The sequence below is a fragment of the Mesocryomonas lacus genome (assembly GCF_055730105.2).
Genome location: NZ_JBUZWF020000007.1, coordinates 114,619 through 170,388 on the forward strand (window position 1 = coordinate 114,619; position 55,770 = coordinate 170,388).

52 protein-coding genes (2 of these 52 cut by a window edge) are annotated in these 55,770 nt (G+C 66.6%); 27 read left to right on the forward strand and 25 right to left on the reverse strand.

The window, feature by feature from the left end; genetic code table 11:
* Positions 1 to 1,187, reverse strand: partial view of a hypothetical protein gene (locus ACZLZQ_RS20830; protein WP_472951008.1) — the 5' portion only. The gene continues 13 nt to the left of window position 1, outside the view; the window shows 1,187 of its 1,200 coding nt (coding positions 1-1,187); it begins with the start codon at positions 1,185 to 1,187; its stop codon lies off the left edge, out of view.
* 118 nt (positions 1,188 to 1,305) lie between these two features.
* Positions 1,306 to 1,677 carry a 4a-hydroxytetrahydrobiopterin dehydratase gene (locus tag ACZLZQ_RS20835; protein WP_472951009.1) on the reverse strand — a complete coding sequence of 124 codons (372 nt, stop codon included), beginning with the start codon at positions 1,675 to 1,677 and terminating at the stop codon, positions 1,306 to 1,308.
* Positions 1,678 to 1,754: 77 nt separating this feature from the next.
* On the opposite strand from ACZLZQ_RS20835, the gene ACZLZQ_RS20840 reads away from it, so the two are divergent.
* The 7 genes from ACZLZQ_RS20840 (at position 1,755) to fae (ending at position 8,404) form a co-directional block, all read left to right on the forward strand.
* Entirely contained in the window at positions 1,755 to 2,714 is a 960-nt protein-coding gene (locus ACZLZQ_RS20840; protein WP_472951010.1) for a beta-ribofuranosylaminobenzene 5'-phosphate synthase family protein, read from the forward strand.
* A gap of 58 nt (positions 2,715 to 2,772) precedes the next feature.
* Entirely contained in the window at positions 2,773 to 3,675 is a 903-nt protein-coding gene (locus ACZLZQ_RS20845; RefSeq protein ID WP_472951011.1) for an NAD(P)-dependent methylenetetrahydromethanopterin dehydrogenase, read from the forward strand.
* Positions 3,675 to 4,814 (forward strand): ATP-grasp domain-containing protein, encoded by a 1,140-nt coding sequence (locus ACZLZQ_RS20850; RefSeq protein ID WP_472951012.1) that lies wholly within the window; start codon positions 3,675 to 3,677, stop codon positions 4,812 to 4,814. Before ACZLZQ_RS20845 ends, ACZLZQ_RS20850 begins: the two co-directional genes overlap by 1 nt.
* Positions 4,811 to 5,797, forward strand: coding sequence for a methenyltetrahydromethanopterin cyclohydrolase (gene mch, locus ACZLZQ_RS20855; RefSeq protein WP_472951013.1), 987 nt, complete (start codon positions 4,811 to 4,813; stop codon positions 5,795 to 5,797). The genes ACZLZQ_RS20850 and mch overlap by 4 nt, the downstream gene beginning before the upstream one ends.
* Entirely contained in the window at positions 5,794 to 6,762 is a 969-nt protein-coding gene (locus ACZLZQ_RS20860; protein ID WP_472951014.1) for an ATP-grasp domain-containing protein, read from the forward strand. The genes mch and ACZLZQ_RS20860 overlap by 4 nt, the downstream gene beginning before the upstream one ends.
* On the forward strand, positions 6,762 to 7,646 hold the full coding sequence (locus ACZLZQ_RS20865) for a triphosphoribosyl-dephospho-CoA synthase (protein WP_472951015.1): 885 nt from the start codon (positions 6,762 to 6,764) through the stop codon (positions 7,644 to 7,646). Before ACZLZQ_RS20860 ends, ACZLZQ_RS20865 begins: the two co-directional genes overlap by 1 nt.
* Before the next feature lie 248 nt (positions 7,647 to 7,894).
* Entirely contained in the window at positions 7,895 to 8,404 is a 510-nt protein-coding gene (gene fae / locus ACZLZQ_RS20870) for a formaldehyde-activating enzyme (protein WP_472935980.1), read from the forward strand.
* 116 nt (positions 8,405 to 8,520) lie between these two features.
* Here the strand turns inward: fae and ACZLZQ_RS20875 are convergent, their stop codons facing one another.
* The gene (locus ACZLZQ_RS20875) at positions 8,521 to 9,252 is read right to left on the reverse strand and encodes a HisA/HisF-related TIM barrel protein (protein WP_472951016.1); all 732 of its coding nucleotides are present in this window, start codon (positions 9,250 to 9,252) and stop codon (positions 8,521 to 8,523) included.
* Positions 9,253 to 9,382: 130 nt separating this feature from the next.
* Between ACZLZQ_RS20875 and ACZLZQ_RS20880 the strand changes: the two genes are divergently transcribed.
* Complete coding sequence (locus ACZLZQ_RS20880) at positions 9,383 to 10,408, forward strand: hydantoinase/oxoprolinase family protein (protein WP_472951017.1); 1,026 nt, start codon at positions 9,383 to 9,385, stop codon at positions 10,406 to 10,408.
* A gap of 18 nt (positions 10,409 to 10,426) precedes the next feature.
* On the opposite strand, the gene ACZLZQ_RS20885 is transcribed toward ACZLZQ_RS20880, so the two are convergent.
* The 6 genes from ACZLZQ_RS20885 to ACZLZQ_RS20910 all read right to left on the reverse strand — a co-directional run bounded on the left by ACZLZQ_RS20885 (position 10,427) and on the right by ACZLZQ_RS20910 (position 15,942).
* Positions 10,427 to 11,185 (reverse strand): GGDEF domain-containing protein, encoded by a 759-nt coding sequence (locus ACZLZQ_RS20885; protein ID WP_472951018.1) that lies wholly within the window; start codon positions 11,183 to 11,185, stop codon positions 10,427 to 10,429.
* A 126-nt stretch (positions 11,186 to 11,311) separates the two neighbouring features.
* The gene (locus tag ACZLZQ_RS20890; RefSeq protein ID WP_472951019.1) at positions 11,312 to 11,884 is read right to left on the reverse strand and encodes a DUF447 domain-containing protein; all 573 of its coding nucleotides are present in this window, start codon (positions 11,882 to 11,884) and stop codon (positions 11,312 to 11,314) included.
* Positions 11,885 to 11,979: 95 nt separating this feature from the next.
* A complete protein-coding gene (locus tag ACZLZQ_RS20895; protein ID WP_472951020.1) occupies positions 11,980 to 13,440 on the reverse strand; it encodes a DUF6513 domain-containing protein in 1,461 nt (486 codons plus the stop codon).
* Positions 13,441 to 13,464: 24 nt separating this feature from the next.
* Positions 13,465 to 14,103: an amino acid kinase family protein gene (locus ACZLZQ_RS20900; RefSeq protein ID WP_472935974.1), complete on the reverse strand. Its 639-nt coding sequence runs from the start codon at positions 14,101 to 14,103 to the stop codon at positions 13,465 to 13,467.
* A gap of 196 nt (positions 14,104 to 14,299) precedes the next feature.
* Complete coding sequence (locus ACZLZQ_RS20905; protein ID WP_472951021.1) at positions 14,300 to 15,403, reverse strand: (5-formylfuran-3-yl)methyl phosphate synthase; 1,104 nt, start codon at positions 15,401 to 15,403, stop codon at positions 14,300 to 14,302.
* Positions 15,400 to 15,942: a DUF3280 domain-containing protein gene (locus tag ACZLZQ_RS20910; protein ID WP_472951022.1), complete on the reverse strand. Its 543-nt coding sequence runs from the start codon at positions 15,940 to 15,942 to the stop codon at positions 15,400 to 15,402. The genes ACZLZQ_RS20905 and ACZLZQ_RS20910 overlap by 4 nt, the downstream gene beginning before the upstream one ends.
* Positions 15,943 to 16,078: 136 nt before the next feature.
* Here ACZLZQ_RS20910 and ACZLZQ_RS20915 point away from each other — a divergent pair, with 136 nt between their 5' ends.
* The 3 genes from ACZLZQ_RS20915 (at position 16,079) to ACZLZQ_RS20925 (ending at position 19,513) form a co-directional block, all read left to right on the forward strand.
* On the forward strand, positions 16,079 to 17,332 hold the full coding sequence (locus ACZLZQ_RS20915; protein ID WP_472951023.1) for a lanthanide ABC transporter ABC transporter substrate-binding protein PedA1: 1,254 nt from the start codon (positions 16,079 to 16,081) through the stop codon (positions 17,330 to 17,332).
* Between the two features lie 91 nt (positions 17,333 to 17,423).
* On the forward strand, positions 17,424 to 18,884 hold the full coding sequence (locus ACZLZQ_RS20920) for a sensor histidine kinase (RefSeq protein WP_472951024.1): 1,461 nt from the start codon (positions 17,424 to 17,426) through the stop codon (positions 18,882 to 18,884).
* A complete protein-coding gene (locus ACZLZQ_RS20925) occupies positions 18,881 to 19,513 on the forward strand; it encodes a response regulator transcription factor (protein ID WP_472951025.1) in 633 nt (210 codons plus the stop codon). Before ACZLZQ_RS20920 ends, ACZLZQ_RS20925 begins: the two co-directional genes overlap by 4 nt.
* 267 nt (positions 19,514 to 19,780) lie before the next feature.
* Here the strand turns inward: ACZLZQ_RS20925 and ACZLZQ_RS20930 are convergent, their stop codons facing one another.
* Positions 19,781 to 20,572, reverse strand: a complete 792-nt coding sequence (locus tag ACZLZQ_RS20930; protein ID WP_472951026.1) for a GGDEF domain-containing protein — start codon at positions 20,570 to 20,572, stop codon at positions 19,781 to 19,783.
* 438 nt (positions 20,573 to 21,010) lie between these two features.
* Positions 21,011 to 22,003, reverse strand: a complete 993-nt coding sequence (locus ACZLZQ_RS20935; protein ID WP_472951027.1) for an aromatic alcohol reductase — start codon at positions 22,001 to 22,003, stop codon at positions 21,011 to 21,013.
* Here ACZLZQ_RS20935 and ACZLZQ_RS20940 point away from each other — a divergent pair.
* From ACZLZQ_RS20940 to ACZLZQ_RS20965, 6 genes are all read left to right on the forward strand, one after another.
* Complete coding sequence (locus tag ACZLZQ_RS20940) at positions 21,930 to 22,559, forward strand: winged helix-turn-helix transcriptional regulator (RefSeq protein WP_472951028.1); 630 nt, start codon at positions 21,930 to 21,932, stop codon at positions 22,557 to 22,559. The genes ACZLZQ_RS20935 and ACZLZQ_RS20940 overlap by 74 nt on opposite strands.
* A gap of 536 nt (positions 22,560 to 23,095) precedes the next feature.
* A complete protein-coding gene (locus tag ACZLZQ_RS20945) occupies positions 23,096 to 24,079 on the forward strand; it encodes a PQQ-dependent catabolism-associated beta-propeller protein (protein ID WP_472951029.1) in 984 nt (327 codons plus the stop codon).
* An 81-nt stretch (positions 24,080 to 24,160) separates the two neighbouring features.
* Entirely contained in the window at positions 24,161 to 24,775 is a 615-nt protein-coding gene (locus ACZLZQ_RS20950; protein ID WP_472951030.1) for a cupredoxin domain-containing protein, read from the forward strand.
* Positions 24,776 to 24,910: 135 nt separating this feature from the next.
* Positions 24,911 to 25,720 (forward strand): lanthanide ABC transporter ATP-binding protein PedB/LutE, encoded by an 810-nt coding sequence (locus ACZLZQ_RS20955; protein ID WP_472951031.1) that lies wholly within the window; start codon positions 24,911 to 24,913, stop codon positions 25,718 to 25,720.
* Entirely contained in the window at positions 25,717 to 26,568 is an 852-nt protein-coding gene (locus ACZLZQ_RS20960; RefSeq protein WP_472951032.1) for a lanthanide ABC transporter permease protein PedC, read from the forward strand. Before ACZLZQ_RS20955 ends, ACZLZQ_RS20960 begins: the two co-directional genes overlap by 4 nt.
* A 100-nt stretch (positions 26,569 to 26,668) precedes the next feature.
* Positions 26,669 to 27,550: a hypothetical protein gene (locus ACZLZQ_RS20965; protein ID WP_472951033.1), complete on the forward strand. Its 882-nt coding sequence runs from the start codon at positions 26,669 to 26,671 to the stop codon at positions 27,548 to 27,550.
* A 322-nt stretch (positions 27,551 to 27,872) separates the two neighbouring features.
* Here the strand turns inward: ACZLZQ_RS20965 and ACZLZQ_RS20970 are convergent, their stop codons facing one another.
* The 4 genes from ACZLZQ_RS20970 to ACZLZQ_RS20985 all read right to left on the reverse strand — a co-directional run bounded on the left by ACZLZQ_RS20970 (position 27,873) and on the right by ACZLZQ_RS20985 (position 32,270).
* The gene (locus ACZLZQ_RS20970) at positions 27,873 to 28,487 is read right to left on the reverse strand and encodes a PQQ-dependent catabolism-associated CXXCW motif protein (protein WP_472951100.1); all 615 of its coding nucleotides are present in this window, start codon (positions 28,485 to 28,487) and stop codon (positions 27,873 to 27,875) included.
* Between the two features lie 8 nt (positions 28,488 to 28,495).
* On the reverse strand, positions 28,496 to 29,353 hold the full coding sequence (locus tag ACZLZQ_RS20975; RefSeq protein ID WP_472951034.1) for a substrate-binding domain-containing protein: 858 nt from the start codon (positions 29,351 to 29,353) through the stop codon (positions 28,496 to 28,498).
* 2 nt (positions 29,354 to 29,355) lie between these two features.
* Complete coding sequence (locus tag ACZLZQ_RS20980) at positions 29,356 to 30,105, reverse strand: c-type cytochrome (RefSeq protein ID WP_472951035.1); 750 nt, start codon at positions 30,103 to 30,105, stop codon at positions 29,356 to 29,358.
* 317 nt (positions 30,106 to 30,422) lie between these two features.
* Complete coding sequence (locus ACZLZQ_RS20985; RefSeq protein WP_472935951.1) at positions 30,423 to 32,270, reverse strand: methanol/ethanol family PQQ-dependent dehydrogenase; 1,848 nt, start codon at positions 32,268 to 32,270, stop codon at positions 30,423 to 30,425.
* Positions 32,271 to 33,221: 951 nt separating this feature from the next.
* On the opposite strand from ACZLZQ_RS20985, the gene ACZLZQ_RS20990 reads away from it, so the two are divergent.
* Positions 33,222 to 34,085 (forward strand): quinoprotein dehydrogenase-associated SoxYZ-like carrier, encoded by an 864-nt coding sequence (locus tag ACZLZQ_RS20990; RefSeq protein WP_472951036.1) that lies wholly within the window; start codon positions 33,222 to 33,224, stop codon positions 34,083 to 34,085.
* Between the two features lie 206 nt (positions 34,086 to 34,291).
* On the opposite strand, the gene ACZLZQ_RS20995 is transcribed toward ACZLZQ_RS20990, so the two are convergent.
* The 3 genes from ACZLZQ_RS20995 to ACZLZQ_RS21005 all read right to left on the reverse strand — a co-directional run bounded on the left by ACZLZQ_RS20995 (position 34,292) and on the right by ACZLZQ_RS21005 (position 36,275).
* Positions 34,292 to 34,681: a hypothetical protein gene (locus tag ACZLZQ_RS20995; RefSeq protein ID WP_472935949.1), complete on the reverse strand. Its 390-nt coding sequence runs from the start codon at positions 34,679 to 34,681 to the stop codon at positions 34,292 to 34,294.
* Positions 34,682 to 34,768: 87 nt separating this feature from the next.
* Positions 34,769 to 35,716: a YVTN family beta-propeller repeat protein gene (locus ACZLZQ_RS21000; RefSeq protein ID WP_472951037.1), complete on the reverse strand. Its 948-nt coding sequence runs from the start codon at positions 35,714 to 35,716 to the stop codon at positions 34,769 to 34,771.
* 1 nt (position 35,717) lies between these two features.
* Positions 35,718 to 36,275 (reverse strand): SRPBCC family protein, encoded by a 558-nt coding sequence (locus tag ACZLZQ_RS21005; RefSeq protein ID WP_472935947.1) that lies wholly within the window; start codon positions 36,273 to 36,275, stop codon positions 35,718 to 35,720.
* A 237-nt stretch (positions 36,276 to 36,512) separates the two neighbouring features.
* Here ACZLZQ_RS21005 and ggt point away from each other — a divergent pair, with 237 nt between their 5' ends.
* The 5 genes from ggt (at position 36,513) to ACZLZQ_RS21030 (ending at position 42,902) form a co-directional block, all read left to right on the forward strand.
* Positions 36,513 to 38,288: a gamma-glutamyltransferase gene (ggt, locus tag ACZLZQ_RS21010; protein ID WP_472951038.1), complete on the forward strand. Its 1,776-nt coding sequence runs from the start codon at positions 36,513 to 36,515 to the stop codon at positions 38,286 to 38,288.
* A 72-nt stretch (positions 38,289 to 38,360) separates the two neighbouring features.
* Positions 38,361 to 39,512 (forward strand): iron-containing alcohol dehydrogenase, encoded by a 1,152-nt coding sequence (locus tag ACZLZQ_RS21015; protein WP_472951039.1) that lies wholly within the window; start codon positions 38,361 to 38,363, stop codon positions 39,510 to 39,512.
* Between the two features lies 1 nt (position 39,513).
* Positions 39,514 to 40,638 (forward strand): mandelate racemase/muconate lactonizing enzyme family protein, encoded by a 1,125-nt coding sequence (locus ACZLZQ_RS21020; protein ID WP_472951040.1) that lies wholly within the window; start codon positions 39,514 to 39,516, stop codon positions 40,636 to 40,638.
* Between the two features lie 519 nt (positions 40,639 to 41,157).
* Positions 41,158 to 41,595 (forward strand): DUF2231 domain-containing protein, encoded by a 438-nt coding sequence (locus tag ACZLZQ_RS21025; protein ID WP_472935943.1) that lies wholly within the window; start codon positions 41,158 to 41,160, stop codon positions 41,593 to 41,595.
* Positions 41,592 to 42,902, forward strand: a complete 1,311-nt coding sequence (locus tag ACZLZQ_RS21030) for a PQQ-dependent sugar dehydrogenase (protein ID WP_472935942.1) — start codon at positions 41,592 to 41,594, stop codon at positions 42,900 to 42,902. Before ACZLZQ_RS21025 ends, ACZLZQ_RS21030 begins: the two co-directional genes overlap by 4 nt.
* 101 nt (positions 42,903 to 43,003) lie before the next feature.
* On the opposite strand, the gene ACZLZQ_RS21035 is transcribed toward ACZLZQ_RS21030, so the two are convergent.
* Positions 43,004 to 43,996, reverse strand: a complete 993-nt coding sequence (locus ACZLZQ_RS21035; RefSeq protein WP_472951041.1) for an Ldh family oxidoreductase — start codon at positions 43,994 to 43,996, stop codon at positions 43,004 to 43,006.
* Between the two features lie 285 nt (positions 43,997 to 44,281).
* On the opposite strand from ACZLZQ_RS21035, the gene ACZLZQ_RS21040 reads away from it, so the two are divergent.
* The gene (locus tag ACZLZQ_RS21040) at positions 44,282 to 44,530 is read left to right on the forward strand and encodes an Lrp/AsnC family transcriptional regulator (RefSeq protein ID WP_472951042.1); all 249 of its coding nucleotides are present in this window, start codon (positions 44,282 to 44,284) and stop codon (positions 44,528 to 44,530) included.
* A 46-nt stretch (positions 44,531 to 44,576) separates the two neighbouring features.
* Here the strand turns inward: ACZLZQ_RS21040 and ACZLZQ_RS21045 are convergent, their stop codons facing one another.
* The 3 genes from ACZLZQ_RS21045 to ACZLZQ_RS21055 all read right to left on the reverse strand — a co-directional run bounded on the left by ACZLZQ_RS21045 (position 44,577) and on the right by ACZLZQ_RS21055 (position 47,188).
* Positions 44,577 to 45,389 carry a ferredoxin--NADP reductase gene (locus ACZLZQ_RS21045; protein WP_472935939.1) on the reverse strand — a complete coding sequence of 271 codons (813 nt, stop codon included), beginning with the start codon at positions 45,387 to 45,389 and terminating at the stop codon, positions 44,577 to 44,579.
* Between the two features lie 130 nt (positions 45,390 to 45,519).
* The gene (gene pncB, locus ACZLZQ_RS21050) at positions 45,520 to 46,824 is read right to left on the reverse strand and encodes a nicotinate phosphoribosyltransferase (protein WP_472951043.1); all 1,305 of its coding nucleotides are present in this window, start codon (positions 46,822 to 46,824) and stop codon (positions 45,520 to 45,522) included.
* A 184-nt stretch (positions 46,825 to 47,008) separates the two neighbouring features.
* A complete protein-coding gene (locus tag ACZLZQ_RS21055) occupies positions 47,009 to 47,188 on the reverse strand; it encodes a hypothetical protein (protein WP_472935937.1) in 180 nt (59 codons plus the stop codon).
* A gap of 240 nt (positions 47,189 to 47,428) precedes the next feature.
* Between ACZLZQ_RS21055 and ACZLZQ_RS21060 the strand changes: the two genes are divergently transcribed.
* Positions 47,429 to 47,788, forward strand: a complete 360-nt coding sequence (locus ACZLZQ_RS21060) for a PepSY domain-containing protein (protein ID WP_472951044.1) — start codon at positions 47,429 to 47,431, stop codon at positions 47,786 to 47,788.
* A gap of 240 nt (positions 47,789 to 48,028) precedes the next feature.
* Positions 48,029 to 48,196 (forward strand): hypothetical protein, encoded by a 168-nt coding sequence (locus tag ACZLZQ_RS21065; protein WP_472951045.1) that lies wholly within the window; start codon positions 48,029 to 48,031, stop codon positions 48,194 to 48,196.
* A gap of 27 nt (positions 48,197 to 48,223) precedes the next feature.
* Here ACZLZQ_RS21065 and ACZLZQ_RS21070 read toward each other — a convergent pair whose 3' ends face one another.
* Entirely contained in the window at positions 48,224 to 49,339 is a 1,116-nt protein-coding gene (locus tag ACZLZQ_RS21070) for a metallophosphoesterase (protein ID WP_472951046.1), read from the reverse strand.
* A 616-nt stretch (positions 49,340 to 49,955) separates the two neighbouring features.
* Here ACZLZQ_RS21070 and ACZLZQ_RS21075 point away from each other — a divergent pair.
* Complete coding sequence (locus tag ACZLZQ_RS21075; RefSeq protein WP_472935933.1) at positions 49,956 to 51,740, forward strand: methyl-accepting chemotaxis protein; 1,785 nt, start codon at positions 49,956 to 49,958, stop codon at positions 51,738 to 51,740.
* A 443-nt stretch (positions 51,741 to 52,183) separates the two neighbouring features.
* Here the strand turns inward: ACZLZQ_RS21075 and ACZLZQ_RS21080 are convergent, their stop codons facing one another.
* Complete coding sequence (locus ACZLZQ_RS21080) at positions 52,184 to 54,211, reverse strand: AAA family ATPase (protein ID WP_472951047.1); 2,028 nt, start codon at positions 54,209 to 54,211, stop codon at positions 52,184 to 52,186.
* A 196-nt stretch (positions 54,212 to 54,407) separates the two neighbouring features.
* On the reverse strand, positions 54,408 to 55,770 hold the 3' portion of the coding sequence (locus ACZLZQ_RS21085) for a TniQ family protein (RefSeq protein ID WP_472951048.1). It continues 863 nt past the right edge of the window; 1,363 of the gene's 2,226 nt are visible here — the last part of the coding sequence; its start codon lies beyond the right edge, outside the window; its stop codon occupies positions 54,408 to 54,410.

A 55,770-nucleotide genomic window follows, 5' to 3' on the forward strand; every position in this document is an offset into this window, starting at 1 on the left:
TCGGAACCGCCGAGGCCGGCTTCGAGGGCAGCGGCGAGCGCGTCGAGGATGGCGGCGGCCGTCGGCAGATCGCCGGGCGCGGCGGCCTCCTCATCGGACGCCTCCACCGGCACGAAGCTCGAAATCTCGTCGGCATAGACGAGGCTTCCCGCACCGATCTCGGCGACGGCAAAGCCGACCTCGGGCCGCAAGGCCGAGGCGGCCGATAGCGTCCCGAGCACGATCAGCGGCACGTCGCCTTTCGGCTCAGCGCCCGAGAAGGCGGCGAGCGAGGAGATGTCGACGACGAGATCGACCTCGCCCGCGGCGATCAGCCGGCCGGCGGCATAGGCGAAGGCGTCGTGCTCGGCGTCGCCACGGGCAAAGCTCACCCGCAGCGGATAGCCGGTGACGGCGGTGGCAATCTGCGCCGCCCCCCAGGCCTGTCCGGGGCCAGCGAGCGGGATCGAGGAGGCACGGGTGGTGAGGTTGAGGTCGGCGACGAGGCCGGCGAGCATCTCGACGCCGAGCGCGTCCAGGCTTTCAGCGGACCAGAGGACGCAGGCGAAGCCCGCGCCTTTCAGCCAGGCGGCGATCTCGGCGGCCTTGTCGCGATCGATCGGCCCCTCGCCGAAACGCCGTCCGCCAAGCGCGGCGCGGATCATCGCTGTGGCATCGGCGAGATCGATGATGTCGCAGGCGACAGCCTCGACCGGGATGCGGCCGGACCCGATCTGCGGATCGGCTGGCCCGCCGAGCCAGACGATGCGCCGCTCGCCGCCACCCTCGCCGTCTCGGCCGAGATCGCGGGTGCAACTGAAGAGAAAGGCGAGAAGGTCCGGCGAAAGGGTCGCGGCATCGCCGCCGACGAGGAGGAAACGATCGGCACGCCGGCGCATTTCGGCGGGCACGGCGAGGAACATGCCACTGCCGCGCAGCACCTCGATGTTGCGGTAGAGCGCCTCCGAAGCGCCGTGGTCGATCACGCCGCCCGCCAGCTTTGCCAGCCGCAACGCCGCCTTCACGCCGGCGACGTCCGTCGACAGCCCGGTGAACAGCGGCATGCGGCTGCGACCGATCAGCTGCGCTGCCGCCGCGATCGCTCCGTCCTGTGCGGCTCCGGCCCCGTCGATCCAGGCGACAGGCGCTGTTGCCCCGTCCAACCCGTCCCGCGGAGCCTTCGGCCCGTCAGTCCCTACATTGCCCAAAAGACATCGCTTCCTGGCGCCCGGGGCCAGTTAAAGCCAAGGACGCCCAAGCGCCAAGCCCCGGCGTGCAAAAATTGTAGCGGCAAGCCGCCGGCGCAGTTGCGGATCGCCCGCGATCTCAGTCGTCGTAGCGGATGTAGGCGAAGCGTGGATCGTCAGGCGGCCCAGTCAGTGCCCCGGCTTCCCGGCCAGGCTGCCAGCCGATCACAACCTCGATCTTGCGCGCCAGCTCGAAGTCGAGGTCGGTGATCCCCTTGGCGTCATGATGGGAAAGCCGCACCTCGACCGCACCGTAGGAGACAAGGAGGTCAGGATGATGGAACGCCGCCTCCGCCAGGTGGCCGATGGCATTGACCACCATCAGGCTGGCTTTCCAGCCATGGGTCTTGAAGGTCCGCCGGATCGAGCCGTCCTCCAGCCGCCAGCGCGGCAGGTCGCGCCGAAGGATTTCGTTGACCGCGTCATCGCAATAGGTGCCCTCGTTCGCCATCGCCTCGGTTTCTCCCCTTGCCGGCCTTCGCCAAAGAAGAATAATAGTTGAGCGGGCATCAGAAGACAGGACATATCGTGACAACGGACGTCGTCAGCGTCGCAGCGCCCGCGCGCCTGCATCTGGGGTTCCTGGACATGCAGGGTGGCCTCGGCCGCCGGTTCGGCGGCATCGGCATGGCTGTGTCGGAGCCATCGACTCGCATTACCCTCCGCCGCGCCGAGGCGACGGTGGTCGAGGGACCGGAGAAGTCGCGCGCCCGCTGGCACCTCGAGGCGATGCGCGCCCATCTCGGCATCAGCCACCACCACCACCACCTCGCGATTTCCGGCGTCATCCCCGCCCATGCGGGCCTTGGCTCGGGCACGCAGCTGGCGCTCGCCGTCGCCGGGGCGCTGCGCCGGCTGAACGGCATGCCGCTCGATCCGGAGGGCGATGCCGCCTTCCTCGGCCGCGGCAGCCGTTCGGGCGTCGGCGCGGGCTTCTTCAACGATGGCGGGTTCCTCGTCGATGGCGGCAAGGGCGCGCTGAACCTGCCCCCGCCGGTCATCGCCCGGCTGCGGTTTCCCGAAGCCTGGCGGGCGATCCTGGTGATCGATCCCGCCCGCAACGGCCTCGAAGGCAGCGAAGAGGTCGACGCCTTCGCCGCCCTTCCGGCATTCCCCGAAACCACCGCCGCGCAGATCTGCCGCCTCGTGCTGATGCAGTTGCTGCCGGCCCTCGTCGAAACCGACCTCGCCAATTTCGGCGCCGCGCTCGGCGAAATCCAGCGGCATGTCGGCGAGCATTTCGCGGCCGCGCAAGGCGGCCTCTTCAGCAGCCCGCGCGTCGCCAGCGCCATGGCGCAGCTGAAGGCGATGGGCGCGACCGGCATCGGCCAGAGCTCCTGGGGACCGACCGGCTTCGCCTTCGCCGCCAGCGTCGAGGAGGCCCGCGCCATGGTCGCAAGGCTGCGTGGGGCCGGCGAGAGCCTCGACATCCGCGTCGTCGAGGGGCGCAACAGCGGGGCTACCATCACGACGACCTCGGCCGCCTGAGCGCTGCCGCCCGAACAAGAATGCCGGGAAAACCGGCCGAAAACGTCCTGGAGGAAACATGGCCCAGAAAAACATCCTGCACATGCTGACGCCGCACAAGCATGTCAGCCCGTTCGACGTGAACATGGCGGCCGACGCCGGCTACGACGTCATCGTGCCCTATGAGAACGTCACGCTGGACGAGGTCGCCGACCTCGTCCAGGACGCGATCTTTTCCCGGCCGCCGCATTTCGGCGTCTCGACCGGCATCTTCTTCGGCGGCGACGACGCCGTGCTGGCGCTCGACATGATCGACGCGGCCAAGGCGGCGTTGGTGCCGCCCTTCGGCACCAACATCTTCGCCGATCCCGCCGGCTCCTTCACCACCGCCGCCGCCATGGTCGCCTGCACCGAGAAGGTCGTGCAGGCCAAGCACGGCCGCGGGCTGGCCGGCACCCGCATCGCCGTGTTCGGCGCCACCGGCGTCGTCGGCTACTGCTCGGCCGTTATCGCCGCGCTTGAGGGCGCCGAGGTGACGCTTGTCGGCCACAGCGGCGTCGCGCGCGTCCAGGCCCGGGCGGACGAGATGAAGGCGCGCTTCGGCGTCGACGTCGCCGCGGTCAACGGCGCGACAGACGCGGAGAAGGCCGCGGTGCTCGAGGGCACCGAGATCGTGCTCGCCGCCGCCAAGGCCGGCGTGCGCGTCCTCACCGCGGAGAACCTCAAGGCCGCCCCCAAGCTCCTGGCAGCCGCCGACGTCAACGCGGTGCCGCCGTCCGGCATCGAGGGCGTCGACGTCTTCGACATGGGCAAGCCGATCGCCGGATCCTCGATCCTCGGCGTCGGCGCGCTGGCCATCGGCAACGTCAAGTACCAGACCGAATCCGGTCTGTTCCGGCGGATGATCGAGGCGGACGAGGTGCTGGCGCTCGATTTCCGCGATGCCTTCATCCTCGCCCGCACGCTCGTCCCCGAGCTCTAATGGCGGCACCCTTTCTGCTCATCGCCACCTTCTCCGGCCGCTCGCTCGCCGCCAGCGCGCGCGCGGCCGGCTACACGCCGCTCGTTGCCGACCTCTTCGCCGATAACGACCTGCGCGATCTCGTCGCCGATTTCCGCACCGTCGAGGGGGACTTTGTCGATGGCTTTGACGGCGACGATCTGCTGGCAGCGCTGGGTGCGCTGGCGGCCGGGCACGAACCCGTCGGCGTCGTCTGCGGCCCGGGCTTCGAGGACCGCCCCGAACTGATCGACGCCATCGCCGCGCGCTGGCCCTTGCTCGGCAATAGCGGCGACACCGTCCGGACGCTAAAGGACCCGCTCGGCTTCGCCGCACTGTGCAGCCGCAACGGCATTCGCCATCCCCAGACCCAGCGCGAGCGTCCGGAAACCGAGGCGGACGACGGCACGCACTGGCTGAGCAAGCGCGCAGGCGCGGCCGGCGGATTGCACATCGGCACACTCGCGACCCGCGACCCGGCGCCCGACCGCTACTACCAGCGCTTCGTCGCCGGCGACCGGCGCTCGGCGCTCTTCGTCGCCGCCGGCGGACGGGCCGAAATCCTCGGGCTCTCCGAGCAATGGCCGAGCCCCAGCCCAACGGAGCCGTTCCGCTATGGCGGCGCCTGCGGCCCGGTTCGGCTGCGCGAGGGCCTGGAGGACGGCATCGGCCGTGCCATCGCGGCGATCGCCGCGGCCGTGCCGGCGCTGGCCGGCATCTGCAGCGCCGACTTCATCCTCGACGAGAGCGACGCGCCGATCCTCCTCGAGATCAACCCACGCCCCGGCGCCTCGATGGACGTGTTCGAACGGCCGGGCACGCCGCTGCTGACCATCCACCTCGACGCCTGCGTCGGCCGCCTCCCCGGTGGCCCGGGTGCGCTGCCGGCGACACCGATCCGCGCCGCGGGCTTTGCCTATAGCGAGGCCGAGATGCTGACGATCGGCAGCGTCACTTGGCCGGACTTCGTGTCGGACAGGCCCATGCCGGGCACCGTCATCCGCTACGGCGAGCCGATCTGCACGCTGAAGGCGGACGGCGAGACGCCTGATGCCGCCATGGCCCTTCTGGCCAGCCGGCTCGCCGCCATCAAGATTTCGATCGAGGGAATGCCGCAATGACCCATCCGCAGATGCCCGCGCGCGGCCCGCGCACCCCCTCGGTCAGCCGCGGCGCCGAGCGGATCGTCGCCGAGCTCATCGACCGCGCCGACGCGCTCGGCGTGGCGGTCTCTACCGGCAGTGCCGGCGAAACGCTGGTCGATGCCGGCGCCGCGGCGTTCGGCAGCCTGGAGGCCGGCCGGCTGCTCACCGAGATCTGTCTCGGCGGGCTCGGCCGCGCCAGCCTCGTCGCCGACGCCTCGCTGCCGCGCTATCCCTTCGCGCTGACCGTCGAGACCTCTGATCCCGTGCTCGCTTGCCTCGGCAGCCAGTATGCCGGCTGGCAGCTGACCTCGGAGGTAGGCAACTACTTCTCGATGGGCTCGGGCCCCGCCCGGGCGCTCGCCGGCAAGGAAACGCTGTTTGCCGACATCGCCTATGCCGATGCCAGCGAGCGGGCGATCCTGGTGCTGGAGACCGGCAGCCCGCCGCCGGAGGAGCTCGTCCGCCGCATCGCCGATGACTGCAAGGTCGCGCCGGACCGGCTGACCATCCTCTACGCGCCGACGCAGAGCCTTGCCGGCACCGTCCAGATCATCGGCCGCGTCGTCGAGGTCGCCCTGCACAAGGCGCACACGCTGGCCTTCGACCTCTCGCGCATCAAGTCGGGCCTCGGCACGGTCCCGCTGCCGCCGCCGCATCCCGACTTCATTACCGCCATGGGCCGCACCAACGACGCGGTGATCTATGGCGGCCGCGTGCTCCTCCACGTCACCGGCCCGGCGGCCGAGGCGAAGGCGCTGGCCGAAGCACTGCCGAGCCACAACTCCGCCGACCACGGCACACCCTTCGCCAAGATCTTCCAGCAATACGACGGCGACTTCTACAAGATCGATCCAAGCCTGTTCAGCCCGGCCGAGGTCGCCGTGGTCGCGCTCGAGACCGGCGAGACGTTCCGCGCCGGCGGGGTCCATCCGGCGCTGCTCGACGCCTCCTTCTCGTGAGCGCTGCCGAGGCAGTTCCGCCAGCGCCGAGCGCCACAAGACCCGCGCCCCGCATCGCCCTCGTCACCGCCGATCTCGACCGCCATGCCCGCGACATGCTGGCCGCCTTCACGGCGGCCGGCGCGGAGGTGGCGGCGATCGAGCTCGCCGACATCGCCTACGACACCGCGGCCCGGCATGGGCTGGTGATGCCGCACTTCGGCGAGGACCTGCCGAATGCGGTCTGCGTGCGCACGCTCGATGCAGGCAGCTTCGAGCAGGTGACACGCCGCCTCGGCGTCCTGCACGCACTCGGCCGGCTCGGCGTCCTCGTGTCGAACGATGCCGCCTCGATCGAGCGCTGCGTCGACAAGTCGATGACGAGCTTCCTCCTCGCCCGTGCCGGCCTGCCGAGCCCGCGCAGCTGGACCGTCGAAAGCCGGGCGGCGGCCGCGCGCATCTGTGACGGCGAGGACGGCGCGCTGGTGCTGAAGCCGCTGTTCGGCGCGCAAGGCAAGGGCTTGCGCCTCGTGCACGGAGCGGACGACCTGCCGTCCGAGGCGGAGATCGCCGGCGTCTACTATCTCCAGCGCTTCGCCGGGCACGGCGGCAACGGCCTCTTCACCGACTACCGCATCCTCGTCTCGAACGGCCGCGTCGCCGCCGGCATGATGCGCCAGGCCGGGCAGTGGATCACCAACATCAAGCAAGGCGCCGCGGCCTTGCCGATGCCGGCCGATCCGGAGCTGGAAGCGCTGGCGATCGCCGCGACCGAGGCGGTCGGCGGCGATTTCTGCGGCGTCGACCTCCTGCGCGACGCGGCGGGGGCAGCGCAGGTGATCGAGGTCAACTCGATGCCGGCCTGGACGGGCCTTGAGAAGGCGAGCGGCGTCGACATTCCCGCGCGGCGCGTCGCCGACCTCCTGGAACGGCTGGCAGGCCGGGCCGCCGGCCATCGCCCGGCGAGCCTTGCCCGGGCCTCCTGATGCTTTCGTCGCAGGCCATCGCCGACGCCTATCTCTTGGCCTGTCGGGCCGAACTCGACGCGCTGAAGCCCGGCAACGTCCACCGCTTCGCCAGCGGGCACGGCATGGATGTCGGCGTCTTCGAGCAGAGCGCCGTCGTCTCCGCCCCGGCGATCGCCGCGACCAGCGCGCCCGCCGGGGCGCGCGTTCTCGCCGCCGTCGAAGCGACTTGGGCCGCCGTCGGCATGAACACCAATCTCGGCATCCTGCTCCTCGTCGCCCCCCTCGCCGTCGCGGCCGAGCGGCTGGGCGGCGAACGTCGAGCGGGGCCCGCCCGCGGCAGCGGGGCCGAGCGGCTGCGCGCGGCGATTGGCGGCGTCCTGTCCGATCTCACCGCGGACGACGCCGCCAACACCTTTCGCGCCATCGCCCACGCCTCGCCGGGCGGGCTCGGCACGGAGGATGCACACGACGTCCGCGCGACGCCGAGCATAAGCCTCGTCGAGGCGATGCGCCTCGCCGCGCCGCGCGATCTCGTCGCCCGGCAGTATGCGGACGGATTTGCCGGGATCTTCGACGTCGGCTTGCCCGCCTTGGCGGCCGCTCGGCAAGCCGGCGAGACCGGAATGTGGCCGGCGATCGCCTGTTTCCTCGCCTTTGCCGAGGAATTTCCCGACAGCCATGTCGGCCGGAAGTTCGGCCCTCCGGCCGCCAAGGCGCTGCAGGCGGAGATGGGCGACCTCCGATGGAGCCTTGCCGCCTTGCCCGATCGCGCCGCCCGCGAGGCGGCGCTGCTCGGCGCCGATACCCGGCTGAAACAACGCGGCCTCAATCCCGGCACTTCCGCCGATCTGACCGTTGCCAGCCTTTTCACCGAAGAACTCGTCAGACGCCTTGAAGAATGACGCCCTGAATGATTGACTGTCGAATGCCGGGGGCCATGTCCCCCCGGCAGCTATCTGGCCAACCGGTCCCGCAGGGGACGCCGTGAACAAGGATAGCCGTGTGCCGGACTTTGAGGTCCGGCGTTCGGGAGGGAGCCAGAGATCCATGCCGCTCGATGCGGCGGCATAACTTTGTCCCGAAATACGGAACTTGTGACCCCGGCCCAGCAGGGCGCCGGAGGCTTTTTGTCAATTTTGGAGGAAACACCATGGCAGTCATCAACAAGGTAATGGTCGGCGAATCGCTGGTCGGCGAGGGCAACGAGGTTGCGCACATCGACCTGATCATCGGCCCCCGGGGCAGCGCCGCGGAAACCGCGTTCTGCAACTCGCTGACCAACAACAAGGACGGCTTCACCTCGCTCCTCGCAGTGGTCGCCCCCAACCTGCCGTGCAAGCCGAACACCCTGATGTTCAACAAGGTCACGATCAAGGATGCCCGCCAGGCGGTGCAGATGTTCGGACCGGCCCAGACCGCGGTCGCCCGCGCCGTCGCCGACAGCGTCGAGGACGGCACCATCCCGGCCGACGAAGCCGATGACCTGTTCATCTGCGTCGGCGTGTTCATCCACTGGGAAGCCGCGGACGACGCCAAGATCCGCGAATACAACTACCAGGCCACCAAGGAGTCGATCGAGCGCGCCATCAAGGGCACGCCGACCGCCAAGGAAGTCGTCGCCAAGAAGGGCTCGGCGGCACATCCGTTCGCCGGCGCCTAGACAAGAGACCATCCCGGAGAAGATCAACAGCCTGCAATGAAAGCCGGCCTTCTCCGGCGATTGGCCGCCATCTTCGGTTTCCAGTGATTCGAGAAAAGGGGCTTCGGCCCCTTTTTTCATTTGCCTGAAGTCGCAAGCCCGGCGCGGGGCGCAGCGCCAAGCGCCGCCAGCGTCGCTTGATCGAGACGGCCATCGTGCAGCGCCGAGGCAACAAGCGCGCCGTCGATCCCGGCGGCCGCCAGCAGCGCCAGATCCGCCGCGCCGCGCACGCCGCCTGCGGCAAAGACCGCCCGCCCTCCGGCCCGCGCCCGGATGTCCCGCAGACGGTTGAGATCCGGCCCCGTGCCGCTGCCCACCTTGGCGAGCGTCATCGCGATCACTTGGCCCGGCCAGAGAGCGGCATCCGTCTCCAGCGCCGCTGGCCCGAGGAAATCGTCGCCGCGATAGTCGAGCGACAGCACCACGCGCGGCTCCCCCGCGAACCCAGTGACCACGCCGGCACTCTCGACGCTCTCGCTGCCGAGCACCACCGTCACCTGCGGATTCTCCAGGAGGAGACGCGCTGCCGCGGCATCCCGCACGCCGGCATCGAGCCAGAAGGCGGCCTGCGGAAACGCCGCGCAAAGGGCCGCAACCGTCTGATGGTTTGGGGACCGCCCCTCGATAGCGTCGAGATCGGCGAGATAGAACGAATTGAACCTGCCGAGGCTGGAGAGCCCGCGTGCCACGGCCAGCGGGTCGGCCGAGGTGGCAAGCGGCGTGATGATCGGGCGGTAGGCGGCGCGATCGCCCATCACCCCGCGCACGACAAGCCTGCCCATCAGGTCGAGCACCGGAATGATCTGCATCACGTCGTCCCTGAATCCATTCTCGCCGACCTCAGGCAACCTGTTGGTTTCCGTCGTCGACGCCTTTATAAAGCTAGGACACTTCCGGCATCGCAGCGAGCGCTTTGGAAGCGCGCGACGAAAGGCAGACATGAGAACGCTCGGTTGGGATGTCGGTGGCGCGCATCTGAAAGCGGCCCTGGCCGAGAACGGCGAGATCCTGAAGGTCTGGCAGGAGCCGACGCCCATCTGGAAGGGCCTCCACCATCTCGGCGACGCGCTGACTTCAATTCTCGCCAAGGTCGGCCCCGTCGACCGGCACGCCGTCACCATGACCGGCGAGCTGTCAGATATTTTCGCCGACCGCGACGAAGGCGTGTACGAACTGACGCGCATCCTGACGGTACATCTGGGCGACGACCTCAGGCTCTATGCCGGAAGCGCCGGCTTCTTGGCGGCCAGGCCGTCCGGCGAGCAGATGATGAAGATCGCCTCGGCCAATTGGCACGCCACTGCCGCGTTGACCGCCGCGCGCATCGAGGAGGCATTGTTCCTCGACATGGGCTCTACCACCACCGACCTCGTGCCGGTCAAGAATGGTGTCGTGCTGGCCGTGGGCCATACCGACGCCGAGCGCCTGCTCGCAGGCGAACTCGTCTATCAGGGCTACACCCGCACGGCGCTGATGGCGGTGGCGACCGAGGTGCCGTTCCTCGGCCGCAAGACGCCGATCATGGCGGAATTTTTCGCGACCATGGCCGATGCTCAACGGCTCCTCGGCACGCTCGACGAGGAAGACGACCAGCACCCGGCCGCGGACGGCAAGGAAAAGACGCTCGACGCTTCCCGCGCCCGGCTTGCCCGGATGATCGGCCGCGATGCCGCCGAGGCGTCGCCGCAAGCGTTCGAGCAGCTGGCGCGGGCCTTTGCCGAAGCGCAGATCCGCCGCCTGCACGATGCTGCGCTGATCGTCTTGTCGCGCGGCGACGTCTCCGACGATGCGCCGGTAGTGGTGGCGGGAGCCGGACGCTCGGTGCTGAAGCGCCTCGCCGCCCGGCTCGATCGCGGCGTGGTCGACTTCGCCGACCTGCTGGACTGCCGGTCGGACATCCGTGATGCCACCTGCCGGGCCGCACCGGCTGCGGCACTGGCCCTTCTGGCTGAAGCTTCGGCCTGAGCATCGATTTCCTGTCCGCTAAGCAAGGGCGGAGGCGCTGGCGGGCTGCGCCCCGGTGCAGGACCGGCCGAGGAGGTAGCGGTCACGACCGTTGTGCTTGGCCGAGTACAACGTCTCGTCCGCTTCCTTGAACAGAAGGGTGAGGGAGGAACCGGGCGTCACCATCGCCACGCCGATGCTGACGGTCATGCCGAGCGGCTTGCCTGCAATCACACGGCCATTCTCGCGCATGACCGCATTGATCGCCGCCGCCGTCCTTTCGGCCGCGGACCTGTCGGCCCCGGGCAGGAAGATTGCGAATTCCTCGCCGCCGATACGACCCACGGCGGCCGTGTCCGGGACCGCGAAGTTGAGCGTTGCCCCGAGAACCCGCAGCGCCTCGTCACCCACATCATGCCCGTGGCTGTCGTTAATGCGCTTGAAATGATCGGCGTCGACCAGCAGCAAGGCGCCCCCGCCTGAAAAGGCCCTTCGTGCCACTTCCATGAAATAGCTGCGCGCCAGCGTCCCGGTGAGGGGATCGAATTTTACGAAGGCCTCGATCTTGTCGAGCCCCGCGGTGATCATCCGGACAAGGAACAGGGCAATCGTCGCGATCGGCAGGGCGATCACCAGCGGCAACCCGATCGCTAGCACCATCGCGAAGGAATATCCCTGCTGGTTCAGCAAACGGAAGGTGGCGAAATGAACAAAGCTTGCTGTAGAGATGACCGCAACGGCGGTGATGATCGCGGCGTATTTCGCGATGTCGCGTTTCGTTCGTATGCTGAGGGACATGGCGATCCCCGGAACAAGAGTTGCCACCACCCTACAGAACATCGATTTCCGGACAATTAATCAGCTACAGAAGATTGTCCAACGATCCCCTACAATACTGCCAGGCACCGCACCTCGTTGCCCCGCCTAACCCGCGTCGACGGCCGCGAGATGCGCGATGATCTTCTCCATCAGCCAGTACCAGGCCTGGCGCTCGCGATCGCCGGCGGTCTTTTCGATGGCGATGTTGAGATAGGCCATCTCGGCTTCGATCTTCTCGCTCGGCAGCATGGTGAGGCGGCTGACGAGGATGGCGGCTTCGAGGACCGCCGCCTTGGCACGGTTCATGCCCTGGAACGGCGCATGCTGCCCGGCGGCGGTCACCGCGCAGTGGAAGCGAGGACGCTCGTCGCTGCCGTCGACCCGCTGTACCGTCAGAACGTCGTGCGCCAAGGCGGCCGTCAGCCGCGGCACTGCGGTGCCGTCGACCGGGACCAGCGGCCAGTCCTTGCGGCCGGTCAGGCAGCCGGCGAAGATCAGGGCGTCGTCGGTGTAGTTCGCCACCGCCACGCCGTTGGCCTCGAGATTGGCAAGGGTCTGCGACGGCCGGAACGGCGCGATGATCCAGCCGGCGCCGTCCTCGATGATGCCGAGGGGCGCGATGTGGACCGTGCCGTCGGCACTGACGGTGGTGATGATGGTCTCGCGGATGTAGGGCATCGGTCCTCCCGAAATCTTTTACTGCTGGCATTTTCGGCGGCTCTGGCATCGGGAGCAGCTAACCCTCGAACGGGCACGCCCGACCGCAGCCTGCGCTAGTCGGCCTCGCGGGTATTGGGCGAAACCTCCGGCACCGGCTCCTCCGCCGGCCCTTCCGCGGCCGCGCCGGTTTTGGGCTTCAGCGTATGGCCGGCGACCTCAAGCCGGGTACGGTCGCCGTCCGGTCTCGGCGCGGCGACACCGAAGTCGAGCGCTACGTCCTGGGCGTAGCGCTTGCCGATCCGCCAGGCGATCTCCGCCTTCTGCAGCTCCGCGCCGAGGTAAAAGGCATGCGCCGCATCGTCCTCGACGCCGAGTTTCGGGTAGAGCTCGAAGGCGTCGGTTTCGACGTGGTGGACATCACGGTTGTAGACGTGGATGCCGTCCACCGCCGTCTCGATCCGGAAATTGCGGTCGCGCACCTCGGCACCTTGCGCGAACAGCTCGTCCGGCGTCGAGGCGAAGGGCTTGGTGTCGTGCACCTGCAACAGGCGGTTGGAATAGCCGCGCGGCAAGGCGCTGTCGGCGCGGGCGGCGTACATCATGCGCCTCGCCGCGTCGTGCTCCTCGATCGTGCGCCGCGTGTGCGGGCTGACATGCACGACGAGGAGGTTGCGGATGAAAAGCTCGGAGGCGACGCCGAGCAGCATGGCCGTCACGCCCGAGGTATCGGCGTCGGTCAGCTCGGTAAGGTTGCCGGTCCCCATCAGCATCTCGATCTCGGGATGGCGCTCACGCAGCTGGTGGTAGCGCACCAGCGAGGCCGAGAAGCCGTAGTGAATGGGATCGAGGATAGGGTCGGCGATGAAGCCGATGCCCATTTCCCGCGCGCGCGCGATCGCACGGTCGAGCGAGGCCATGTCGTGCGGCACGGCGGGTACCAGGATCGGCACAGCGTCGCCGAGCAACGCGATGTCGAGCGTCTCCTCGTTGAGGCTGAGCAGATAGTCGGCACCTGCCTTGGTCGCCCGCGTCAGCTCCTCGCGGCTGGCGGAATCGACGCTGACGCGCAGGCCGTGCCGCTTCAGCTCGGCGATGGTCTCTTCCAAGTGCGGAAACGGCGTGTCCGGCAAGCAGCCGAGGTCGATGACGTCGGCGCCCGCCGCCTGCATCCCCACCGCCCGCGCCGCGATCTCGCCCGCGGTCAGCGCGGAGGCGTCGACGATCTCGGCAAAGATCCGCATGTCCTGACGCGACAGGTCCGCCGGCGCGCCCTTGCGTCCGAGGAAGGCCGGGAGGTCGACGAGTTCGTCCGGGCCACGGTCGAAGCGCACTTCGAAATGCCGCGACAGCGCATCGAGATCGGCGCGGCAGCGCCCGGGCACGATGACGCGGTCGGCGATGACGGGCTTCTTCAGCCGGCGCAAAATGATCTCGCCGGTCATCAGCGCCGCCACCTTGACGCCGATGTCGTGGATCGCCCAGTCGAAGGCCGTCGTGCCGAGGTCGCCCAGCAGCTTTTCCAGCCGCGGCAAGGCCAGATGGCCGGTCAGAAACAGAAGCTTTTCGGCCGGCATGATCTCGCTGTCGCTTCCTGACGTCTACTGCGCGGCATCCAGGAGATGCGGCCGCCCCGGCACTTCATGGCCGGGAACGAGGCCTTCGGCAAGCCGAATGCCGGCAAGCGGCAGATCTTCGGGCCCGGCGACATAGACGACGGTGCCCGGCTGCAGCATGGACATGAAGCTGTCGTCGACGATCTGAGCGCCTTGCATCGCCTCGAGCGAAGAGTGCTGCGGCACGTCGATCTGCTTGACCAAGAGAAGTTTCGACTGCGGCAGCCGCCCGGCGAGCCAAGCCGACAGGCTGTCGGAGGTCACCGACCAGTCGCGGATGATCTCGGGCACGCCGAGCACGGTGCGCGCCGGCATCCAGACCGGGATGCGCCCGTCGGCCAAAAGCTGGTCGATCTCCTCGCGCGAATAGGCCGGCACCATGCGTGTGCCGAGGCTGACGAGGGCGAGGCCGAATTGCTCCATCGCGAGGATCGCCATGTGGTGGGCGGCATCGTCGTCATAGCCCATCTTCGGCTGGTAGCGGCGGATGGTGTTGGCGAAGGGCCCGCCGCCAGGCACGATGATGACCGGCCCGGTGGCCTTCTCGATCGCCTCGATCCAGCGCAGGAAATCCGGGGATGCGGCGGAACTGCCGCCGAGCTTGACGACAAGAATGCTGTCCATGTCGGCTTCGCCGCGGCTGCGGCGCCCTGTTCACCGGCCGTGGAAGAGAACGCGCACGGCGGGATGATGTACTGCGGCCGCGTTCGGATCGTGGCCGCTCTCCGGCGATCATAGGGCGGGATCAGGGCGCGTTGCAAAGTCTCATTCGGCAAGGCTCCCCTGTCAGCCATGCAAGTTTGCACGGCCGGCGCGGCGTTTAGTGGGGTCGCCGTCGCCGGATTTCGATGCCGACGGCGCCGGGGCCGAGCTGCAGCTTCTCCACCCTCACCATGACCGCCCGCACCCGCCGATCACCGAGAAGCGTCGCCGAAAGCTCCTCCGCCAGGGTCTCGACGAAGTCGGTATGGCCGGAGGCGACGAGGCTGCGGATGGCGTCCATGATGAGGTCGTAGGAGTAGATGTCGGCCATCTCGCCCGGCCGGACGGGCGCGCGGACGACGTCGGCCTCGACCGAGAAGCGCACCGTCTGCCGGCGGCCGCGCTCGAAGCCGTAGGCGCCGATTTCCATCTCCTGCACGAAATCGCGCACGAAGATCAGGTCGGTCTCGGCGCTCTCCGGCGCGTTGGCGGCGTCTTCGGGATCGCCGACGCCTTGCCCGGCCTGCCAGCTTTCGGCGCTGATGAGGCTGCGCAGGGCCTCGATGCGGCCGAGATCGACCGCAGCCTCCCGCGCCCCGCCGGTCAGCGCCCGGCGAAAGCCGAGATAGTCGGGCTGGAGCACCGCCAGCCGCGGCACGTCGGGGGCCTCGAGCGAACCCGCGAGCCCGCTGACGAGGCCGAGCGCCCGGCACCGGGCGGTAAAACTTGCCAGCGCCCCGGTCGCGATATGCTTCAGCAGGCCACCGCCGTCCTTGCCGAGCGTGTCGATCATGGCGCCGTGGAAACCGGCGGCCTTCAGATCGTCGAGCAAGGCGAAATCCGGATCGCCGTCGGCGAAGAACACCGCGATCAGCCGGGTCTCCTCGGCCAGATCGGCAAGCCCCGCGATCACCGCCCGCCGTGCGGTTCGGTCGGCCGGGAACAGCCCGACCTTGACGAAATCGGCCGCGCGGCGCGCGAGGACCGCGGCCCGCACGGCCTCCGGCTCCATCGGCAAATCGCCGGCGACCGCCGAGACCGGCCGACGGCCGGCGATCTCGGCGATGGTTGCGGCGAGCACTTCGGGCGACACCGCGCCGAGCGCGCCTTTCGACGGGTCCTTCAGGTCGATGAAGTCGGCCCCCCCCGCCAGCGCGACGGTGGCCTCCTCCGGCCCCGTCACGCTCGCCAGCATCTTGATCTCGGCCGGCATCCGGCTCATGGATTGCTCTCGATCGCCTTGAACTGCTTCTTCAGCGTGTTCTTCCAGAGCGCCTCGAGGCCCCTGCCCCACATCTCGTCGGTATTGCCGCGGATGTCGGCGCTGCCTTGCGCGACCAGCTTGCCGGTCGCGACCTCGTGGCCGTAGGCGTTGATGTTGAGGATGAGGTTCGAGACCTTCTGCACGGTGCCGGTGATGACGATGTCGGCGCCAAGCTCCTTGCCGAGCTCGAGGGCGCATTTCTCGCACTTCGAGAACGGCCGGTCCTTGGGCTGCGCGGCCTTCTCGCCGATGTCGAGCACGCTCATCTCCGGCTCAGCCGCTATGTCGGCGCGCAGCCGCGGCGCCATGGTCACGAGGCGGGCCGTCTGGGCCGGATTGACGCCGTTGATCTCGCCCTCGAGGCTGGTGTCGATCAGCTCGAAATCGAACACCGCCACCTTCTTCTCGGCAGCATCGGCCGGCCGGGACATCGCGAGAGCCGGCAGCGCGGCGAGGCCGATCAACAGAACGGGAAAAAGTCCGACTTGTCTTCGCATGGCGTTTTTGCTCCTCATGCACGTCAATCGGCGCCCGCCGACCCATGACTTAGCGCCGTCAGGTCATGAGACAAAGATAAATCCTCCGCCGTCTCCGGCGAGAGGAAGGCCGGGCGCACACAGGGAGGAAGGCGCCATGCGCTGCCAGCCGAACCATATCCTCGCGCCCGTGCTGGGGGCCGTCGTCGGCCTCGGCCTTCTCGTCACCGGCGCCGCAGCGCAGCAAGCCGCGCCGCCCAAACCCGCCGCGTCCTTCGCGCCGAAGGGCGTCGCGATGAAGACCCTGAAGATCGGCTTCCTCAGAACCTATGAGCGCGTGCTCGCGCTGTCGGTGCTCGACATCCCGCCGGCCGACGACGGCCTCGCCGGCGGCACGGTCGGCATTGCCGACAACAACACCACCGGCAGCTTCATGGGCCAGCATTTCGAGCTGGAGACCGTGACCTCCAAGCCCGGCGAGGACATCTCGCCCGCCGTGGACAAGATGCTCGCCGAAGGCGTCCACTACATCGTCACCGATCTTGGGCCCGGGGACACGCTGAAGGTCGCCGACAAGGCCGCGGCCAAGGGCGCGATGGTGATCAATGCCGGCGCGGTCGACGATTCCCTGCGCGAAGAGGACTGCCGGCCCAACATGCTGCACACCGCGCCGACCCGCTCGATGCTGACCGATGGCCTCGCGCAGTACCTGATGTGGAAGCAGTGGCGGAACTGGGTTCTGATCTCCGGTAGCCACGAGGCGGACAAGCGTTTTGCCGAGGCGATGAAGACCTCCGCCCGCAAGTTCGGCGGGACCATTCTCGAGGAACGCGTCTTTGAGGACAAGGGCGGCGCCCGCTCCACCGATTCCGGCCAGGCGCTGGTGCAGCGGCAGATCCCGGTCTTTATGCAGGGCCTGCCGGACCACGACGTCGTCCTCGTCGCCGACGAGAGCCAGGTGTTCGGCAGCTACATCCCCTGGCACACCTGGGTGCCGCGCCCGGTCGCGGGCACCGCCGGCCTCGTCCCCGGCTCCTGGCATCCCGCCTCCGAGCAATGGGGCGGGGCGCAGATCCAGAACCGCTTCGAGAAGGCGATCGGCCGGCGCATGCTGCCGAAGGACATGCAGGTCTGGACCGCCGTGCGCGTCGTCGGCGAGGCGGCGTCCCGCACGCAGTCGCTCGAGCCGGAGAAGCTCGATGCCTTCATCAAGGGCCCCGACTTCACCGTCGCCGCCTTCAAGGGCCAGCGGCTGACCTTCCGCGACTGGAACTGGCAGCTGCGCCAGCCGATCCTCCTCGGCGACGAAACCTCGGTCGTCTCCAGCTCGCCGCAGGAAGGGTTCCTGCACCAGGGCTCGGAGCTCGATACGCTGGGCGTCGACAAGCCGGAGACGAAGTGCCGGTTCTGATCGTTTCGGCGCTCGCCCGGCGGCATTTGCCGGGCCTCGGCTGGCCGGCGTATAAGATTCCGACCACGGGGCATCGGAAGGACAAGCGACGATGTCGCTGAGAGGACGGCTGGCGGCCACCATCGCGCTCCTGACGGTCGTCATCCTGATCGTCGGCGGGGTGATGAGCTACATCCGGGCGCAGCACCGGATCGCTGCCGAGATGTCGGCGGCACGCAGCGTCGCGGCGAACGGCATCACCCGCCTGATCGCCGCGCTCCCCGGCTCCGCCGCGCCCCAGCGCGACCTCGAAAGCCTCATCCGCACCTTCGACGGCGACCGCCACGTCCGCTTGCTGCTGATCGACGCCTTCGGCGGCGTCCGCCTGCAATCGCATCTGTCGCCGCCGGAGATATCGGTGCCCGCCGCCTTCGAGCGCGTGCTCGCGCCGCAGCGGATGAGCGACATGATCCCGCTGCCGCCGAACGCCGCGCCGGTGGTGGCGGCCATGCTGGTGGTGGTGCCGATCAACGAGATCGCCGAGGTCTGGACCGATCTCGTCCTCAATCTCGGCATGCTCACGCTGTTCCTAGCGCTCGCTTTCGGCCTCGTCTTCCTCGTCGTCGGTCGCGCGCTGGCGCCGCTCGGCGACCTGACGCAGGCCTTCCGCCGCATCGGCCGCGGCGACTATGCCGCCCCGCTGCCACTGCGCGGTCCGCCGGAACTCGCCGCGCTCGCGGCCGGCTGCAACGACATGGCCGCCCGGCTCGCCGCCATGGCCCGGCAGAACGGCCGTCTGTCGGAACAGCTGCTGCGGCTGCAGGACGAGGAGCGCGCCGAGCTCGCCCGCAACCTCCACGACGACATCGGACCGCTGCTCTTTGCCATCGACGTCGACGCCGCCCACATCGCCGACACCGCGGGGAGCAGCGACGGCAACGCTTCCCGGCGCGAGCGGGCAACGGCGATCCGGCAGGCGGCCCGACAGGCCAGGCTGGAGGTACGGCGCATCCTCGGCACCTTGCGCCCCGGGCTGATGCCCGGCATCGGCCTTGCCGGAACCCTCGGCCACCTCGTCGCCGCAGCGCGCCTCCGCCATCCCGACATCCTGTTCCGGCTCGAGGTCTGCGAGGAAGAGCTCGGCGCCGAGCTCGACGCCGTGCTTCACCGCGTCGCCGGCGAGGCACTGGCCAACGCGCTGCGCCATGGCCGGCCGAGCACCATCAGCATCGCCTTGCGCACGGCCGCAGACCGGGTGTCATTCCGCATCGCCGACGATGGCGGCGGTTTTGGCGCGAAGGGCCCGGCCGGGGGCTACGGGCTGATCGGCATGCGCGAGCGGGTCGAGGCGATCGGCGGAACGCTCGACCTCGTCGAGATCGGCCTGCCCGCCGGCGTCGCCGTCACCGGCTTCCTGCCCCGCCCCGCCCGCCGCGAAATGCCATCTCCCGGCGCGCTCGCCGCCGGGGCTGCCGACCCCATCAGCGCGAACGCGTCCGCCACCGCGAACGGGCCCGCCGGCGCGGTCGATCCCCACCCGGCGCCAACCCCCGGCGCGAGGCAAGCCGCTTGAAAATCCTCATCGTCGACGACCATGTCATCGTGCGCGAGGGGGTGCGCCGGCTCGTTGCCGCCATTCCCGCCACCGAGATCGCCGAGGCCGAGACGCCTTCCGAGGCGCTCGCCGCCTTCCGCAAGACGCGGCCGGACGTCGTCGTCCTCGACATCAACCTGAAAGGCGGCAGCGGCCTCGACGTGCTCCGGCGCTTGCGGGCGGACGATCCGAACGCCCGCATCGTGGTGTTCTCGATGTATTCCGACCTTGTCTACGCCACTTCGGCGCAGCGCGAGGGCGCGCTCGGCTACGTCTCGAAAAGCGCCCCCTCGGACGAGCTCCTCGCCGCCATCCGCAAGGCAGCGCGCGGCGAGCCTTATGTCGACACCGAAACCCTCGGCGACCTCGGCGCCGCCGCCACCCCGGCCACGCGCAAACTATCGACGCGCGAACTGGAGATCCTGCACATGCTCGGCGACGGCAAGAGCCTCTCCGACATCGCCGACGGCCTCGGCGTCGCCTACAAGACCATCGCCAACACCTCCACCCGCATCAAGGAAAAGCTCGGGGTGGAAAGGACGTCAGATCTGATCCGGCTGGCGATTGAGACGCGGGGCGGGCGGATGTTCGAGCCGGGGGACATTTGAGGGGCGGCAGGAGGTTGAGCTTTCTAGACAGCGGGCGGATGGCAAGTGCCGACCCAATCTAGCCGTAGGAGGCGCCTCATGCGGCAACCCGAAGCAGCCATTCGTTTGTCCTCGTTCAAATGAAAAAGCTGGAATCGTCCCTGGCCAGACTTGCTCGATGCCCTTCAGCACAATCTCGACCGCAACGTAGAGGATAAGCACCACGCTGACGTAGGCGATCCAGCGATAGCTTTGAAGGAGACGGGCGATGAAGCTGGCGGCAACCTGTCACCCAGCGTTGACGAGCGCCTCCCGGGGCGTGTCGTTCTCCATCCGGATCCGGTTTCGTCCGTCGGCCTTCGCTTCGTAGAGCATCCGGTCGGCGCGCTGGAAGATCTGCTCGAAGGCATGGCCGTAGCAAAACCAAGTGCCGCCGACGCTGATCGAGAGGCGGATCAGTTCGCCGGTCGGGCCGACGAGTTCGATCTCCTGGACTGCGGCACGCAGACGCTCGCCGGTCGTCATGGCTTGGACCCAGCCCGAGCCGGGCAGGAACACGCCGAACTCCTCGCCTCCGAGCCTTCCGACCATGCCGTCGCCGAGCACCGTGTCGCGCAGACGGGCGGCGATCTCGGCGAGCGCCCGGTCACCCATGGAATGCCCCCACCGGTCGTTGACGTGTTTGAAGAAGTCCGCGTCGATCAGGAAAAACGCGCCTTGCCCGTCGTCGCGTTGGGAAACGTCGTCGAGAAGTGCGACGGCCGCTTGGGTAAACGCCCCGCGATTGAGGAGACCCGTCAGATGGTCGTGCATGGCGGTGAAGCGCAGCTCATGGTTGAGCTGCGAAAGCTGACGCAGTTTTATGGAAAGGAGAGCGAAAAGCGGACCGGCTAGGATGATCGGCAAAGTGACGGCCGCGATCATTGCCAGCAGGAAATTCTGCGAGTCGGCCGATCGAAACAGAACGAGGACGAAGAGGACAGAAATCGTAACGCACAAAGAACTGCCGCCGAGCGTGAGCGCGATTAGCTTAAAAAGCCCCCGCTTGCCCAACGAGCGTTTGGTGAATCCGGTTGTCATCGCCCCTGCCATGTTGGTCGGTCGCTCATCTTTAAGAGCGGAAGATTTAACCTCAGTGAAGAAGCGCTCCAGCTTTCGCTTGAAATTCTTTATTCCGAGGCGGCAGTACCAATGTACTGCATCTCTATCGAAAGCCCGATAAACAGGTTCGGCGGAACGTGAAATCGAAGGACACAATCAAAAGCTTGGCGAACTGTTCCAGAGACATCGTCGGCTTGTAGGTTCGGATGATTATCAGGCGGCAGTATTTGCGCTCGCCGAGCGGCCGCCGAAATGGTAAGGCTGTGCCAAGTCAGCTAGCAGACAGGAAGCCGATCTCCATTACGATGACGAGCGGCCGTTCTCGACCCATCACTGCCGTTTTTGAAGTTCTCACCGTTTCCCTAAAGCGGTCACGTTCGAAACGTGGAAGCTCTAGGAATTGGGTGGCGGTGCGCCTTAATCGAAGTCTTTTGCACCCCGCAGGTTTGCATTGATCCAGGCGTCGGTGTCCGTGACCGGGATGGCCTGACGCTCGTTGAACGTTCCGGCCTTGTCCCAGGAGTAGCCCCGGCCCATGGCGAAGGCCGCCCGGTATTTGCGCATCATGTTCGTGGGATCCTGCGCCAGCTCTTCCTTCAGGAACGGCACGCTCCACTCGGAGCGCTTGAAGGGACGGCCCAGGCTCACCTCCAGTTTGCCGGCAACCTCAGCGTAGGTCACCGTGTCTCCCGCCAGGAAGACGACCTCGTTGCGGATGGTCGGCTCGAAGAACACGATATCCGCGGTCAGCTTCCCGATGTCGTCCGGCGTCGTCAGCGTCACGGCGGTGTCGAGGCTGCCCAGCGCGCGGACCTCGGACTTCTCCAAGTCGACGACGCCGAACTCCGGCTCGAACAGGTAGCTCATGAACATGCCCGTCGAGATGATCACCCACTCGGTCTTGGCCTGCGCCCGCAGGAGCTCACGAACGTCCAACTGAGCGTCGAAGATGTCCTGCGGGCTGCCGCGGCCGATCGCCTCGAAGTCGACGCCGAACTGCCACGGGAAGTAGCGGGGGATCCCTGACTGCAACGCAGCCTTTGCCAGCTTCATCGGCGTGTTGATCCCAGCGGCATAGCCCGCGCACCCGATTACCGTGTCGTAGCGCGAGAACACCAAAGCCAGTTCATCGATCGAGCTGTTCACGAGGTCGCCGACGACGATCTCGATGCCCGCATCGCGGATCGCGGCGACATCGCTCTGCTTGGCGGGCGCGTCGGACTCGACGGCACTTGCTCGCAGCAACACGCTGATCCTGGCCCCGTCGATGCCCTTGGCGCGCCGCGCCAAGTTCAGCAGGACGGGCATGCCAAGCTCGCCGGCGCCCAGCACGAGGATGCTGCGTGACTTCACGTTGGAGACTGCATCGTTCATCGTTCTAACTCGTTTGTCGTTGACGTTCGCCGTCATCTGGCATTGCCCAAACGAGTTCGAAAGAAGGTACACGCGTGATCCTGTGAACCAAATCTTGAGCAGAGAAGACGTCCTTCAATACTCCCAAACCGTCTGCGACGGGTTGCGGGAAGACGACGACGGGGTGCGCCGCGAGGTGTTGGCCCATGCTGGAAACCGCTGGTCTCTGGGTGTCATCCACACCCTTGGTGTCTACGGGCGGCTTCGTCATGCGGAGATCAAGCGGCGCATGCACGGTGTTACACAGCGCATGCTGACGCGCACGCTACGCTCATTGGAGCGTGACGGCCTAGTGATCCGAACCGACTTCGGGCAGAACCCGCCGCGGTCGAGTACGAACTGTCCAAGCGCGGTTTGGAGCTGCTGGTTCGGATGGTGCCCATGTGGACTTGGATCGTCGCGAACGCAGACAGCTTCCGGAACTCTCGAGAATTATTTGATGCTAAGGTCACCGCCGACTGATTGCGCCATTCACCTTGAGCCGAACCTCGATGCGATGCTGGACAGAGGTTCTATCTTCACAAGGATGATAGCAAGGTACCCGACTGGATGACCGCTCACCTAAAGTACGCCCCCGAAGCGGACGGTCCGGAAACCACCCAACCTCGCCGTCTTCCAACTCTGGCCGAACGAAACGCTAGCCGCGGCATCTCGGATCTCGATGTCATTCTCAACATCCCGGCCCAAGGCCGAACGCCCCCGTCCACCGCCAACGGGAACTTGTCCCATGGCGCGCCGGGCAGGTCCTCGCTAGCGTCGTGTTGCAAGGCAGGCTTCCGTTCTCGCTCTCCCAAGGCGATCACCCGTCGGAAGGCATCTCGTGAACACTCCCGTGGCTCCGGTCTTTCCCAAGGAGCCGGAGCCCGGGAGAGATTCGGGCCTTGCAAGCTTTCGGGTGCGGCCGTTTCTGCCCGTGCGACATCTGCCGGGGGGACCGGGAGCGACCCGCGACGAATAGACTAGGCGAGCGGCGGTCTTTGCGCTTGCCCTCAAGGGCGATCGCACCGACGATTGCCGGGAGGCGAAAGCCTGAAGGAAGAGCCGGGGGAAAACCCCGGCAACGCGCTCCGAACGGGGCCGACGGGAGGAATGATGAGGACTTTCACCGCTGCGGCGTTTGCCGCCACGCTTCTGATGTCGGCATCGCCCGCCTTCGCCTACAAGGTCTTCGTCTCGAACGAAAAAGGCAACGACGTCACCGTGCTCGACGGCGAGACCAACGAGATCATCCACACCATCAAAGCCGGCCAGCGGCCGCGCGGCATCGTCACCAGCCCGGACGGCAAGAAGGTCTACGTCTGCGCCAGCGACGACGACACGATCGAGATCTACGACACCACGACCTACGAGAAGATCGGCACCCTCCCATCGGGCCCCGATCCTGAGCTGATGGTCGCCTCGCCCGACGGCTCGCGCATGTATGTCGCCAACGAGGACGACAACCTCGTCACCGTGATCAACCTCGAGGACGGCACGCGCGTCGTCGAGATCCCGGTCGGCGTCGAGCCGGAGGGCATGGGCATCTCGCCGGACGGCAACACCATCGTCAACACGTCCGAAACCACCAGCATGGCGCATTTCATCGACCGGGAGAGCCAGCAGATCGTCGCCAACGTCCTGGTCGATTCCCGCCCGCGTTTCGCCCAGTACAAGCATGACGGATCGGAGATCTGGGTCTCGGCCGAGATCGGCGGCACGGTCAGCGTTATCGACAACGCCACCAAGGAGATCACCCACAAGATCACCTTCGCCATCCCCGGCATCAATTCCGAATCGATCCAGCCGGTCGGCGTGCGCATCACCAAGGACGGCAGCAAGGCCTATGTCGCGCTCGGGCCCGCCAACCGCGTCGCCGTGGTCGACACCAAGACCTACGCGGTCACCGACTACCTCCTCGTCGGCCAGCGGGTCTGGCAGCTCGCCTTCTCCCCGGACGACAAATATCTCTACACCACCAACGGCATCTCCAACGACATCTCGGTCGTCGACGTCGAGAGCGACGAGGTGATCAAGTCGGTGCAGGTCGGCCAGCAGCCCTGGGGCGTTGCCATCGCCGACGTAAAGGCACCCTGAGGCCAAAAGCTTTCGGCCTTTGCCAAGGCACGCCGACGCAGAGCGGCGGACCCAAGAACCATGACACGGGAGGAATTTTTGATGAAACCAGTCTGGCTGTCGCTGATCGCGGCCTCGCTCGCCTTCGCGCCGATGTCCCTGGCCCATGCGGAGACGGCCCATGCCGGCGGCGGCAAGATGCCGCTCGCCCAGGCCGACGACGACGATGACGGCGACGACGATGCCGCCGCCCCCGCGGAAGCCGCCAAGGCCTCGCCGATGGCCCCGACCGAGAAGCCGGGCAAGGGCATGCCGGCCAGCGCCCTCAACGCCAAGCAGCTCGGCCTGCCCGAGGTCTCGAAGTCCAGCCAGGACATTCCCGAGATGATCCTCGGCTCCGCCGACAAGCCCTTCGTCACCAACCACAAGCATTTCGTGCTGCGGTCGGGCCAGGGATATCGCTGGAAAATCACCTCCGCCGGCGATCTCGAATACAAGTTCCACGCCAACGACTTCTTCCGCAACGTCTGGTTCAACCAGATCGTCATCTCGGATCTCGAGGTCCACATGGCCGGCCCGCCCGCCTGGCTGGAATATGACGACAAGGGCACCATCGCCATCCAGTTCACCACCATCCGCCCCGGCGACTACGAATGGCATATCGAGGGCCTCGAAGGGGCGCAGGACATGCAAGGCACGATCACCGTCATCCCCTGATCCACGACCTTCGTGCGCGGCGGCTGGGGGGCCTTCCGCGATGGAGTCACCCCGCGGCAGAAATGCCCTAGGTTCACAAGCGGAGCCGGCGCCCAGCGTCGGCCCGCCACCGCGATCGGCACCACAAGGGGAAGCATGGGTTTCATCGATTCGCGCGACAGGCCCGGCACCGCGGTGCAAGGGGCACCTGCCCTCGACGTCGTCGGCGTCAGCCACTCCTACGGGAGCCGGTTGGCGCTCGGCGACGTGTCGTTTCGCGTGCCGCAGGGCAGCTTCACCGCGCTGCTCGGCCCGAACGGCGCCGGCAAGTCGACGCTGTTCTCGCTGATCACCCGGCTCTACAACACGCAAAAGGGCGAGATCTCGATCCTCGGACGATCGCTCGCCGGCCAGCCCGGCGAGGCCTTGCGCCGTCTCGGCGTCGTCTTCCAGGCCCGCACGCTCGACCTCGATCTCTCCATCCGCCAGAACCTCGCCTACCACGCCGCTCTGCACGGCCTGCCGGCCAAGGTCGCGCGCGCCCGCACCGCCGAGATCCTCGCCGGCAGCGATCTCGCCGACCGGCTCGGCGACAAGGCCCGCACCCTGTCGGGCGGCCAGCTGCGCCGGGTCGAGATCGTCCGCGCCTTTATGCACTCCCCCCGCCTGATCCTCCTCGACGAGCCGACCGTCGGCCTCGACATCGGCAGCCGGGCCGAGATCGTCGCGGAAGTGCGGCGGCTGGTGCGCCAGGAGGGCGTCAGCGTGCTCTGGGCGACGCACCTCATCGACGAGATCGAGGAGAGCGACCGCGTCGTCGTGCTCCACCACGGCAAGGTGCTGGCGGAAGGGAACGTCGCCGATATCGTCGAGGAACAGGGCGCGTCGACCGTGCGCGATGCCTTCGCCAGCCTCACCGGCCTCGTCCGTCTCGATGGCGCGACCGCCCCGGAGTTCCAGACATGAGCACCATCGCCGAGCGCGCCGAGGCCGCGGACACGGGCCGCGACGGCTTCACCGCCGGGCAGTACGCCATCTGCTTTGCCGGGATCGTCTGGCGCGAAGCCTTGCGCTTCCTGCACCAGCGCGAGCGCTTCATCTCGGCGCTGGTGCGCCCGCTGCTCTGGCTGTTCATCTTCGCCGCCGGCTTTCGCCAGGTGCTCGGCGTCTCGATCGTTGCGCCCTACCAGACCTACATCCTCTACGAGGTCTACATCACGCCGGGGCTGATCGGCATGATCCAGCTCTTCAACGGCATGCAGTCCTCGCTCTCCATGGTCTACGACCGCGAGACCGGCTCAATGAAGACGCTGCTGGTGAGCCCGCTGCCGCGCTGGTTCCTCCTGGTGTCGAAGCTCCTCGCCGGCGTCGCGGTGTCGATCGTCCAAGTCTACGTCTTCTTCGCCATCGCCTGGTTCTGGGAAGTGCGCCCGCCGGCAATCGGCTATCTCACAGTCTTTCCCGCGCTGATCCTGTCCGGGCTGATGCTCGGCGCGCTCGGCATGCTGCTGTCCTCGCTGGTGCACCAGCTGGAGAACTTTGCGGGGGTCATGAACTTCGTGATCTTCCCGATGTATTTCGCCTCTTCGGCGCTCTATCCGCTCTGGCGAATCCTCGAATCCAGCCCCGCGCTCTACCGGCTCTGCCAGGCCAACCCGTTCACCCACGCCGTCGAGCTGATCCGCTTCGCGCTCTACGGCCAGATGAACTGGATGGCCTTCGGCATCGTTTCGGGATGCACGGCGCTGTTCCTCGGCGGGGCGATCCTCGCCTACGACCCGGCCCGTGGCCTGATCGGACGCAAGCGGCAGTAGCGGCACGGACCGACCGGCACTGCACCTACCTTCTGCCCGCCAGCCTAGGCCAGGCTGATAGACAGACAAGACAGACCAAAAGCATCTTGGGAGGGATGACATGGCGAACACCAGGACAGCGGCAATGGCCGCCTGCCTCATCGCCCTGACCGGCACAGGCCTTGCCGGCACGGCGTGGACAAGTCCCGCACGGGCGCAGGCTCCGGCACCGCGCGAAATCCCGAAAGGCTTCGTGCTGCCCGGCCCCGCCCCGACCAATGCCCCCGCCGGCACACCCCCCGCCCCCGGCGCGACGGCCCCCGGCGCTGCCGTGCCGACCCCTACGCCGGGGACGACCGCCGGCGCCGTGGTGTCGCCCGGCGCCGTCCCCAGCTCCTCCGGCAGCAATGTGGCAACGCAGAGCTTCGTCCTGCCGAGCGCGGGCACGACCCAGATCCTCGGCACCGGTACCGGCAGCCGGCACCAATGGCCTTGCGTCCAGCGCAAGGTCGACCATGTCGACGCCGGCCAGGTCTGGCCGGGACCGCCGCTCGAAGCGGCCGCGGACGTGCCGCGCACCGACGCCATGCGCCAGCTCGTCGCCACCGTCGCCGCGCGCCGCTTGCCCCTGCAGGAGGCCGAAAAGACCGCCGTCGATTTCGTCAAAGCCTTGCCGGCCGACCAGCGGGCGCCCGCTGCATCCGCGGCCTTTTCCGAACTGCTCAAACTGATGAACGACGAGCGCAGCCAGATCATGCGCGGCATCGAGCGCTACGGCGCGCACCAGCAGGCGCTGGCCGACAAGCTGCGGCAGGAAAACGCTGCCCTCAGCGACCTCCGCACCAAGGGCGATGCCAAGGCTGCCGATGCCCAGCAGGCGATCCTCTGGGATACCCGCGTCTTCGAGGAGCGCCGGCGATCACTGACCTATGTCTGCGAGGTCCCGACGCTGATCGAACAACGCCTGTTCGCGCTCGGCCGGGCGATGAGCGGCGCGCTGTAAGGTAGGATGTGGCAGGGACGCCGGTGTCGCGTTGGATTTTCCGTGAAACGACATCGACTCTCGGGCCGACGTCCAATCATTGGGAACTCGTCATTTCGCGACGAACCTATCACGGTCGTCATCCCGGGCTTGACCGCCGCGAAACCCTTGGTTTCGCGAGGGATCCATTCCAAATCGCCGAACAAGCGGGGTAAGGGGTGACCTTCCCTTATGTTCTGAGATGGACCAAAGCGGACGTGCTGAGGAATGGATCCCGGATCAAGTCCGGGATGACGAAGCTGAAAGGTCGCGGCAAGTCGCGCTGGAGTAAGCGCCCAGCGCACTACTCGTCCGGCCGCTTCTCCGGCTCTCTCCGCTCCAGCGGAAGGCCTGCCTCGCTCCAGCCGTCAGTGCCGTCCGGATACCAGGACACTGCGCTGTAGCCGCTAGCGACAGCGCGCTTGGCGGCGTTCCAGCTCATCCAGCAGTCGCGGAGGCAGTAGAACACCACGGGCTTGGCCTTGTCGCCGCCCGTCGCACGCGCGAGCCCCGCCTCGAAATAGGCCTGCATCTCCGGCGGCAAGGCGCCGTAGCCGGTATCGACCAGCCAGATGGAACTTGGAATATCGGCGCGGGGTTTGGGATGCCAGACGGTCCCCACCGGCAGCCCCTTCGGCTTCGGCGCCCGCGGCAGAACGTCGATGAAAGCAGCGGCCTTGGCCTCGAACAGCCGCTTCACGGCCGCCGTGTCGACGACGTCGGCCCCCTTCAGCGAGGCCGGGGTCGGCGAGCGGTAATCGTCCATCCGGTAGCCAGCCGGCTCGGCGACGGCGGTACCGGCAGCGTCTGTAACAGCGACAGCGGGCGCGACTGCAGTAGAGGCGGGCTCATCGGCCCGCGCCGGTAGTGCCGAACTGATCCCGGCGGAGACCGCCGAGACCGCCAGGATCCAGCGCAGCCCCCGCATCAGCCGCCCTTTTTCGAGACGATCGGCCGGTTCTGCTCATCGAGCAGCGGCACGCCGAAGGAGATCAGGATCTCGTTGATGGCGTCCTGGTTGTCGCGAATCAAGTTGTTCAGCGTCCGCTTCCATTCCTGGTCGGAGACCCGCACACCCATTGTGATCCGGAAGGTCATCGCCGGGCCGCCTTTCGGCTCCTTGACCAGCGGCGTGACGGTGTAGTCCTTATCCGACTTGCGGGCGTAGAAGCCGGCTTGCGGGCCCCATAGGATAGCCGCATCGATCTCGCCCTTGTCGAGATCGTCGATCATCTTCTGCGCCGAGTTGTCGTATCGCGTGTCGACCATCAGCTGATAGCCCCGCGCCTTGCCGATGAGGCCGGCGCGGGCCATGTAGGTGCCCGGCGGCGTGCCGGCGACGACGCCAATCACCTTGCCCTTTAGGCGGGGATCCTCGATCACGTCGACCCCGTCGAGCGGCCCGCCTTTCGCCACCACCAGCGAATAGGCGGTGCGGTAATAGGCATTGGTGTTCTGCACCAATTCGTCGCCTTGCGGATAGCTCATGATGACGTCGCAGGCATTGACGCCGAGCGTCATCCGCACGAAGCCGGTCGCCTGCGGAAAGAAGCTGTAGGCGACCGATTTTCGGCCGAGCTTCTCGGCGACGAACGTCGCAAGGCTGTTCTCGAAACCCTCGTTCTTCTCGTTGGAAAACGGAAGGTTGCTGGGGTCGGCACAGACCCGCAGCACGTTGGGATCGACGAGTTCGATGGATCCACCGAACTCCCGGTCCTGTGCTCCCGCCGTCGCCGTCAAGGCGAGCATCAGGGCACCGCCGAGAATGACGAAGCGGGAGGCCATCGTCAGAAGCCGAGGCAGGCGTTTTCAGCCGCCTGCGCTTCCTTGTTGACCTTCGGCTTCTTGGGCTCACCGCGCCCGATCGCGCCGTCCGCCCGGCCTCTGAGATAGACGTAGATGCCATCGAGGAAGCACATCACGTTGAGGTCCTCACCCCAAGCCGGCATGATCGAATTGACCGGATGCCACTTGTTCTGCTGGCCGTTCACGATGATGCCGGTGAAATCGTAGTAGTTGATCCGCTGCAGCTGCTCGGTCAGGTTCGGTGCGAAGGACGAGCCGAGACCGTCGGGCCCGTGGCACTGCATGCAGTTGGCGGAATACTTCTTATAACCGCGCCAGGCATAGTAGTCGAAGGTGCCGTCGGCAGCCTTGCTGTAGATGGGATTGCCAGCCGAATCGACGAATTTTCCTTCTTCGGCGGGGGTGGCGGCGGTGCCATTCGCTTTGCTGTCGGCGGACATCGCGCCACCAGCCGCAGCGGCGTCGCCCGCCGGTGCCGCCGCAGCTGCTGCGGAGGCGGCCGGTGCCGCCGGAGCAGCCGCCGCAGGGGCTGGTGCTGCTGCCGGTGCTGCCGGTGCCGCGGCAGCGGGAGCCGCAGGTGCGGGGGCGGCCGCGCCGGCGGGGGCTGCCGGCACGATCTCGGCGGGAGCCTGCTGCGCGCTCGCCGTAGACATGGGGGCCAGGGTCGCCGTGGTCAGCATGGCGGTGGACAGAACCAGGTTGCCTGCAAGCGCGAGAAGCTGTCGAGTCATCTTAACCTCATGGATATCGGGGTACGAAGAACCGACCGAACCGGTCGACGCTGTGATACTGAAACCTTTTTCGCCTGTAACGATCGGCGGCTGCCAAGCTCATCCGCAAATGTCGGCTAATTTCCTAAAGAGCACGTGAAGAAATGATCGAACGCAAGTCTTTAATGCGCACGCATTCCTCCTTGCGACAGTTTGCAGCACCGCAATCTAACGGGCCGAAGACATGAAAAACCCGGCGAACGACCTGGGCCGCTCGTCGGGTGCAGGGCCGGTTGGCCCGCCGTGGAGGACGGCGGGCCTGAGGGAGGAGTCGAGGTCTACTTCGTGGCCGTCTGGTTCGGCACGGTGAAGACCGTCAGCTGGCCGCCGAGCGCAGTGTACTTCGACAGCGCGGCATAGCCACCGACGGCACCGAGACCGGCGTTCGGATCAGTCAGGCCGGCTGCGAGGCCGATGCCCGCCCAGCCGCCAATGCCCGAGAGCACGCCGACGTACTGCTGGCCGTCCGTCTCGTAGGTCATCACGTTGGCGATGATGCCCGACGGGGTCTTGAACTTGTAGAGTTCCTCGCCGGTGGTCGAGTCGACCGCCTTCAGGTAGCCCTCGAGGGTGCCGTAGAAGACAATGTCACCCGCGGTGGCGAGAGCACCCGACCAGACCGAGAACTGCTCGGGCAGCGACCAGACGATCTCACCCTTGCCGGCGTCCCAGGCGATGAAGTTGCCCATGCCACCATGGCTGTTCGGGGCCGGATACATCGACAACGTCGCGCCGACATAGGGCTGACCAGCAGTGTAGGCGACACGGAACGGCTCGTAGTCCATGCAGACGTGGTTGGTCGGCACGTAGAACAGCTTGGTCTTCGGCGAGTAGGCCGCTGGCTGCTGGTCCTTGGTGCCGAGCGCCGCCGGGCAGATGCCCGTCGAGTTCACGTCTTCGCCGTTCTGCTCGGTCGAATACTGCGCGACCACCTGCGGCCGGCCGTACTGCTCCGAGTTCTTGTCCATGACGACTTCGGTCGCCCAGTTCACCGCCGGATCGTACTTCTTGGCAACGAGCAGCTCGCCGGTCGCGCGGTCCAGGGTGTAGGCGAAGCCGTTGCGGTCGAAATGCGTCAGCACCTTGCGGGGCTGCCCACCGACGTCGATGTCGGCCAGGATCATCTCGTTGATGCCGTCGAAATCCCACTCGTCATGCGGGGTCATCTGGTAGACCCACTTGGCGACACCCGTGTCGGCATCGCGCGCCATGATGGTCATCGACCACTTGTTGTCGCCCGGACGCTGCGAGGGGTTCCAGGTCGAGGGGTTGCCGGTGCCGTAGTAGACGAGGTTCAGCTCAGGATCGTAGGAATACCAGCCCCAGGTGGTGCCGCCACCGATCTGCCACTGGTCGCCTTCCCAGCTTTTCAGCGACGAGTCAGCGCCAACCGGCTTGCCGAGCGAGGTCGTCTTGGCCGGGTCGAACAGCATTTCGGCGTCCGGGCCGGTCGAATAAGCCCGCCAGGCCTTGCTGCCGTCCTTGAGGTTGTAGGCGGTGATAGAACCGCGCACGCCGAACTCGCCGCCGGAGATGCCGATCAGCACCTTGTCCTTGACGACCATCGGCGCGGCCGTGCCGGTCTCGCCCTTGGTGCTGTCGCCGTTCTTTATATTCCACAGCACTTCGCCGGTATCGGCGTTGAGCGCCACGACGCTGGTGTCGGCCTGGTGAAGGATCACCGTGCCCGGCTTGCCGTCAGCGCCGGGGGCGAAGGCCACACCGCGGTTCACGGTGTCGCAGCACATGACGGGGATGACGTTCGGGTCCTGGGTCGGCTCATACTTCCACTTGATCGACCCGTTATCCTTCAGGTCGAGCGCGTAGACGATATTCGGGAAAGGCGTGTGGACATACATCGTGGTGCCGATGACGAGCGGGTTGCCCTCATGGCCGCGCAGCACGCCGGTCGAGAAGGTCCAAGCCGGGACGAGTTCCTTGACGTTGGACTTGTTGATCTTGTCGAGCGCGGAGTAGCGTGTGTTGGCGTAGTCGCCGGTCGGCATCGTCCAGTCGGCGGGATTCTTCGCCAGCTCGGACAAAGCTTCGTTGGCATAGACCGTTGCGGTTCCCAGACCGATCAGCAGGCTTGTCGCCAGCGCCGCCTTCGTCATCATCTTCAGCATCAGATTCCTCCCAAGGAACATCACCCGTTCGGCTCCCGCGAACGGAAATGTCCGCGTGCGACCGCTCACATCGTATATGGGGGAAGGTTCCCGGCAGCGTGTCACGACCGCCAATAGGGGTCTTGGTGGGCACCGTTGATCTTGCCCTACCGTGGCCTTCGAGATTCGGCATGCTCCCAACACGCCGACCTTGAAGCCGGAAACCATGGTTCACGCTAGGCTGAAGATGACGGCTACGCAAGCTCGCAAACCAAGAATTATTGCGTGCATTGCAGCATAGATCTGTTGCATCGCACTAAATTCAGTTGGCGATACTCCGGCATCCCCAGTCTATGCTTGCACTCACCTGTTACATATTTTGAATAGCCGCGAAGCTGCCCGGCAAAAACTGACAATTTTCGCTGGCTTTGCCTAATTTTTCCAAAGTTTTAGCGAGCGTGTCTACTGCTCTGGCTGCTGGCTAAAGCTTGTGCGATCAGCCCAATTTGTCGCCAACGACTTTCGCGTTCTCGGTAGTCCTGCGGAAACTCTGGCGGTGATAAGATTCCCTTTTAATTATCTGGCTTCCCCTCGCGGCCGGTTGACGATTGCGTCAACAGCGTCGTCTCCGCTCATGCGCGACCAAAGGACTAGGTGATCGCTTGCGGCACGGGGACGCAGCCCTCGTTCACCCTTCCTGGCAGCCTTTGCGAGGTCCCCTCGTTAGCGGATCCGGCGACACCGACGTCGGCCCGGCCATCCGCTGAGATGATGGGGAATGGTCGCCTGGCGGCGAATCTGGACGATCTTGAGGATGCCGACCGGTGGCGACCTCACGCCAATGTGCCCGCTGATGGTCACCATAAGACCCCACCACGCTTGAGCTTTCCGGCCGCCAGCGGCACACTTGGTCCAGGCGATCCAGAAAAACCGCGGTGGGCACACGCGGACAGCGCCGACTGGGAGGTTGTCATGATCCGTCCGCAACGCTGTGCCGGCACGCTCCGGCCACGCCGCATTCTTTTGTCCGTTAGCCTTACCGCCGCGCTGCTGTCGGCCACGGCGCCAATCGCCCTCGCCGGATCCGCCCCGACACCGGAGGAAGCTGCAGCCTCGGCGCAATCGTCCTGGCCGAGCCTCGTCACCGACGTGTTCGACGACAAGCCGATGCTCGACGGCACCGGCATCGTAACGCTGGAGGCGCCGTCCCGCGCCGCCGATCCCGCCCTCGTCCCCATCAAGCTGGTCGTCGATCCCGCCAAGAACATCCGCAAGCTCACCTTGGTGATCGACGAGAACCCCTCGCCGGTCGCGGCCACCTTCACCTTCGGCGACCAGTCTGGGCTGACGACGCTGGAGACGCGCGTGCGCGTCAACGCCTATACCGACATCCACGCGGTCGCCGAGGCCGACGACGGCACGCTCTACATGGTCAAGCGCTTCGTGAAGGCCGCGGGCGGCTGTGCGGCCCCGGCGGCCAAGGACGCCGCGGCGGCGGCGAAAAGCCTCGGCGAGATGCGGCTGAGGCGACTCGGCGCCGAGGAAGGCCCGAATGCCGGCCGCGACGTGGCACAGCTGATGATCCGCCACCCCAACAATTCCGGCCTGCAGAAGGACCAGGTGACGCTGCTCTACATCCCCGCGCACTTCGTCTCCGACCTCACGGTCAAGCGCGGCGACGCCCTGGTGTTCTCGATGTCCGGCGGCATCTCGATCTCGGAAGACCCGAACTTCCGCTTCGACTACACCGGCGGCGCCGATGCCACCTTCACCGCCAAGGCGACGGACACCGAAGGCGCCGTGTTCGAGAAGACGTTTCTGGCCGGCAGTTCGTAAGCGAGGCAAGGGCGGGCATACGCTCTCCAGAGTATCGGAGAGGGTCGACCGGTGCACCGACTTGGCTTGTCGCCGGACTGAAAGCAAAACTGCGTCTCATCAGTCTCGTCATCCCGGACTTGATCCCAGCGAAACCATTGGTTTCGTCAAGGTCCATTCCTCTCCGGTTGCCCGACACTCCGCGTCAAAACAACCCACCCTCCCGCTCACTCGAAGCAGCGGATCTCCGCTTCGGCCTGGGCGCGCCGGAGGTCGCCGATCACCCGCTTGGACTCGACGCCGGTCTTGAACAGCACGCCCTTCTCGCCGGACACCTGCCCCATCGAGAGATAGGTCGACGCCTCGACATACTCGTCATAAGGCACGATCGAGGCGACGACGTCGAAGGAGCAGGAACAGCGCTGCAGCGATTGCGGCGTGTTGCCGTTGGCCTGCATGCAGCCGAAGACGTAGTCCGCGGTGGCGACCGTCGGGTAGTCGTTCGACGGCAGGATCGGTGCCGCCGTCTTCGCGCCCGCCGCCGTCTGGGCCGATGCCAGCCCGGCCGACATCAAAAGTGCCAGCGCGGCGAACCCTGGTCGTTGAAATCGCGTCATGTTGGCCTCCCAGCCTCTGAACTCTTCGATGCGGCAGCTTAAGCAGCCCGGCAGGATGTCACGGTGGCCCACGGCCCCTGCAACGGCCTACTTTTCCCGCCGGATGAACTGGCCGAAAGCGCGCGGTCCGTCGCCGACCTCGACCTCGCCGATGACGGCAAGGGTCGCCGTGTCGATCTTCATCAGGAGATTGTCGAACCAGTTGGCGACGTAGACGAAATCCTCGCCGCTGCCGGCCTCGATCCCTTCCGGATATTCCCCGACCTCGATCGTCTTCACCACCGCCAAAGTCGCCGCATTGAAGACGCTGACGGTGCCGGCATACTGGTTGGTGACGAAGACCTTGCCCTTCGCCGTGGCGGTGACGTAGGGCCGCAGGCCGACCTTGACGGTGCCGACCGCCTTGCGGCTTGCGAGATCCACCACCGTCACCGAATCGCTGCCGACATCGGCGGTGTAGACTTGCCGTCCGTCGGCCGAGAAGCTGACCCCAAAGGGCCGCTCGCCGACCACAGCGGTTCCCGTCACCGTCAGCGTCGCCGCATCGATGATCGAGATCTGGTTGGAGTCGCGGTCGGCGGTGACGATGGTCTTGCCGTCGGCCGACACGGCAACGCCGGACGGCGACTGGCCGACCTCGACGCGGCCGGTGATCTCGCCCGTCTCGGGATCGACGACGAAGAGTTCGTGTTCGTACCAGTCGGCGACGTAGACCGGCGCGCCCGAGGGATGCACCGCGATGCCAAGCGGCCCGCCGGCGAGCTTGATGCGCCGGATCACCTCGCCCGAGCCGGTGTCGACCACCGAGAGCTCGGTCGAGTCCGGCGAGGTGACGAAGGCCCGGCGTCCGTCCTTCGTCACCGCGATCCCGGCCGGCTTGCCGCCGATCGGGATGGTCTTCGTCACCGCCATCGTCTCGAGGTCGACGATCGAGAGATTATCGCTCGACTGGTTGGTGACGAAGGCGGTGTCCCCCGCTTGCACTGGCCCCGCCAGGACGGCGAGAGCCAGCGCGGCGAGAGCCGATCGCCTCATGTCAGGAGCCCTTTTCGGCCGCCTGCTTGATGCCGCCGAGCCCCTTCTGCGCGAACTCGGAGACCGCCTTGATCGCGGCGGCATCGTTGAGGTCCGGCGGCGGATTGCCGTTGGGGTCGCCGCGGTAGAAGGCGGCACGCCACTCGACCGTCGAGGTTTCCGGCGTCTTGCCGGGCTTCACGGTGAGGTAGGAGGAATAGTTGGTGACCGGCAGCACCTTGACGTCGACGTGCGGCAGCAGCGTCGCATACATCATCTTGGCCGCGTCGTACTTGTAGAGCGACTCCGCCAGCTCGCCGCCGCTCTTCAGCGTGACGAGGCGCGCGGTCTCGACGGCATTGCCGCCGGCGCCCTCGGTCTTGGCGACGTCGGGGTGCCAGGACATGTCGTTGAATTCCTTGATCCGCTCCCAGACCTTGGCCGGGGCCGCGTTGACCTCGATGGTTTCGGTCACCTTCTGGCGGGTGGGCCCGTGCGCCAGCGCCAGGCCGGGCAGAATCAAGAGCGCGACGAGCGCGCCCATTAGCCGTGCTACCACGACGTACCTCCTTGATTTCATTGATCCGGCTGCGCCTCCACGCGGCCGGTCGGTGCCCGCCGGGAGCCTAGACCGGTTCGGCGGCGAAGGAAAAGCCTATATCGCCGCCGCCCCGAATTATCCCGCGGCCGACGTTCCGCCCCCCGCAAAACACGGGGGGCATCCTTTCCGTGACGGTGCCTGCCGGCGTTGACAGCCGGCGCCGGCTTGCAGAGCCTGACGACACGCCGGCCCAGCCCAGCGGCAAAGGAGACGTCCATGCGCCGATCCCACCTCGTCCTAGCGCTCATACTGCTCGCGAGCCCAGTCCACGCCCAGCAGGCCGCCGACGCGACAGCGCCGGAAGCCGCCTCGGCAATCGCCGGCAAGACGCTGGTCCGCGCGAAGTCGCAGATGGTTGTCGCCGCCCATCCGCTCGCCGCCGAGGCCGGCCGCGACATCCTCAGCGCCGGCGGCAATGCGGTCGACGCCATGGTGGCGGTGCAACTGGTGCTCGGCCTCGTCGAGCCGCAATCCTCGGGCCTTGGCGGCGGGGCCTTCCTGGTGCGCTACGATGCGGCGACGAAGACGCTGGAAACCGTCGACGGCCGCGAGACGGCCCCGGCGCGGGCGACGCCCGAACTCTTCCTCGATGCCGCGGGCAAGCCCCTGTCTTTCCTCGATGCCGTCGTCGGCGGCCGCTCAGTCGGCACGCCCGGCACCGTCCGGCTGCTCTACGACACGCACCTGCGCGCCGGCGACCTCGCCTGGCGCCGCGTCGTCCAGCCCGCCATCGACCTCGCCCGCAACGGCTTTGCCGTCACCCAGCGCCTCAACACCTTGCTTGCCGACCCGGACCTCGCGCGCTCGCCCTCGCTGCGCGCTTATCTCCTCGATCCCGCCGGCCAGCCCTGGCCGGTCGGCCATATCCTGAAGAACCCTCAATACGCCGAAACGCTGGAGCGCCTGCGCGACCAAGGAGCCGAGGGATTCTACGCCGGCCCGGTCGCGCAAGGGATCGTCGACACGGTCGCGTCGGGCGAGACCATCGCCGGCGCCCCCAATCCCGGCACGCTCTCGCTCGCCGACCTCGCCGCCTATCGCTCGACGGTGCGCCCGCCGGTGTGCGCCGCCTATCGCGGCTACGACGTCTGCGGCATGGGGCCGCCCTCCTCCGGCGCGATCGCCGTCGGGCAGATCCTCGGCCTGCTCGAACCCTATGATCTCGCTACGCTCGGCCCGGACAGCGCCAAGGCCTGGACGCTGATCGGCAACGCCTCCCGCCTCGCCTTCGTCGACCGCGGCCGCTACGTCGCCGATACCGACTTCGTGCCGATGCCGACCGGCCTCCTCGACAAGGCCTATCTCGCGGACCGCGCCAAGCTCATCGCCGGCGAGACGGCGCTGCCGGAGGCCGCGGCCATGCCGGGCGAGCCGCGCTGGGACCATGCGGCGCTTGCGCCGGGCATCGTCCCAGTTCGCGGCGACGACGCCAGCATCGAACTGCCCTCGACCAGCCATTTCGTCATCGCCGACAAGGCCGGCAACGTCGTCTCGATGACCACCACGATCGAGAACGGTTTTGGGTCCCGCCTGATGACCGGCGGGTTCCTCCTGAACAACGAGCTGACCGATTTCTCCTTCGCCCCCCAGGAGGACGGCCGCCCCGTCGCCAATGCCGTGCAGCCCGGCAAGCGGCCCCGCTCCTCGATGGCGCCGACCATCGTGATGAAGGACGGGCGCCCGGTGATCGCCATCGGCTCCCCCGGCGGCAGTTCGATCATCGGCTTCGTCGCGCAGGGACTCATCGCGATGATCGACTGGAACATGGACGCGCAGGCGGCGGTCGCCGCCCCGCACCTCCTCAACCGCTTCGGGACCTTCGAGCTGGAAGCCGGCACGCCGGCCACCGCGCTGGCGGCCCCGCTGCAGGCGGCCGGGTTCAGGACCAAGACCGGCGAGCTGAACTCGGGGCTGCACGCGATCGAGATCATGCCCGGCGGGCTCGAAGGCGGCGCCGATCCGCGACGCGAGGGTGTCGCACTCGGCGATTGACGCGGCGGGCTGCGGCCTGACACGCTCCGTCCCGACGGGCGCTCGTCCCGGCATCGCGCAAGAGGTTTGTCCATGACGTTCAATGCCGCCGCCGTCCCGGAAATCGTCTTCGGGCCGGGCAGCCTGCAGCAGATCGGCGCCCGGGCGCTCGCGCTTGATCCGTCCCGGCGGGCGCTGATCGTCGCCGACGCCTTCTTGGTCCAGTCCGGCTGCGTCGCCCAGCTGCAGGCCGACCTTGCCGCGGATGGCATCGAGGCGTCCGTCTATGGCGAGATTTCCGGCGAGCCGAAGGCGGCGCACCTCCATGCCGCCGGCGAGGCCGCGCGCGGCGCCGGGCTGGTCATCGGCATCGGCGGTGGCTCGGCGCTCGACGTGGCCAAGGTCGCCGCTTGCCTCGCCGTCGGCGAGGCCGACCCGATGCACTACGCGCTGGCCATCAACCCGCTGCCGGCCGAGCCGCTGAAGAAGATTCTGATCCCGACCACCGCCGGCACCGGTTCGGAAACCTCGTCCACCTCGGTCTTCTCCGACGTCAGCGGCGACAAGGTCTGGATCTGGGGCCCCGAGACCAAGGCGGACCTTGCTTTGCTCGACCCTGCGCTCACCGTCAGCCTGCCGCCGGCGCTCACTGCCGCCTGCGGGCTCGACGCCTTCATCCATGCCTTCGAGGCCGCGACCAACCGCAAGACCCATCGGGGCGCACAGCTCTATGCCCATGCCGCGATCCGGCTGATCGCGGGCGCCCTCGCCCGGGCCGTGGCCGAGCCCGGCGACATTGAGGCCCGCGGCGACCTCTTGCTCGGCTCCTGCTATGCCGGCATCGCCATCGACCAGTGCGGCACCGCCGTCGCCCACATGATCAGCCATGCGCTCGCCAGCATCGCGCCGGTCAACCACGGCTTTGCCACCGCACTCGCCTTTGAGGCGACGCTCCCCTGGCTCGCCGAGCAAGGGACGCACGACATGCAGACCGCCGCGGAGGCAGCGGGCCTCGTCTCCGTCGCCTACCTCCCCGGCTTCGTCAGCGCGCTGATGGACCAGTGCGGCTTCCAGCGCGTGCTGCCCGCCGCCTTCGCCGGCGTCACCGCCGAGCAACTCGCCGGCGCGATGCGTGCGCCCGGACAGGCGCCGATGCGCGCCGCCACGGTGCGCGAGATTGGCGACAGCGACATCGAGGCCTTTGCCGCCTTGCTGCTGGCCACCGCGCCCGGAAAGGCCGCCTGACATGTCGAAGATCACCGCGATCGAGATCACCCGCCACCGGCTGCCGCTCGACCCGCCGTTCAAGGCGAGCTGGGACGGCCGTCCGCGCACCGCCTTCGACGCCGCCATCGTGCGCATCCGCGACGATGAGGGCCGCGAAGGCGTCGGCTCCGGCGACCTGATGCTAGGCTTCGAGGGGCATGAAGACCTCTTCATCGGCGAGGACCCGCGCCTTCTGGAACGGCACTACGAGGTGCTGTCGCACCTGCAGTTCCACTATGGCCGCTGCTGGCCGGTCGACCTCGCGCTCTGGGATCTCGCCGGCAAGATCACCGGCGAGCCGGTCTGGCGCATGCTCGGCGGCCGGTCCGATCGCGTCCGGCTCTACGCCTCCTCCGGCGTGCTGCGCGACCACGGCGCCATGGCCGAGACCGCCGAGCGTTTTCGCGCCGAGGGCTTTCCGGCCATGAAGGTGCGCTTCACCTCCTCCGCCGGCGGCCGCCTCGGCTGGCGCGAGGACGTCAAAGCGCTCGAGGCGATCCGCGCGCGGGTCGGCGATGGGCTGGAGCTGATGGTCGACTGCAACCAGGGCTGGCGCATGCCTTGGGACACGTCCGCTCCCTGGAATTACAAGGACGCGCTGGCGGTGGCCGGCGAGCTCGAGCGGCTCGGCATCTACTGGATGGAAGAGCCCCTGCACCGCGCCGACCGCCGCGGCATGGCGGATCTTCGCCAGGCCGTGTCGATCCGCATCGCCGGTGGCGAGATGACGCGCGAGCTGCACGAGTTCCGCGACTTGATCGAGGGCCGCTGCCTCGACGTGCTGCAGCCCGACGTCGCCCTCGTCGGCGGCATCACCGGCCTTCGCCGCGTCGCCATCATGGCGCGCGAGGCAGGGCTCGCCTTCACCCCGCACTCCTGGACCAACGGCATCGGCGTCGCCGCCAACGCCCACCTCACCGCCGGCATTGGCGAGGCACCCTGGCTCGAATGGCCCTACGACCCGCCGGAATGGTCCCTCGACCGCCGCGACTACCCGATGTCGGCACCGCTGAAGGCCGAGAACGGCTGGCTGGTGCTGGCTGACGCGCCGGGGCTCGGCATCGCGCTGGATGAGGAGCGGCTGGCGGCGACGCAGGTGGGGTGAAGATTACCTTCCCCATCAACCTCTTTTCATGTGCTGCCGGCCTGCATAGCGCGGGAATGACAAGAGGCCGCTGACGTTACTCAGCGCCTCCCGGCCGATCAGCGCGGGAGCCTGTCAACGCGCCCGGACAGGACGCCTTCACATCGACGCGCTGACTTTTCGCCATGCCCTCAAGGCTTGCAGCGATGTCCCGAAGTATGAGCGCACGGACGGCCACCTGTCATCCGATGACAGGATCATTCTGCAAGCGCCATCGCAGGGCATCTGCGGTCGGTCCACGGCTTTGACCCGCTGGAATCACAAAAGATAGTGAAGCCGGGCCGTTTTGATCTTACCAAGACGGACGGCGGCCTTACATCGCCTCTCAGGCGAACCGGAACATCTGTTCGTCGCCATCGAAACACCAAACGCCATTTCCGACACGCGTCACGCCTGCCTTCCTGCCTGTCGCCGCCCGAGGCGCAAACCGCAAGGGAAGGAGGCGACCGACGTTCACTTGCAGCCAAGCTGGAGCTGAGAATGAGTAGAACATACGAAGACCACGGATCGAAAGCCAGCGCGCTGCACGGCATCTTGCTGAGCTTCCCCGTTGCCCTCTTCAGCCTGGCCCTCGCGACGGACATCGCCTACCTCAAGACCGCTGAGACGCAGTGGACGAACTTCGCCAGCTGGTCGATCGCCGGCGCGCTGGTCTTCGGCGGACTGGTGCTCGCCTGGGCGCTGATCGAGTGGCTGGTCAAGCTCGGCCATCCTGCCAGCCGCGGCCGCCTTGTCTATTTCGCCGTCCTCGCGGTGATGTGGATCATCGGCCTTGTCAACGCCTTCCACCACGCCCGCGACGGCTGGAGCTCGGTTGGTACTGTCGGCCTCATCCTCACCATCATCTCGACCGTGCTGGCCCTTGTCGCCGGCTGGATCTTCTACTCGCGTACCCTTCAGTGGGAGGTAGCCCGATGACCAAATCCGTTCTGCTGGCCCTTTCGGCCGCCCTTGCTCTCTCCGCCTGTGACAGCAGCGATCCGAGCCTCAAGCAGACCGGCGGCCAGCCCGAGCTGCCCGGCATCAACGAGACGCTGATCCCGCCGATGAAGATCGCGGTACCGGCAAGCTGGAACGGCGAAGTGCCGACCGTCCCGCAGGGCTTCACTATTTCGGCCATGGCGACCGACTTCGCCATTCCGCGCCAGATGCTCGTCCTGCCGAACGGCGACGTCCTCGTGGCCGAAGGCCGCGGCGGCAGTGCGCCGGCGCTTCGCCCGAAGGACATCATCGCGGGCGTGATCAAGAAACAAGGCAATACCAGCGTGAAGAGCGGCAACCGCATCACGCTGCTGCGCGACGCCGACAATGACGGCGTGCCCGAGGTGCGCACGGTCTTCATCGACAACCTCAACGCGCCTTACGGGCTCGCTTTCGTCGACGGTGCGGTCTACGTCGCCAACCAGGACGCGCTGATGCGCTTCCCCTACCAGGACGGCGAAACGCAGATCACCGCGCCCGGCGAGGAGGTCACCAAGCTTCCCTCGGCGATCAACCACCATTGGACGAAGTCGCTCGCGGCCAGCGCCGATGGCACCAAGCTTTATGTCGGCATCGGCTCGAACAGCAATGTCGGCGAGCGCGGCATGAACGTCGAACAGGACCGCGCCGTCGTCTGGGAGATCGACCGGGCGACCGGCGCCCACCGCACCATCGCCCGCGGTATCCGGAACCCGACGGCGCTGGCGATTGAGCCGAACAGCAAGGCGCTGTGGGCCGTGGTGAATGAGCGCGACGAGCTCGGCCCGCAGCTGGTGCCGGACTATCTGACCTCGGTGCGCGAAGGCGCATTCTACGGCTGGCCCTACAGCTACTGGGGTAAGAACCTCGACCCGCGCATTCAGCCGCAAAAGCCAGACCTCGTCGAGACGGCGATTGCGCCGGACTACGCGCTCGGCTCGCACGTCGCCGCACTCGGCCTGTCCTTCGCGACGCAGGACGGCTTCGGCAGCAAGTTTGCGCAAGGCGCCTTCATCGGCGAGCACGGCAGCTGGAACCGCCAGGATCCGTCGGGCTACAAGGTCGCCTTCGTGCCGTTCGAACAGGGTCGCCCGTCCGGCGAGCCGACGGACTTCGTGACCGGCTTCATGAAGGACGGCGAGACGCGCGGCCGGCCGGTCGGCGTGCTGTTCGATCCGAACAAGCGCATCCTGCTGATCGCCGACGACCTGTCGAACACGATCTGGCGCGTCGCGCAGAGCCCGCAGGCGCAGGCCTCGCGCTAAGGAACAAGGGACGCGCGGCCGACCGCGCGCTTCCTGAATTAGAAAGGCGCCGCAGCTTCTGGCTCGGCGCCTTTTCCGTATCTGCCAGACGTTACGCGTGCCTACAAAGCGGCAATCGCCGCCAGCACGTCGGCCTCGATCTCCACGCCTTCCTCGATGGCTTTGCGGCGCGCCGTCTGGCCGCGGCGGCCCGGCAGGCGCGCGCCGGGCTCGTCGGCGACGCGCGTCGCCATCTCGGCCATTCGCACCGTCGTACCGGCGCCGCCGATGCGGACGGGATCGAGCACGATGATGATATGGCCGAGACCGACAGGCGGCCCATTGTCCTCGAACAGCGAGCCGGCCTCGTAGGCGAAATTGCCGCCGGTGAGCCCTGCGGCGAGCATTTCAACCATCAGCGCCAGTGCCGCCCCCTTGGCATCGCCGGCCGGTACCATGGTGCCGGCCATCGCGGCATTGGCGTCGGTGGTCGGGTTGCCATCGCGGTCGAGCGCCCAACCCTCGGGGATCGGCAGACCCTTCTGCCGCGCCGTCATCACATTGCCCCGCGCGACCTTCGACAGCGAGAGGTCGACAACCACCGGCTCCTGCCCCTCGAGGGGCGCGGCGAAGGCGAGCGGGTTGGTGCCGTAGAGCGGCGTGCGGCCGCCCCAGGGCGCCATCGCCGCCGGCGCATTGGCGACCATCAACGCAACGAGGCCGAGATCGGCGAGCCGCTCGACCGTCAGACCGGCGACACCGGCATGGTGCGAACGGCGGATGGCGGCCATCGCGACGCCCTGGCTGCGGGCGATCTCGGGCAGGAGGTCGACCGCCATGTCGAGCGCGGGATAGGCGAAGCCGTCGGCGGCATCGACCACCAGCACCCCGGGCGCCGGCCGGGCGGCGGTCGGCACGGCATGCCCGTTCACCTTGCCGGTCCGCGCCTGCCCGGTATAGGCGACGACGCGGCGCAGGCCGTGATTGCCTTGCCCCGCCGCCTCCGCCGACACCAGCGCGCGGGCGACCGAGCCGGCAACAGTGCGGTCGACATTGCCCTTCATCAGAGCGTCGACGACGAGCGCTTCGGCATCGGCAAGGGTCAGGCGGGTCATGGCGATCTTTCGGAGAGGATGGAAAGGCGTTGCCGCAGCCATAGACATCCCGGCCGGACGATGGAAGCCGCCACGACCGCCGAAGCGCATCGCGTGCATTCCCACTCGGACCAGCGGCGCGCAAAACTGTCGTCTGCCAACGTGAAAGTTCGATGCGGGCCCAGGTTGGAATGGCACCCCGACGCAGCGAGTCACGCGACTGGCGCGCCCGCAAACCGATACCGATCCGCCGGCCGATGCTGTAGAGACGGCGGACCGTTCTCAGCGCCCAGCCGGAGCATCTCGATGAAGACCATCTTCGTGCAGTTCAAGTGCCGACCCGGCAAGGCCTATGCCGTCGCCGACGCCCTCGTACAGGACGTCGAGGAGATCTCGGAGGTCTATTCGACCTCCGGCCAGTTCGACCTCCTCGCCAAGTTCTACCTCGGCGATTCCAGCGATCTCGGCCGCTTCGTCACCGAGCGCCTGCAGGTGATCGACGGCGTCACCGACACCTTCACCACCGTCGCCTTCAAGGCCTTCAGCGGGGCCTAGTGCCGGCCCTGTAGACGGGCCGGGACGAACCCGACCGACGCCAGGCTCAGCCGACGAAGGCGCGCTCGACCACGTAGGTCGCGGGCTTGGAATTGGCGCCTTCCTCGAAGCCGTAGCGGTCGAGCATGGCGGCCGTATCCTTCAGCATCGCCATCGAGCCGCAGATCATCGCGCGGTCGGTGGCGGGATCGAGCGGCGGCAGGCCGAGATCGGTGAACAGCTTGCCGGTCTCGACCAGCGTGGTGATCCGCTCGCCCTTGGCATCGCCCTCGCGCGTGGCGCTCGAATGCAGGAGCAGCTTGTCGCCGACGAACTCGCTCATCAGCTCGTCCGCCTTGATCTCCTCGATCAGCTCCTTGCCGTAGGTCAACTCGGCCAGCGTGCGCGTCGTGTGCGTCAGGATCACCGTCTCGAACTTGTCGTAAGTCTCGGGGTCGCGGATGACGCTGGCGAAGGGCGCGATGCCGGTGCCCGTCGAGAACAGATAGAGCCGCTTGCCCGGCACCAGCGCATCGTGCACCAGCGTGCCCGTCGACTTCTTGCGCATCAGCACGGTGTCGCCGATCTCGATCTTCTGCAGATGCTCGGTCAGCGGGCCGCCGGGCACCTTGATCGAGAAGAATTCGAGCTCCTCCGCCCAGGACGGGCTCGCCACCGAATAGGCGCGATAGACCGGCTTCTCGGCATTGGGCAGGCCGATCATCACGAACTCGCCCGAGCGGAAGCGAAAACCTTCCGGTCGCGTCATCCGGAAGCGGAAGAGCTGGTCGGTGTAGTGCGTCACCTCGGTCACGGTCTCGGCGTAGACGCCGGCCGGGATCGGGAAGGAGGCGGCGGTCTCGGGGGCAAGGGCATTCATCGAAGGCGGGCCTTCCGGTTCAAGATTGCGATCCGGCCCGCGAGAGGCGCGCGCCGGGAGGACAGGGGTGCCGACAAGGCTATCGCGCGGGTTTGACCTATAAATCGGGCTGTGGCGAGACACGCCTTGCTCAAACCAGCACCGCACGGGGAAAAACCGTCGAGGCGCCGAATAGCCGGCGGTAGCGCTCGATCTCCGCGGGATCGCCGGTGGCCTTGCCCGGATTGTCGGACAGTTTTACCGCCGGCCGGCCATTTGCCTCCGTCACCTTGCAGACCAGCGAGATCGCCTCCAACGCCGAGCGCCCGTCCGGCGCCACGTCGCGGAAATCATTGGTGAGGTTGGTACCCCAGCCAAAGCTCATCCGCACCCGCCCCTCGAAGTGGCGGTAGGCGGCCTCGATCCCGTCGACGTCCATGCCGTCGGAGAACACCAAAAGCTTCTCCCGCGGATCAATGCCCCGGGATTTCCACCAGGCGAGGATCGCCTCCCCGCCCTCGATCGGCGGCGCCGAATCGGGCCGGAAGCCGGTCCACTCGGTCAGCCAGTCCGGCGCGCAGCGCAGGAAGGATTCGGTGCCGAAGGCGTCCGGCAGCACGACGAGGAGGTTGCCGCCGTAATAGCTCTGCCACTGCTTCAGCACCTCGTAGGGCGCCTGCCGCAGGGCCGCGTCGCTGTCGGTCAGCGCCGCCACCACCATCGGCAGCTCATGCGCATTGGTGCCGATCGCCTCGACGTCGGTCTCCATCGCCAGAAGCACGTTGGACGAGCCGATGAAGGCATCCCCCAGCCCTTCCTTCAGCGCCTCGACGCACCAGCGCTGCCAGAGGAAGGAGTGCCGGCGCCGCGTACCGAAGTCGGAGATCTTGAGGTTCGGCAGCTGCCTCAGGCGCTCGACCTTGCCCCACATCTTGGCTTTCGCGCGGGCATAGAGCACGTCGAGCTCGAAGCGGCCGAGATCCTTCATGGCGGCACGCGAGCGCAGCTCGTTGATGATCGCGAGCGCAGGGATTTCCCACATCGTGGTGTGCGTCCACGGCCCGCTAAAGGTCAGTTCGAACTGCCCGTCGACCCGCCGAAGCTCGTATTCCGGCAGAGCGAAATTCTCGAGCCATTCGAGGAAGGCCGGACGGAAGATCTGCGTCGATCCATAGAAGCTGTTGCCGGCGAGCCAGATCATCTCGCGCTTCGACAGGCGGATGGTGCGGGCATAATCCAGCTGGGCGCGCAGTTCACCTTCGTCGATCTCGTCGGCGATCTTGATGGTCTTGGCCCGGTTGATCAGCGAGAACGTCACGTCGACGTCCCGGTGCAGGCCCCAGATCATCTGGAGCATCAGGAGCTTGTAGAAATCGGTGTCGAGCAGGCTGCGCACGATCGGGTCGAGCTTGAAGGTGTGGTTCCAGACCCGCGTGGCGATATCGGTCGCGACCATGAGCATTCCCGGGGCTTGCGCTGCCGGATCCATGCCGGGCTTTCCGAGGGTTTAGCCCAGGCGACCCGCGAAGGCCAAGCCGTCTCGGCGGCGATGCCGGTCGAACCAGCCTGTTTCGCCCTTCCGCCCCATCCCGAGGACAGGTGGTCTCGGCCGAGAGCCCGCATCACGCCGTGCTATCGGCTCACTTCGGCTGGCAAACGACGGTCAGAGTCTGCCCCGAGGCGCCGAGATCGCTCTCCGCCTCCTGGAAGAGCTGACGAAGCTTCGCGATCGAGGATCCGTCGCTGCCGATCGACAGCCCCTTCGCTGCCCGCTCGAGATCGAGCAGAAAGCCTTGGTCGCCGTCCCGATCAAAATCCATCCTGGATGTTCCGCTCATGCGCAGGAGACTAGGACGAAACGGGAACCCGTTCTCTAACCCATGATAGGTTTTCGCCGAATTTCGAACGAGATTGGCGCCCAAGACCGAGTGGATGCGAAACCCGCAACGCGTCCGAACGCCTGTGAAAGAAGCGATGGGCGCGCGGAACGAACTGTCGCGTGAACGGTTAGAGTGCACCAAGATTGGCGCGGAGAGCGTCGGCAGAAAAGAGGCATTCCCATGCAAAATAAATTCTGGGCTATTGGTCTCCTCGCGCTGGGCGCGGTCACCGTCGGAACGCCCGTCCTTGCACAGAACATCGTCATCGGACCGGACGGCGTGCGCGTCATGGAGCCCGACCGCGACCGCCGCGGACCTGGGTTCGACGACCGCCGCGGCCCGCCGCGCGACGATCGCCGCGACCGTCGCGAGATCAGCGAACGCGAAGCCGTGCGGATCGCCCGCGGCGAAGGCGTGCGCGAGGTCGACGACGTCCGGACGTCGCGCCGCACCTATTCGGTGCTGGGCGCCGACCGTCGCGGCCGCGACATCCGCGTCGACATAGACCGCCGCTCGGGCGACGTGATCTCGGTCCGCTAGTCCCAGAAGGGGTGATTCCACCCCTTGGGTTGGTTTTGCGACCGAGCCGCTGAAGCGTCTCGACGCAAGTTCAGCTCGGGACAACGCTCACGGTTTAAGCCATCCATCAGCCCCTTCCGACCCGGTCGGAGGGGGCTTTTTACTGGCCCGCCTTGAGCGGCGCGCCGAGGCAGTCGCGGGTCGGGCTGGGAACAATGACAGGCAGAACCGGCTTGCTGATTCAGTGAAATGGAGGAAGCCATGTCCAACACCCCCGGCATCAACCCGCTGACCCCCGACCTCGAAGAAATCCGGCATTCCGACGACCCCGCTTTCGAGGACAGCCGGGATCCGGCACCGCAAGACGACGCGGAAACGGAAGACGAGGCCGCGGCGCGGATCCAGCGGCAGACGCTCGATCTCGCCTGACGGCGGGCAGCGAGCTTTCTGAAACGCTTACGAGCGGCGGAGCGTGATCCGCGTCATCTCCGCCGGCTTGCCGAGCCGCAAGGCAAATCCCGGCCAGATGCCGGTGCCGTTGCTGACATAGAGGCTCATCCGGTCGACCGCATAGAGCCCGGAGACGAAGCCGCCGTTCATTCTCTCCAGCAGCCAGTGGAAGCCGAGGATCATGCCGCCGTGGGTATGGCCGGAGAGCTGCAGCGCCACGCCGGCAGCGGCGGACTTTCGTGCATTCCGCGGCTGGTGGTCCAGGAGAACCACCGGCATTCCTTTCGGTACGCCGGCAAGTGCCATGGTGAGGTCCGGCCCCGGAAGGCCGACCTCCCCGGCCGAAAGATCGGCAACACCTGCGAGCACCAGCCCTGCGCCAGCCCGCTCGATCACCGCGTAGTCGTTGACGAGCATGCGAATGCCGAAGGACTGGAAGTGCCGGAGCCAGGCTTCGGCATCGAAGAAGTATTCGTGGTTACCTGGCACCGCAAAAACCCCGTCGGGCGCGGCGAGTCCGCGCAACGGCTCGACGTTCGCCCATCGCTTCTCGACCGTCCCGTCGATGAAGTCACCGGTGATGGCGATGAGGTTCGCGCCGACCGCATTGGCCCGTGCGACGACCTGCTCCGCCCAAGGCGTTTCGAACAGCCGGCTGATGTGGAGATCCGTCAGCTGCAGGATCTGGTAGCCCGCGAACTGCGGCGGCAGGTCGGCAATGGCGATGGTCACATCCCGCACACCCGGCACCTTGATGGCCTGGCTGACGCCAACGCCGGCCAGCGCCAAAGCAAGCAGCGCGATCGCCGCCCGCGCGCCCGGCGCGATGCCGATCCAGTGCCCGCGCCAGAGGCTGACAAGGGCGGTGCCGACGTCGAGGGCGAACTGCAGCACGGCGAGGAACAGGATGGCGCCGAAAGCCACGTTGAACGCGATCACCAGCGCCCGCGGGAACTCGGGCGAGAACACCGAGCCCGAGGACAGGCGGTTCCAGAGATGGAATTCAGCCCCGGCGAGGAGCAGCAGGATCGCGCCGAGGGTCGCCCAAAGCGGCAAGGCCAGCGGCAGGACGAACCGCGCGATGACATACACGCAGGGAATGGCGAAAAAGAGGTGCAACATGTCGTCTGCCTTCGTCACGCTTCGTTGCCACCCGGACGCGTTATCCGCCAGCTGGAGAGCATGGACCCGGCCCCGCGAACCTTAAGGCCCGCCGGCGGAGAAGCCTGCCGCCTCGCCGGATCGCCCGGCAGGCAGCGTTTCCGGGCGTGTGATAATCGGTTTCGAAACCACCGACAAGCCGAGGGAACTCCATCGTGAACGGACCCGCCGGACCCGGCGGCGACACCTCGCCCCTTCGCCCCAAGGTCTGCAGCGTTGCGACGCCAGGGAGGCGGCGTCCGGGGCGCCGCAGACGCCCCCCAGCGAGACTCAGACGACTGACCTCTACAACGGAGGCCCCAACAGAAGAACGATCGTCGCCAGCGATCCGATGGGCCATGCCTCTCGCTAGACCGGGCAGATTCAAAAAAGAAACATAACAGTAAATACCGAATAGCAAAATATATAATAGGTCAAATTTCACTACTAAGTATAAGTTATTGCGGCAGCAGACCAGCTTTATCAAATTTTTAATGTGTTCGGATGTAATGTTAGCCTACTACAGGACAATTATGTTTATCATATATCACTGCGGCACGAGTTGGTCAGGCCGCCTTCTATTATAGGAAGTCGTTCCATGGCAATCGAGCTCCTCAAAGACAAGTCATCGCGCCGCCGAGACCTTGCGCTCGACGCAATGGCGTCGATGGTAATGCTTGCGGACGCAAACCTGCACATCAGATATCTCAATCCGTCGCTCCGGTCCCTGTTGAGGAACGCCGAGGCGGACCTGAAGCGCGAACTGCCTGCATTCGCCGTCGACAAGTTAATCGGCAGCAACATTGACATCTTTCACAAGGCGCCGAGCCATCAACGTAACATGCTGGCAAAGCTGACGGCGCCGCACAACGCGACAATCCACGTCGGAGAGCACGTCTTCGATCTCCTCGTCGCTCCCTTGCGGTCGAAGGGCAAGCTCTCGGGCTACGTCGTCGAATGGAAAGATGCCAGGGACCGGCTGGCGAACCTGGAGTTCACGGCTCAGATGTCGGCGATCGGCTCCCAGGCCATCATCGAGTTCAAGCCCGATGGCACCATCCTGACCGCCAATCCCAACTTCCTGAGGGTGATGGGGTACGAACTCGGCGAGGTCGTCGGGAAGCACCATAGTATGTTCGTCGACAGTGGGTTTGCGGCCAGCACCGAATACGCGGACTTCTGGCGTCGGTTACGCGAGGGCGAGTCCCAGTCAGACGAGTTCAAGCGCATCGCCAAGGGCGGCGGGGTGGTCTGGGTCCAAGGATCCTACAATCCTATCAGAAACCTCGACGGCAAGGTCTCCAAGGTCGTCAAGTACGTCATGGACGTGACGGCGCGGCGTGTGGCCGTTGAGGAGATCGGCGCCGCCCTACGCGACCTCGCCGACGGAAAGCTATCCCGGCGGATAACCGCCGCCGTTCCGCACGAGTTGGAATCGATCCGCCACGACCTCAACCGCGCGGCCGAGACGCTGGGTGGCGCGATCGAACGCGTAGGAGAGACGTCCCGCACGATCGCCGTCGGCCTTGACGAGATCAACGTCGCGTCAGCCGACCTCTCGCAACGCACGGAGCAGCAGGCGGCGACCCTGGAACAGACGGTCGCTTCGCTGTCCGAAGTCATGCAAGGGGTGAACAGCACAGCCGCGGAGGCACGAACCGCAAGCACGGCTGCGTCCTCCGCGATGCGGTGCGCAGAGCAGGGCGTCGCGGTGGTAACCGAGGCGATCGGCGCGATGAGCGAGATCGAGCAGTCCTCCAACCGCATCGGAAACATCATCGGCGTGATCGACGAGATCGCCTTCCAGACCAACCTTTTGGCGCTGAACGCCGGGGTCGAGGCGGCCCGGGCGGGCGAGGCAGGCCGCGGCTTTGCAGTCGTCGCGCAGGAGGTCCGCGGCCTTGCCCAGCGCTCGGCCGAAGCGGCCAAGGAGATCAAGGGCCTGATCGCCACCTCGTCGGGCCAGGTGGAACGCGGCGTCAAGCTCGCGGTGGCCTCGGGCAAGAGCCTCGAGGAGATCGTCGCGGGCGTTGCCGAAATGAAGGGCATGGCGGAACGCATCGCCAAGAGCGCGACTGAGCAGGCGACGGGGCTGCGCGAGGTGACAATCGCGGCCGACCAGATGGACAAGATCACCCAGCAGAACGCCGCCATGGTGGAGGAAGCGACCGCCGCCGCTCAAAGCCTCCAGCAGGAGACGGAAAACATGTCCGCCATGATGGCGCGCTTCGACGTCGGCGCTCCCGTCGCCGCCCGGACAAAACCGGTCGCCAAGCGACGCCCGCAGCCGCCCCTTCCCGCCCAGCGCCGGACGCCCGGCAGGACCGCCCTCGCCGCCATGCCTGCGGACGAACGTCAGAACGAAAGCTGGAACGAGTTCTGATACCGGTCAGCTTGCGAGAGCGCAGTCGCCCGGAAGTGTGCAAAAAGAACGCTCTGTCTTCCTGGATTGGGGGTCTCTTGCTTCGACCGGGCAAGTCCGCCCCACCGACGGATGCTACAGCGGCACAACACCAGTTGATCCCATACGCTGTCGAGCGGGACGATTGCGCTCGACGCATCCTGCAAAAACCACAGGGTCAGTCCGGTTTCGAGCTGAATGGTTTAACGTAAGGGAACCTACCGCATCTTCAGAAACGGGCTATTGCGCGGCGTTTCAGAGATTTCTGCGAGAAGTAGATGATGCTTCGCGCAGAAACCGCTGAAACCCGGTAACTCCAAAAAACAAAGACTTAGCGGACGCGCCGCGCAGTAATGCGGAACGTCGGCGCTGAAACCTGAATCGGATGGCGCCAGCGGCGCGCTAAGCTGAAACTGCCGGTGCGCCTACTTCAGCGCGGCATTGATCGCCGTGACGAGCCGACCCCAACCATCCCGCTCCTTTTCGGAAAGGTCGATCGCCTCCCGTTCGCGCGACCACCGGACGAATGCCTTCGCCAGCTTGATTTTCGAGAAGTCCTCGACCTCTCTTGAGAAGAGGTCGACGAGCGGCTGTCCATGCCGCTTCTGGACGAGGTCGACGATGTCCCAGCCCAGAGCGTCCCGGGCCACGATCGGCAAGGTGTCCCGCAGGAGGTCCTCGATCTCGGACTTGGCGACGCCATCGACGTAATCCTTGGTCCTGAGGATGCGCTTGTTGCCCAGGCGGTGGACCAGGACGTCTTGCTGGGCAGCTTGATCCCCAGCGGCATCGGAGTCGAGCAGCGCGGCGACCTTCAGCTTGTGCGCATGCAGAATGGTCGCATGGTAGACAACCTTGCCGGCCGTGTTGGCGGTCACCAAGGCGATCTTCTCGTTCAGCTTCGGGCCGTCGCCGGTCGCAAGGAGAGCCGCCACCGCCTCGAGATAGAACTGGTCTGTGAGACCCTCGAGGACGAGGTTTCGCTCCTGCGCAAACAGGCTCTGCGCGAGATCGTAGCCGAGGGCCTCCTGGAGCGGAAGCAGAGCAGCGCTGTCGCCGGAGGTGATGGTCGTCTGGACTTTCGTGCCGACCTTTCGGTCGGTGAGTTCGACCACCCGTACGAAATCAAGCTCTCCAGGCCCAACGAGGAACGGGGAATGGGTGGTGTAAATCGTCTGGTTGTTCTTCGCCAAGCGACTGATCGTGGATCGGAATTCGCGTTGCTTGAGCGCATGGAGGCTGACGCCGGGCTCGTCGAGTAAGAGGATCGCGTTCGCGTGCTTCTCGGCAGCTTCGGCGAAAAAGACGACGAAGAAGGAGACCAACCATTGGAAACCTTCCGAACGCTGATCCAGCTCGATCTCTACACCGAGTTCGTCCTCGACGGTCACCTTCAGGTACTGGCCGTCCGCAAACACGCGCAAGCGGTTCGCCTCGGCCCGCGAAGTGTCTGGGTTCCACACCGCCCGTATTTCGTCGGTCAATTTGATTGACGCTGCGTTGAGCTGATACTGGCGCTTATCCAGTTGCGCTCGGTCGGCTTCCACCTGCTCCTTGTCGTGTGTCTTCGGCTCCGTCACACGACCAAGCCGCGACAGCTCCGCTGCCGTGAACCCGAGGAGCTTCAGAAGGCATGCGTTGCCGTAGTCGTATGCCTCGTCGTCGAGCGAACCAGATGCGAGGCGATCAGCTAGATGCGCTAGGTGGATGAGCGGGCGCACTTTGAAATAGTTGCTGAAGAGCACGAATGTCGGCATGCGCTTATGGAGCAACGCGAGGACCTCGTCCGACTGCGTGGCGACTTTGGTCGCCGCCGAAAGGGTGTCGAGCCTCCTGTCCTGAACTTCGTCGTCAGGATCCATGATCGCCGTGGCTTCGTCGAGCCAGCCTTTCAATGCCTTTCCCTTTTCGGCATCCAGCGAAGACACTTCGTCCCAAAGCTTGGTGAGCGCTTCGAGCTTCTGGCCGGGCAATGGCCTGGCAACGGTTCCTTCGGGTGTAGCGGGCACCCGTCCATCGACATGTGCCGCAAGCCGGAGAAGATCCTTTCGGATCGATCCAAAACTTGGGACGGCCGGCGCATCGAGCAGTCGGTGCCGACCGACGTTGTCCAAGTAGCGGGTGAACTCGTATGAGACGTCCCGGAACGCCTCTGGAAGCTCGTCCCGATCCGCGGGTTCGAGGCTGAAGGTCCCGGTAATGACCGCCGTGTCCGCCGCCGTGGCACGGCCTTTCGTGATGTCGTTGTAAAGCGCTCGCGGATAGTCGCGCAGTTCGTCGAATCCCTTGCCACCCTTCGGCGGGTTCAGTTGCTGGATGGCCGCGAGGATGGCGGACTTTCCCGCCTCGTTGGGCCCGACGAGGATTGTCTTCTCCGGCTCGATCTCGAACGGGATCTCGCCCGTGTCGCGAATGCTGCGGTAGTTGGTGACCCTGACTGACTTGAGGCGCAAGTTCGTCTCCGCATGCGAACGGGTTTCGGCCGGACACCGTATCCGATCCTTCATCGCGGCGACGCCCCCTCAGCCTTGCAAACAGAACGGAAACGGAGCTTTCCACAGGCGTGTGGATGGCGGATCCCGCAACCCGTTCCGCTTGTGCCGCGAAACATCGACTGTTAGCTCCCGCGGTCCGTCTCCTGACCCTTCGTCAGTCCTTCGCCGAGATCGCGCGACGGATCGCTTCCAGTCGCGCAACCACCCAGTCGCCCGCCATCGCCCATGTCGTGGCGTCATTTCGGTCGACCCCGGCCGTCCTCGACAACACGGTCAGTTCGTCGCCCCGCCTGACGATCTCGAAACCCTCCCGTTTCAAAGATCCGGCTGCTCGGGCAATGGTCTCGTAGCGCCGCCTGGATCGCTTGCGGTCCGAGTGCACGGTCGTTTCCACCGCACCCTTCTCTGCGAGCACCTCGATCCAGAGCGTCCGCATGCTGTTCCGGACGATCAGGGCACCGCCGCGCTTCGGGATCTGGCAGTGGTAGGTCGAGCCGCGTGAGGCGATCCTGTCTGTCAGGAAGCGTTCAAAGGCTTCGGAAGGATCATGCTCCCCGAGTTTGGCAATGCCCCGGAGGTCGGCACGGCGGAAGATCGCCGTCGCGGGCATGGTGCCGCGAGGGAGCTCGATCGGGAAGTATCCCCTTTTGCAAAGGACCTGCGGGACGCTTCTCGCTTCGCAACGAAGCGTTCGTGCCAATTGGGCAGCGGGAACGTACTCGGCCATGAAGGACATCACCGACCGCTCTGGCACGCGCTTCCTGCCCGTCCCCGTTTCCGACGCGTCGATCGTGTCCAGGTATCCCGCCGCCACGAGCATGGGCACTGTGGAGGCGTGAATCCCGGTCCTGGTCGCGACCTCGCCAAAGGTCATGCCTTCGCGCGCCACGATCCAGCGGCTGTGCCCATACGTCGAGATCACCTTCGATCCTTGGGGGACCTGAAAACGCAAGGCGGTGAAACCAGACACGCCCGCTACACGACCGAGCGGCGCCGCCTCTCCGGCCAGGAAGCGAACCATGAGCTCGGCGGGGGTCGTCCGCAGTAGGCGCGCAGCCACGACAGGAGGAGCACCGTCGGGACGCGCGGGTCCGAGGAGCCGAACGGCAGAACAGGCATCTTCGATCGTCAAGACGTCGGCCTCGAGGTAGAAGTCGCTCGAAGAACGGGACGGATAGAGCCCTCGAAACTTTGTCAGCCGCCCAGCGGCGACCAATGCTCGGAGTTCGACAGGCTTGATGCCGAGACGGCGCTGCACCGCAGTGGGTGGGAGCGCAGTACGCTTCGCCTCGCCCATCAAGGCGACGTCCTCGGCTGAAAGATGAACGCGCTCCCCGATTGCCGCTCGGTCAAAACCGTCGAGGACCGCCGTCGCGAGCTTGCGGATGCAGTCGAAGGTGATGTCGAGCTCCTTCTTCGCCTCGGTGAACGTCATGCGACCCAACGGGGCTTCCCCGCGTGCAAGCATCGACTTGCTGCGGCGAAGGCGGCCGTCGACACGTGCGACCTCGACCATC

Coding starts and splice junctions, on each gene's coding strand:
- ACZLZQ_RS21020 (WP_472951040.1), top strand. CDS start 39,514: ATGTCGAAGATCACCGCGATCGAGATCACCCGCCACCGGCTGCCGCTC.
- ACZLZQ_RS21060 (WP_472951044.1), top strand. CDS start 47,429: ATGCAAAATAAATTCTGGGCTATTGGTCTCCTCGCGCTGGGCGCGGTC.
- ACZLZQ_RS20945 (WP_472951029.1), top strand. CDS start 23,096: ATGATGAGGACTTTCACCGCTGCGGCGTTTGCCGCCACGCTTCTGATG.
- ACZLZQ_RS20940 (WP_472951028.1), top strand. CDS start 21,930: ATGCTGCGTGACTTCACGTTGGAGACTGCATCGTTCATCGTTCTAACT.
- ACZLZQ_RS20875 (WP_472951016.1), bottom strand. CDS start 9,252: ATGCAGATCATTCCGGTGCTCGACCTGATGGGCAGGCTTGTCGTGCGC.
- ACZLZQ_RS20950 (WP_472951030.1), top strand. CDS start 24,161: ATGAAACCAGTCTGGCTGTCGCTGATCGCGGCCTCGCTCGCCTTCGCG.
- ACZLZQ_RS20905 (WP_472951021.1), bottom strand. CDS start 15,403: ATGAGCCGGATGCCGGCCGAGATCAAGATGCTGGCGAGCGTGACGGGG.
- ACZLZQ_RS21040 (WP_472951042.1), top strand. CDS start 44,282: ATGAAGACCATCTTCGTGCAGTTCAAGTGCCGACCCGGCAAGGCCTAT.
- ACZLZQ_RS21065 (WP_472951045.1), top strand. CDS start 48,029: ATGTCCAACACCCCCGGCATCAACCCGCTGACCCCCGACCTCGAAGAA.
- ACZLZQ_RS21000 (WP_472951037.1), bottom strand. CDS start 35,716: ATGAGGCGATCGGCTCTCGCCGCGCTGGCTCTCGCCGTCCTGGCGGGG.
- ACZLZQ_RS20965 (WP_472951033.1), top strand. CDS start 26,669: ATGGCGAACACCAGGACAGCGGCAATGGCCGCCTGCCTCATCGCCCTG.
- ACZLZQ_RS20845 (WP_472951011.1), top strand. CDS start 2,773: ATGGCCCAGAAAAACATCCTGCACATGCTGACGCCGCACAAGCATGTC.
- ACZLZQ_RS20985 (WP_472935951.1), bottom strand. CDS start 32,270: ATGCTGAAGATGATGACGAAGGCGGCGCTGGCGACAAGCCTGCTGATC.
- ACZLZQ_RS20990 (WP_472951036.1), top strand. CDS start 33,222: ATGATCCGTCCGCAACGCTGTGCCGGCACGCTCCGGCCACGCCGCATT.
- ACZLZQ_RS21030 (WP_472935942.1), top strand. CDS start 41,592: ATGACCAAATCCGTTCTGCTGGCCCTTTCGGCCGCCCTTGCTCTCTCC.
- ACZLZQ_RS20850 (WP_472951012.1), top strand. CDS start 3,675: ATGGCGGCACCCTTTCTGCTCATCGCCACCTTCTCCGGCCGCTCGCTC.
- ACZLZQ_RS20880 (WP_472951017.1), top strand. CDS start 9,383: ATGAGAACGCTCGGTTGGGATGTCGGTGGCGCGCATCTGAAAGCGGCC.
- ACZLZQ_RS20910 (WP_472951022.1), bottom strand. CDS start 15,942: ATGCGAAGACAAGTCGGACTTTTTCCCGTTCTGTTGATCGGCCTCGCC.
- ACZLZQ_RS21025 (WP_472935943.1), top strand. CDS start 41,158: ATGAGTAGAACATACGAAGACCACGGATCGAAAGCCAGCGCGCTGCAC.
- ACZLZQ_RS20935 (WP_472951027.1), bottom strand. CDS start 22,003: ATGACGGCGAACGTCAACGACAAACGAGTTAGAACGATGAACGATGCA.
- ACZLZQ_RS20865 (WP_472951015.1), top strand. CDS start 6,762: ATGCTTTCGTCGCAGGCCATCGCCGACGCCTATCTCTTGGCCTGTCGG.
- pncB (WP_472951043.1), bottom strand. CDS start 46,824: ATGGTCGCGACCGATATCGCCACGCGGGTCTGGAACCACACCTTCAAG.
- ACZLZQ_RS20960 (WP_472951032.1), top strand. CDS start 25,717: ATGAGCACCATCGCCGAGCGCGCCGAGGCCGCGGACACGGGCCGCGAC.
- ACZLZQ_RS20885 (WP_472951018.1), bottom strand. CDS start 11,185: ATGTCCCTCAGCATACGAACGAAACGCGACATCGCGAAATACGCCGCG.
- ACZLZQ_RS20920 (WP_472951024.1), top strand. CDS start 17,424: ATGTCGCTGAGAGGACGGCTGGCGGCCACCATCGCGCTCCTGACGGTC.
- ACZLZQ_RS20930 (WP_472951026.1), bottom strand. CDS start 20,572: ATGACAACCGGATTCACCAAACGCTCGTTGGGCAAGCGGGGGCTTTTT.
- ACZLZQ_RS20915 (WP_472951023.1), top strand. CDS start 16,079: ATGCGCTGCCAGCCGAACCATATCCTCGCGCCCGTGCTGGGGGCCGTC.
- ACZLZQ_RS20955 (WP_472951031.1), top strand. CDS start 24,911: ATGGGTTTCATCGATTCGCGCGACAGGCCCGGCACCGCGGTGCAAGGG.
- ACZLZQ_RS20895 (WP_472951020.1), bottom strand. CDS start 13,440: ATGCCGGCCGAAAAGCTTCTGTTTCTGACCGGCCATCTGGCCTTGCCG.
- fae (WP_472935980.1), top strand. CDS start 7,895: ATGGCAGTCATCAACAAGGTAATGGTCGGCGAATCGCTGGTCGGCGAG.
- ACZLZQ_RS21055 (WP_472935937.1), bottom strand. CDS start 47,188: ATGGATTTTGATCGGGACGGCGACCAAGGCTTTCTGCTCGATCTCGAG.
- ACZLZQ_RS20995 (WP_472935949.1), bottom strand. CDS start 34,681: ATGACGCGATTTCAACGACCAGGGTTCGCCGCGCTGGCACTTTTGATG.
- ACZLZQ_RS20900 (WP_472935974.1), bottom strand. CDS start 14,103: ATGGACAGCATTCTTGTCGTCAAGCTCGGCGGCAGTTCCGCCGCATCC.
- ACZLZQ_RS20980 (WP_472951035.1), bottom strand. CDS start 30,105: ATGACTCGACAGCTTCTCGCGCTTGCAGGCAACCTGGTTCTGTCCACC.
- ACZLZQ_RS21075 (WP_472935933.1), top strand. CDS start 49,956: ATGGCAATCGAGCTCCTCAAAGACAAGTCATCGCGCCGCCGAGACCTT.
- mch (WP_472951013.1), top strand. CDS start 4,811: ATGACCCATCCGCAGATGCCCGCGCGCGGCCCGCGCACCCCCTCGGTC.
- ACZLZQ_RS21045 (WP_472935939.1), bottom strand. CDS start 45,389: ATGAATGCCCTTGCCCCCGAGACCGCCGCCTCCTTCCCGATCCCGGCC.
- ACZLZQ_RS21015 (WP_472951039.1), top strand. CDS start 38,361: ATGACGTTCAATGCCGCCGCCGTCCCGGAAATCGTCTTCGGGCCGGGC.
- ggt (WP_472951038.1), top strand. CDS start 36,513: ATGCGCCGATCCCACCTCGTCCTAGCGCTCATACTGCTCGCGAGCCCA.
- ACZLZQ_RS20890 (WP_472951019.1), bottom strand. CDS start 11,884: ATGCCCTACATCCGCGAGACCATCATCACCACCGTCAGTGCCGACGGC.
- ACZLZQ_RS20835 (WP_472951009.1), bottom strand. CDS start 1,677: ATGGCGAACGAGGGCACCTATTGCGATGACGCGGTCAACGAAATCCTT.
- ACZLZQ_RS21070 (WP_472951046.1), bottom strand. CDS start 49,339: ATGTTGCACCTCTTTTTCGCCATTCCCTGCGTGTATGTCATCGCGCGG.
- ACZLZQ_RS20975 (WP_472951034.1), bottom strand. CDS start 29,353: ATGGCCTCCCGCTTCGTCATTCTCGGCGGTGCCCTGATGCTCGCCTTG.
- ACZLZQ_RS21005 (WP_472935947.1), bottom strand. CDS start 36,275: ATGAAATCAAGGAGGTACGTCGTGGTAGCACGGCTAATGGGCGCGCTC.
- ACZLZQ_RS21035 (WP_472951041.1), bottom strand. CDS start 43,996: ATGACCCGCCTGACCCTTGCCGATGCCGAAGCGCTCGTCGTCGACGCT.